This is a genomic window from Sphingopyxis jiangsuensis, assembly GCF_016734905.1.
Taxonomy (GTDB): Bacteria; Pseudomonadota; Alphaproteobacteria; order Sphingomonadales; family Sphingomonadaceae; genus Sphingopyxis; species Sphingopyxis jiangsuensis.
Genome location: NZ_JAERPO010000003.1, coordinates 1 through 47,500, shown reverse-complemented (window position 1 = coordinate 47,500; position 47,500 = coordinate 1). Strand labels below are relative to the sequence as shown.

General features: G+C 65.9%; 39 protein-coding genes (1 of these 39 cut by a window edge). 15 read left to right on the top strand and 24 right to left on the bottom strand.

Annotated features, from left to right (window positions below):
* Nucleotides 1–1,114, top strand: partial view of a lipopolysaccharide biosynthesis protein gene (locus JI743_RS13140; RefSeq protein ID WP_201928811.1) — the 3' portion only. It extends 404 nt beyond the left edge of the window; 1,114 of the gene's 1,518 nt are visible here — the last part of the coding sequence; its start codon lies beyond the left edge, outside the window; its stop codon occupies nucleotides 1,112–1,114.
* On the opposite strand, the gene JI743_RS13135 is transcribed toward JI743_RS13140, so the two are convergent.
* Nucleotides 1,099–1,524, bottom strand: a complete 426-nt coding sequence (locus tag JI743_RS13135) for a CBS domain-containing protein (RefSeq protein WP_201928810.1) — start codon at nucleotides 1,522–1,524, stop codon at nucleotides 1,099–1,101. The genes JI743_RS13140 and JI743_RS13135 overlap by 16 nt on opposite strands.
* Before the next feature lie 127 nt (nucleotides 1,525–1,651).
* Between JI743_RS13135 and JI743_RS13130 the strand changes: the two genes are divergently transcribed.
* The gene (locus JI743_RS13130) at nucleotides 1,652–1,960 is read left to right on the top strand and encodes a hypothetical protein (RefSeq protein ID WP_201928809.1); all 309 of its coding nucleotides are present in this window, start codon (nucleotides 1,652–1,654) and stop codon (nucleotides 1,958–1,960) included.
* Nucleotides 1,950–2,345, top strand: a complete 396-nt coding sequence (locus tag JI743_RS13125) for an acyl-CoA thioesterase (protein ID WP_201928808.1) — start codon at nucleotides 1,950–1,952, stop codon at nucleotides 2,343–2,345. Before JI743_RS13130 ends, JI743_RS13125 begins: the two co-directional genes overlap by 11 nt.
* 9 nt (nucleotides 2,346–2,354) lie before the next feature.
* On the opposite strand, the gene JI743_RS13120 is transcribed toward JI743_RS13125, so the two are convergent.
* From JI743_RS13120 to hisS, 6 genes are all read right to left on the bottom strand, one after another.
* A complete protein-coding gene (locus JI743_RS13120; protein WP_201928807.1) occupies nucleotides 2,355–3,869 on the bottom strand; it encodes a DUF4139 domain-containing protein in 1,515 nt (504 codons plus the stop codon).
* Between the two features lie 59 nt (nucleotides 3,870–3,928).
* Entirely contained in the window at nucleotides 3,929–5,347 is a 1,419-nt protein-coding gene (locus tag JI743_RS13115) for a DUF4139 domain-containing protein (protein WP_201928806.1), read from the bottom strand.
* Nucleotides 5,348–5,424: 77 nt separating this feature from the next.
* Nucleotides 5,425–6,231: a DUF4167 domain-containing protein gene (locus tag JI743_RS13110; protein ID WP_201928805.1), complete on the bottom strand. Its 807-nt coding sequence runs from the start codon at nucleotides 6,229–6,231 to the stop codon at nucleotides 5,425–5,427.
* Nucleotides 6,232–6,486: 255 nt separating this feature from the next.
* A complete protein-coding gene (gene prmC / locus JI743_RS13105; RefSeq protein WP_201929088.1) occupies nucleotides 6,487–7,302 on the bottom strand; it encodes a peptide chain release factor N(5)-glutamine methyltransferase in 816 nt (271 codons plus the stop codon).
* A gap of 124 nt (nucleotides 7,303–7,426) precedes the next feature.
* Nucleotides 7,427–8,494, bottom strand: a complete 1,068-nt coding sequence (gene prfA, locus JI743_RS13100) for a peptide chain release factor 1 (protein WP_201928804.1) — start codon at nucleotides 8,492–8,494, stop codon at nucleotides 7,427–7,429.
* Nucleotides 8,491–9,813, bottom strand: coding sequence for a histidine--tRNA ligase (hisS, locus tag JI743_RS13095; protein WP_201928803.1), 1,323 nt, complete (start codon nucleotides 9,811–9,813; stop codon nucleotides 8,491–8,493). The genes prfA and hisS overlap by 4 nt, the downstream gene beginning before the upstream one ends.
* A 94-nt stretch (nucleotides 9,814–9,907) precedes the next feature.
* Here hisS and JI743_RS13090 point away from each other — a divergent pair, with 94 nt between their 5' ends.
* Complete coding sequence (locus tag JI743_RS13090; RefSeq protein ID WP_201928802.1) at nucleotides 9,908–11,836, top strand: M61 family metallopeptidase; 1,929 nt, start codon at nucleotides 9,908–9,910, stop codon at nucleotides 11,834–11,836.
* A gap of 99 nt (nucleotides 11,837–11,935) precedes the next feature.
* Nucleotides 11,936–12,472, top strand: a complete 537-nt coding sequence (gene ppa / locus JI743_RS13085; protein ID WP_201928801.1) for an inorganic diphosphatase — start codon at nucleotides 11,936–11,938, stop codon at nucleotides 12,470–12,472.
* Between the two features lie 15 nt (nucleotides 12,473–12,487).
* Here ppa and JI743_RS13080 read toward each other — a convergent pair whose 3' ends face one another.
* The 4 genes from JI743_RS13080 to JI743_RS13065 all read right to left on the bottom strand — a co-directional run bounded on the left by JI743_RS13080 (nucleotide 12,488) and on the right by JI743_RS13065 (nucleotide 17,411).
* Complete coding sequence (locus tag JI743_RS13080; protein WP_201928800.1) at nucleotides 12,488–13,801, bottom strand: mechanosensitive ion channel family protein; 1,314 nt, start codon at nucleotides 13,799–13,801, stop codon at nucleotides 12,488–12,490.
* Complete coding sequence (gene metC, locus JI743_RS13075) at nucleotides 13,801–15,012, bottom strand: cystathionine beta-lyase (protein ID WP_201928799.1); 1,212 nt, start codon at nucleotides 15,010–15,012, stop codon at nucleotides 13,801–13,803. The genes JI743_RS13080 and metC overlap by 1 nt, the downstream gene beginning before the upstream one ends.
* A gap of 62 nt (nucleotides 15,013–15,074) precedes the next feature.
* Nucleotides 15,075–15,917 (bottom strand): 3-mercaptopyruvate sulfurtransferase, encoded by an 843-nt coding sequence (gene sseA / locus JI743_RS13070; protein ID WP_201928798.1) that lies wholly within the window; start codon nucleotides 15,915–15,917, stop codon nucleotides 15,075–15,077.
* A gap of 204 nt (nucleotides 15,918–16,121) precedes the next feature.
* Nucleotides 16,122–17,411, bottom strand: coding sequence for a hypothetical protein (locus JI743_RS13065; protein ID WP_236660002.1), 1,290 nt, complete (start codon nucleotides 17,409–17,411; stop codon nucleotides 16,122–16,124).
* Between the two features lie 157 nt (nucleotides 17,412–17,568).
* Between JI743_RS13065 and queF the strand changes: the two genes are divergently transcribed.
* Together queF and JI743_RS13055 are read left to right on the top strand one after the other, a co-directional pair.
* Nucleotides 17,569–18,039 (top strand): preQ(1) synthase, encoded by a 471-nt coding sequence (gene queF / locus JI743_RS13060; protein WP_201928796.1) that lies wholly within the window; start codon nucleotides 17,569–17,571, stop codon nucleotides 18,037–18,039.
* A 45-nt stretch (nucleotides 18,040–18,084) separates the two neighbouring features.
* Nucleotides 18,085–18,495, top strand: coding sequence for an acyl-CoA thioesterase (locus JI743_RS13055; RefSeq protein ID WP_201928795.1), 411 nt, complete (start codon nucleotides 18,085–18,087; stop codon nucleotides 18,493–18,495).
* Between the two features lie 66 nt (nucleotides 18,496–18,561).
* On the opposite strand, the gene JI743_RS13050 is transcribed toward JI743_RS13055, so the two are convergent.
* The 6 genes from JI743_RS13050 to hflK all read right to left on the bottom strand — a co-directional run bounded on the left by JI743_RS13050 (nucleotide 18,562) and on the right by hflK (nucleotide 24,826).
* Nucleotides 18,562–19,011 carry a globin family protein gene (locus JI743_RS13050; protein WP_201928794.1) on the bottom strand — a complete coding sequence of 150 codons (450 nt, stop codon included), beginning with the start codon at nucleotides 19,009–19,011 and terminating at the stop codon, nucleotides 18,562–18,564.
* 10 nt (nucleotides 19,012–19,021) lie between these two features.
* Nucleotides 19,022–20,626, bottom strand: a complete 1,605-nt coding sequence (locus tag JI743_RS13045; RefSeq protein ID WP_201928793.1) for a helicase HerA-like domain-containing protein — start codon at nucleotides 20,624–20,626, stop codon at nucleotides 19,022–19,024.
* 72 nt (nucleotides 20,627–20,698) lie between these two features.
* Complete coding sequence (locus JI743_RS13040) at nucleotides 20,699–21,067, bottom strand: VOC family protein (protein ID WP_201929083.1); 369 nt, start codon at nucleotides 21,065–21,067, stop codon at nucleotides 20,699–20,701.
* Nucleotides 21,068–21,183: 116 nt separating this feature from the next.
* On the bottom strand, nucleotides 21,184–22,680 hold the full coding sequence (locus JI743_RS13035; protein WP_201928792.1) for a trypsin-like peptidase domain-containing protein: 1,497 nt from the start codon (nucleotides 22,678–22,680) through the stop codon (nucleotides 21,184–21,186).
* Between the two features lie 134 nt (nucleotides 22,681–22,814).
* Nucleotides 22,815–23,666: a protease modulator HflC gene (gene hflC / locus JI743_RS13030; protein ID WP_201928791.1), complete on the bottom strand. Its 852-nt coding sequence runs from the start codon at nucleotides 23,664–23,666 to the stop codon at nucleotides 22,815–22,817.
* Nucleotides 23,666–24,826 (bottom strand): protease modulator HflK, encoded by a 1,161-nt coding sequence (gene hflK / locus JI743_RS13025; RefSeq protein WP_201928790.1) that lies wholly within the window; start codon nucleotides 24,824–24,826, stop codon nucleotides 23,666–23,668. The genes hflC and hflK overlap by 1 nt, the downstream gene beginning before the upstream one ends.
* Nucleotides 24,827–24,916: 90 nt before the next feature.
* On the opposite strand from hflK, the gene JI743_RS13020 reads away from it, so the two are divergent.
* The 8 genes from JI743_RS13020 to JI743_RS12985 all read left to right on the top strand — a co-directional run bounded on the left by JI743_RS13020 (nucleotide 24,917) and on the right by JI743_RS12985 (nucleotide 33,039).
* Entirely contained in the window at nucleotides 24,917–25,891 is a 975-nt protein-coding gene (locus tag JI743_RS13020) for an Mrp/NBP35 family ATP-binding protein (RefSeq protein WP_330902821.1), read from the top strand.
* Nucleotides 25,892–25,893: 2 nt separating this feature from the next.
* Nucleotides 25,894–26,316 (top strand): CoA-binding protein, encoded by a 423-nt coding sequence (locus JI743_RS13015; protein WP_201928789.1) that lies wholly within the window; start codon nucleotides 25,894–25,896, stop codon nucleotides 26,314–26,316.
* Nucleotides 26,313–26,909, top strand: coding sequence for a hypothetical protein (locus JI743_RS13010; RefSeq protein WP_201928788.1), 597 nt, complete (start codon nucleotides 26,313–26,315; stop codon nucleotides 26,907–26,909). The genes JI743_RS13015 and JI743_RS13010 overlap by 4 nt, the downstream gene beginning before the upstream one ends.
* A gap of 47 nt (nucleotides 26,910–26,956) precedes the next feature.
* Complete coding sequence (locus tag JI743_RS13005) at nucleotides 26,957–29,245, top strand: xanthine dehydrogenase family protein molybdopterin-binding subunit (protein WP_201928787.1); 2,289 nt, start codon at nucleotides 26,957–26,959, stop codon at nucleotides 29,243–29,245.
* Nucleotides 29,242–30,237 (top strand): ferrochelatase, encoded by a 996-nt coding sequence (hemH, locus tag JI743_RS13000; RefSeq protein ID WP_201928786.1) that lies wholly within the window; start codon nucleotides 29,242–29,244, stop codon nucleotides 30,235–30,237. Before JI743_RS13005 ends, hemH begins: the two co-directional genes overlap by 4 nt.
* A gap of 96 nt (nucleotides 30,238–30,333) precedes the next feature.
* On the top strand, nucleotides 30,334–31,986 hold the full coding sequence (locus JI743_RS12995) for a DUF1963 domain-containing protein (RefSeq protein WP_201928785.1): 1,653 nt from the start codon (nucleotides 30,334–30,336) through the stop codon (nucleotides 31,984–31,986).
* An 83-nt stretch (nucleotides 31,987–32,069) separates the two neighbouring features.
* Nucleotides 32,070–32,792 (top strand): acetoacetyl-CoA reductase, encoded by a 723-nt coding sequence (phbB, locus tag JI743_RS12990; protein WP_201928784.1) that lies wholly within the window; start codon nucleotides 32,070–32,072, stop codon nucleotides 32,790–32,792.
* Nucleotides 32,734–33,039 carry a ribbon-helix-helix domain-containing protein gene (locus JI743_RS12985; protein WP_201928783.1) on the top strand — a complete coding sequence of 102 codons (306 nt, stop codon included), beginning with the start codon at nucleotides 32,734–32,736 and terminating at the stop codon, nucleotides 33,037–33,039. The genes phbB and JI743_RS12985 overlap by 59 nt, the downstream gene beginning before the upstream one ends.
* Here the strand turns inward: JI743_RS12985 and JI743_RS12980 are convergent.
* The 7 genes from JI743_RS12980 to JI743_RS12950 all read right to left on the bottom strand — a co-directional run bounded on the left by JI743_RS12980 (nucleotide 33,024) and on the right by JI743_RS12950 (nucleotide 47,254).
* Complete coding sequence (locus JI743_RS12980) at nucleotides 33,024–33,881, bottom strand: ATP-grasp domain-containing protein (protein WP_201928782.1); 858 nt, start codon at nucleotides 33,879–33,881, stop codon at nucleotides 33,024–33,026. The two genes, JI743_RS12985 and JI743_RS12980, sit on opposite strands and share 16 nt — an antisense overlap.
* Complete coding sequence (locus JI743_RS12975; RefSeq protein WP_201928781.1) at nucleotides 33,882–38,597, bottom strand: NAD-glutamate dehydrogenase domain-containing protein; 4,716 nt, start codon at nucleotides 38,595–38,597, stop codon at nucleotides 33,882–33,884.
* A 163-nt stretch (nucleotides 38,598–38,760) separates the two neighbouring features.
* Nucleotides 38,761–40,119 carry a PAS domain-containing protein gene (locus tag JI743_RS12970; RefSeq protein WP_201928780.1) on the bottom strand — a complete coding sequence of 453 codons (1,359 nt, stop codon included), beginning with the start codon at nucleotides 40,117–40,119 and terminating at the stop codon, nucleotides 38,761–38,763.
* A 144-nt stretch (nucleotides 40,120–40,263) separates the two neighbouring features.
* A complete protein-coding gene (locus tag JI743_RS12965) occupies nucleotides 40,264–41,673 on the bottom strand; it encodes an efflux transporter outer membrane subunit (protein ID WP_201928779.1) in 1,410 nt (469 codons plus the stop codon).
* 11 nt (nucleotides 41,674–41,684) lie between these two features.
* Nucleotides 41,685–44,867, bottom strand: coding sequence for an efflux RND transporter permease subunit (locus JI743_RS12960; protein WP_201928778.1), 3,183 nt, complete (start codon nucleotides 44,865–44,867; stop codon nucleotides 41,685–41,687).
* 130 nt (nucleotides 44,868–44,997) lie between these two features.
* Nucleotides 44,998–46,266 (bottom strand): efflux RND transporter periplasmic adaptor subunit, encoded by a 1,269-nt coding sequence (locus JI743_RS12955; RefSeq protein WP_201928777.1) that lies wholly within the window; start codon nucleotides 46,264–46,266, stop codon nucleotides 44,998–45,000.
* Nucleotides 46,267–46,642: 376 nt separating this feature from the next.
* Nucleotides 46,643–47,254 carry a TetR/AcrR family transcriptional regulator gene (locus JI743_RS12950; RefSeq protein WP_201928776.1) on the bottom strand — a complete coding sequence of 204 codons (612 nt, stop codon included), beginning with the start codon at nucleotides 47,252–47,254 and terminating at the stop codon, nucleotides 46,643–46,645.
* Nucleotides 47,255–47,500 lie beyond the last annotated feature (246 nt).

Here is a 47,500-nt window from a genome sequence, read left to right as displayed (position 1 = left end):
GCAGGCTCTCATCTTCCTTGCAACCCCCTTCATTGCGCTCCCCGAGGTGATGATGAGCCGCGCGCTCGATTTCCGGCGGCAGGCGATCGTCAACCTGGTCGCTGCGTTTGCGGGCGCGGGCACTGCGCTCGGCTGTGCGCTTGCAGGCTATGGCGTGTGGACGCTTGTCTACGCGCCGATCGCGCTCTTCTGGACACGCGCACTAGGCCTCACCATCGCCGCACGCATGCTCGTCTGGCCGAGTTTCGATTTTCGCGGTTGCGGGCAGATTGTCGGATTCGGTTCGGCGGTTTTGTTCAGCCAGTTCTTCTGGCTGGTGCAAAGCCAGTCCGACATTTTCATCGCGGGCAGCCGATTCGAACCGCATGCGCTCGGCCTCTATGCCGAGGCGCTGTTCCTCGCGCAGATTTTCATGGCGAAGTTCGTACCCCCGCTCAACGAGGTCGCCTTTCCCGCCTATTCGCGAATCAAGCACGACCTCGCCGCAGTCCAATGGAGCTTTCTCAAGACGGTGCGGCTGCTGACACTCGTCGCCGCGCCCTTCTATTGCGGGCTCGCGGTGGTCGCCGCGCCGATGGTCGAAACGCTGTTCGGCACCAAATGGCTGGGCATGGCACCCTATATCCAGCTTCTGTCGCTCGCGCTGCTCGTGATGACGGTGCAGATCCTCTTCGCGCCGGTGAACAATGCGCTCGGCAAGCCGTCGCTGTCGATGTTCGCGTCGCTGGGCGGTGCGTTCATATTTCCGACCGCCTTCCTGATCGGCGCGAACTGGGGGCTGGAGGGAATCGCGTGGGCGTGGCTTGTCGCCGCGCCATTGCTGCTCATCGTCACCGCGCGGCTTTCGGCGCCGCTCATCGGCGTGTCGCTGCTCGATATCGGGCGCGCGATGCTGCCGGGACTGGCCCCCGCCCTTGTTATGGCGATAGGCGTGGGGGTGGCCGAACAGTCGCTCGGGGCACTTGGCTGGGCGGCGCCGATTCGGCTCGCGCTGCTCGTTGCGATGGGCGTCGCGCTTTACGCGGCGTTGCTCTGGCTGCTCGAGCGCGAAGCGATTGCCGAAGTGTCGCGCCTCGTGATTCGCCGCCGACCGCCGGTTCAGGACGCGATATAGTCGCGCATCGCCGCAGCTTCGGCCTCGATCTTGTCGATCCGATATTTAACAAGGTCGCCGATCGAGACGAAGCCGACGAGCTTGCCGTCGTCGACCACCGGCAGGTGACGAATCCGCCGCTGCGTCATTTGCGACAGCGCGGCCATCACCGCCATCGACGAATCGCACGTCACCGGCGTTTTGGTCATGACATCGTCGAGGCTGCGGTCGAGCGCGCCCGGACCATAGGAAGACATCAGGCGGACCAGGTCGCGCTCCGAAAAAATGCCGACGATCGAATCACCTTCGAGAACGGGAACGGCACCGATGCGATGCTGCGCGAGCAGATCGACCACCGCACGCACCGTGTCGTCCTTGCGCGCCGAAATGATTGCGCCGGTCCGCCCGTGAAGAATCGCTCCGATCGTCATCGCTTACCGCTCCCCAAATTCTGCCTGTTGTCGCGTAAGACTATCATGATTCGCGCGCGGTGCGAAACAATCGACGCTGCCGCTTTCGTGCTTGGCGTGCCCGGAAGCATGGTTCATGGAAGCGCGCATGGTCAAACGCTCCCCCCTCGACGACAGCAATACGTCAAAGGTCGCTTGGGCACGCTATCGCCGCCTGATGCGCGGCATGGCGCTCGTGTCTTTTCTCGCCGTCGTTTGCGCGCTCGGCTGGCTTCGCCTGACGATGGGCGACGCGCTGACGATCCACATGATTATTGCGACGGCGGCGGGGGTCGGCCTGTCGGTCTTGCTCGGCGCCGCGCTGATGGGGCTCGTCTTTTTGTCGAGCGGCAGCGGTCACGACGAATCGATCGAAGACCCCTTCGAAGACGACCCGGATATGAATCATGACCGATAATGTGCAAAATCTCCCCTCGCGCCCCGATCCGATATTGCGCGTCGTGCCGGCCCCTGCGGACATCAACAGCAATGGCCATATCTTCGGCGGCTGGGTGCTCAGCCAGATGGACATCGCGGGCGGCATCGTCGCCGCGCGCGTGGCACAGGGGGCGACCGCCACCGTAGCAATCGAGGCAATGGAGTTCATCGCGCCGATCCTGCTGCGCGATATCATTTCGGTCTATGCCCATGTGGAGCGGCGCGGACGCACTTCGATGGGCATTCGCATCGAGGTGATCGCAACGCGCGACCGCGGCGAGACCGAGGTCAAGGTGACCGAAGGCCTGTTCACCTTCGTCGCGCTCGACGAGAATCACCGTCCGCGCGCGCTGCCGCCTGCCTGATCGAGCAATCTATCCCCCGCTCGCGCGGACCCGATAGTCGAAGCGGCGCGTCGCATTGGCCGGGACACGCACTGTCCAGGTCGGCAGGCCATCCTTGCGCGGCAACTTGCGGAGGCGCGAATCGAGTTGTCCATCCTCATGATAGTCGAATCCGAGTTCAAAGGTGACGGCATAGGGATTCGCGTTCGACACGGTCGCCCGGTAGCTGTGCCGATCCTTGCCTGGCGTAGCGTAATTTTCGATCGCCACGCGCACCTGGCCGCTTTCCCCGATGACAATGTCGACGCGTTCGCCGATCGCATGGTCGCGAATCGCGCCTTCGCCAGCCAGCAATTCCATCCCGTGCGATTGTTCGAACACCGCGACCTGTCCGCTCGGCAACGGAATGCCGAGTTTCTGGCTCTTCTTATTCTCCATCCGCAACAGGATTTCGGCCGCCTCGTCGTCGAATTCATCGTCAACATCAACGCGCAGACGATAGATAGTCGCGAACGGCACATCGTCCTTGGTCAGCAAAGCCACCTGCTTTTGCCCATTGGCCGCAACGGAGACGGGAATCGGCACGCGGTAGAGTTTCAGATCACCCAGATCTTCCTGCTCGGCGACAACCGCCACCGGAGACGAAGCCTTCGCCTCGCGAAGACGCATGCCGGTGACGACGATATTCTCGGCCCCTTCATCGGCGTAGCCGACCATGGCAGGCGCGGGTGGCGGAGGGGAGAGGAGCGGTTGGCCGTAGCGCCCGCTGCCGGTGGGAAAACAGGTCAGATTGAGCCGCGGGGTCAGCGGCGATTCGACGAGCTCGTCGAAATCCCGTTCGACATTCAGCGTACCCGCCAATGCCGACAGGCTGGCGTCGGCAAAACTCTCGCCATTGCTGTTCGCGACGGTCAACCATGCAAAAAGGTCGAGCGTCTTGCCGCCCGGCGCCACGCGCGCGACATAATTGCTCGCCCAGTCGAACCCCGTCGACAAATAGGTCAATGTCGCGGTCACGCGCTGCGCCGCCGGGCTGCGCGTCGTCACCGAGAGCGTCGGTTTGGCGGTCAGCCCTTTCGGTACGCCGTCATAGACGAGCGATTCGGGAATCCCGGTGCAACGCAGCGCCTCGAAGCCCGCCGACGTCTGCAGCACGACCGCGCCTGCCGGCCCCGAGCGGATGATCGCTTCTTCTTCGGTAACGTCGCCGGTCGCGCGCTTCGTCCGCCGCAGATGGACGCGATTGCCGAGCGTGCCGTCGAGGAGGCTCGCGGGAGACAACAGCGCCGCGTCGCGATTCTTCTGCACGACGCCGCCGGGCAGGCCGGTGACGATCGCCGACACGGCAACCATCCCCTCGGCCACCCCTTCGAACCGCACGACCGATTCGCCGGCCGGAAGGTCGAGCGTGCGCGTCTCCGAAATCAGGGCAAAGCCGTTCAGCCAGTCGCGGTCGATTTCGCCACCCTCGTCGCGGTCGGGGTCCCGAAACACGCTGACCGCGACGGAATCGGGTGCAGTCGATGTGACAACCGGTGCGGCCATTGCCGACGCCGGGGCAACGAGCAGCAACAGAGGCGCGGCCCAACGCATCGCCCGCCGGATCAATAGCGCGTTTCGAAGGTCGCGGTGATCGTCGTCTCGCCGTTGGCCGGCACAGTGACGCGCCAGCGCGTGCCATCGGAGTCGAGCCGTTCGCTCTTCTGGCTCTCCGACAGGATGCGCGTTTCGCTCCAATACCAGTCGAGTCCGCGCTGGACGAGGTCGAGCGTGATCGGCTGCGACCGGGCGTTGGTGACCAGATAGGACATCGCGCTGCGCCAGATGGTCGGCGTGCGGCGCTCGCGCGACACGACCGTCGCCTTGACCTTCACGTCGAAGGCATCGCCGGTCTTTAGTCCCAATTCGCTGCCCATCGGCGTGTGGCCAATCCTGCTCTCGCCGATGAATTGGGGATCGCCGCGCAGATCGCGCTGATAAAAACGCACCGTACCCGCCGGCAGCGCGTCGCCAAGACCGCCCTCGCGGCTTGAGCTGAACTTGATGACGCTCGCCGCGCTTGCGGGCTCGGTCATATTGTTGAACCCGTCCACGGTGAATTCGTAGATTTTCCGGGCTGGAACCCGCGCGACGTCGAGGAAGCTGACCTGCTTCGTCTGGGCATTGGCAATCGTCGTGCGCTCGGGCAGCGGGTAAAGATAATAGTCGCCGAGTTGTTCGCGCGGGGCCGTTTCCGTGCCCGCGCTCCGCAGAGTGCCCGGAGCGGTCGGCACGGGACGATAGCGACCCGACCGAACATTATTGGCAACGCCCCCCGACGGCGTTCCCGCAACGAGCAGCGTTTTCGCATTTTCGAAGGTCGTTCCGGTCGTATTGGTCAGCGTGACCCAGCCCTGGACGTCGACCGTTCCCGCCTTTTCGTCATAGAGCGAAACATAGTCGGCCGCCCAGCCCAGCCCGCCGGTCAGGTAAGACAATGTTGCCGGCCGCGTCGACGCGCTATTGCTGTCGACGGTGATCGAAAGCGTGGGCTTGGCGCGCAGATTCGGCGGGATCGAATCGAAAATCACGCGCACGGGCAAGCCGTCGTCGCGCAATATCTCGATCCGCGTGCCGATCTGGAGCACCACGCCGCCATTGACGGCGAGCACCTTCGCGCGCTCGCGCGTTTCGGCACCGGTGGCGGGATTGATTCGAAGCAGCGTGACCGTCTCTCCCACCGCCTTTTGCATCAAGGCATTGGGGGACAGCAGGTCATAGTCGAAATTCTGCTCGACAATCGCCGTATCGGCGGCGCCAAAAGACACGGTCTGCGGCCTGATCTGCGCCGATACGTCCGGAAATTCCTGCCGCGATCGTCCGGCGGGGAACCGGATCTGCCGGACATCCTGCACCAGCGATTGCCCGCCATTATAGATAGTGACGGCGAGTTCGCCCTGCGCATTGCCCTGCGGCGCGGTTTGCGCCGCTGCCGGACTTGCAATCAGACCCGCCGCAACAGCGGCCAATATCGGCGCACGCATCCCGTCCCTCCCCGCGAAACCTGTCCGCGGCGAGGCTAAGTCATGCCCGATTCAAAAACCAGCGCGAAAACGCGATGTTACTCGGCGGCTTCGACCCCGGGGCCGCGCGGCGCGAGCGTGCGGCGCGAACGGCGCGCCTTGGGCGCGGCTGCGGGAGCCTCGTCCGTCTCGCTATCCGCGGCTTCGTCGTTGGTGCGGTCGGTGCGGCCGATCGCGGGCGGCAGGACGGCGGTGTCGATACCGGCATCGCCATCGTCCTTTTCGGCCGCGCGGGCGCGTCGGGGTCCGCGGCGCGGAGCGCGCGGTGCCGGAGCCTGTTCCTCGTCGGAAGCGGCTTCCTCGCTATCGTCGTCGGATTTCGCCTCGGCGCGATCCGAATCGCGATTGCGGCGGCCGCGGTCGCCGCGACCCTGCTGCTGGCGGTTGCCGCGGCTATCGTCGTCGTCGCGGTCGCGCCGGTCGCGATTGCCGCGCGTATCGCCGTCATTGTCTTCGCTGCCGCTATCGGTGTCGAGATCGCTGTCGTCGTGGCCGTCGAAATCCTCGACCCCGCGAATCTCGCGCTGGCGGTCGTGGGTGCGATCCTGACCGCTCTGCGCGGCCTTTTCTTCCTGCCGTGCGCGGAAATCGCTGACGACGCGGAAATAATGGTCGGCGAACTGGAGATAATATTCGGTCTGTACCCGGTCGCCGGCAAGCTGCGCATCGCGCGCCATGTTGCGATATTTCTCGATCATCTGCGCTGCGTTGCCGCGCGCGCGGCTGTCGATGCGGTTGGCCTGGTCGACGCCACCGCGTCCGCCTGACTGCGACCGATTGTTGTTGCTGTTGTTGCGACCGCGACGGCGACCGCTCTGCCGGTTGTTCATGTTCAACTGAGACATCCTGTCGAAAAGCTTTAAGCTATGCCAACCCCTTTGGCCGAACGCGCCACCGTGCGCGTCGCACCCGCGCCTCACGCGCGGCCTTGCCCTCTACCGCCCGTTCAGGCGCAACGGCCTGCACAAGCATCGTAAATGGGAAGCAGACCCGCCGGACCAGTATCGGTGCGTGCACCGCCAAAGGGACCCTGATCAGGCCTGTACCCCTGCCCTAACGCGCTTTTGCGACGAAACCAAGCGATTTTTGGCGGGCCGCCGTCAAGCGATTGTCAAAATGAGGGCGCGGTCGCGACCGCCAAGGTCTTTGCGGCAAGCGACGGCGAAGCCGGCATCTTCGGCCAGCCTCCGTACCGAGATATGTTGCGTGGCCCCGATTTCAAGCACGGCCGCGCCGCCCGTCGCGAGCAAGCGCGGCAGGTCGGGGACGACGCGGCGATAATCGTCGAGTCCGTCGGTGCCCGCAAACAGCGCCGAAGCGGGCTCGTGCGCTCGCACGTCGGGCATCAGCGGTTCCGCCTCGCCGATATAGGGCGGGTTGCAGAGGATAAGGTCGAATCTTTCGTCGATCCCGGCCGCCCAATCGCCCTGCCGCATCTCGGCGCGCGCATCAAAGCCCAGTGCCTCGGCGTTGCCCCGCGCATAGGCGAGCGCTTGGGCGCTGGCATCGACGCCCACGCCGCTCGCCTCTGGCCATTCGGCAAGCGCGGCAAGCAGCAGCGTGCCCGGCCCGGTTCCGAGATCGAGCACCCGCTTCGGCGTCTGTTGCCCGAAATGATCGACTGCAGCCTCGATCAGCGTTTCGCTGTCGGGTCGCGGGATCAGCGCGCCGGGCCCGACGCCAAGCCGGATCGTCCAGAAATCGCGATAGCCGACGATATAGGCGACGGGCTCGTGCGCCATCCGCCGCGCGACGAACGCGTCGAAAGCGGCGGGCACGGCGAAACGCGACGGATCGAGCAGCAAGCGGTCGCGCTCGACCCCCAGCGCATGCGCCATCAACAGCTCGGCATCGAGCCGCGGCGTTTCGGAGACCGCTGAAAGCCGCTGCGCCGCGGCGCGAATGCTATCGCCCACTTCGCTCACACTCAATCACCCACGCTTCATTCCGTTCGTGTCGAGCGAAGTCGAGACACCCTGTGGCATATGGCCGTCCCGAGGGGCATCTCGACTTCGCTCGATGCGAACGGAATTGAAGGGCTCAGTCACCCAATCCCGCCAGCCGCTGCGCCTGGTCTTCGGCGATCAGCGCGTCGATCAGTTCGTCCATCGCCCCCTCCAATATCTCAGGCAGGCGGTGGAGCGTCAGGTTGATGCGGTGATCGGTCACGCGCCCCTGCGGGAAATTATATGTGCGGATGCGTTCGGACCGGTCGCCCGATCCGACCATCGCCTTGCGCGCCGACGCCTCGGCATCGTGGCGCTTCGTGCGTTCGAGGTCGAAGAGGCGCGAGCGCAGCACCTGCATCGCCTTTGCGCGGTTCTTGTGCTGGCTGCGCTCGTCCTGCTGGATGACGACAAGCCCCGTGGGGATATGGGTGATGCGGATCGCGCTGTCGGTCGTGTTGACATGCTGCCCGCCCGCGCCGCTCGCGCGATAGATGTCGATCTTGAGGTCATTGTCGTTGATCGCGACGTCGACCTCTTCGGCCTCGGGCAGCACCGCGACGGTCGCGGCGCTCGTGTGGATGCGCCCGCCGCTTTCGGTGACGGGGACGCGCTGCACCCGATGCACGCCGCTCTCGAACTTCAGCCTGGCAAAGACGCCCTGCCCCTTCACCGACGCGACGACTTCCTTGTAGCCGCCCACCTCGGCCTCGTTGGCGGAGATGATTTCGACCTTCCACCCCTGTGTGTCGGCAAAGCGGCTGTACATGCGCAGCAGGTCGCCCGCGAACAGCGCCGCCTCGTCGCCGCCGGTGCCCGCGCGGATTTCGAGCATCGCAGCGCGCTCGTCGGCGACATCCTTGGGGAGCAGCTTGATCGCCAGATCATGCTCGGCGGCGGGAAGCGCATCCTCGATCGCGGCGATTTCCTCGGCGGCAATCGCCTTCATCTCGGGATCGGCGAGCATTTCGTTGAGTGCGACGAGTTCCTCGCGCAACCGCACCACTTCGCGGGCAGCGGTGGCGACGGGTTCGAGCTCGGCAAACTCCTTCGACGCGGCGACGAAATCGGTGGGCGCCATATCGCCCGTCGCCATGCGCGCCTGCAACGCGGCATGGCGTTCGATGATGGCGTCGATCTGGCGTTCGGGGATGGAGGTCATTCGTTCGACCAGCTATTACCGTCGATCCCTTCAAGCAGGAGCCTGCGTGTGTGCGTCGCACCAACCCGCGCATCGCCAATCTCGGCAAGGGTTCGACGAGCCTGTTGTCCTGAACCGAGGTGGCGGACGGTAATCTCCCCGTCGCGCATCTCGTCTCCGCCGACGATAATCGCTGCTACGGCCCCCGTCGCATCGGCGCGCTGCATCCGTTTTTTTATGTTGCCCTTATATCCCATGTCGCAGGCGAGGCCCTTGCGGCGCAGCACCGATTGCAATTTAAGACACAGGGCTTCTGCCTCGCCCCCGACCGGGATGAGCACAAACTCGACAAAATCTCGCGGCGCCGCACCCACCAACATCGCCAGCCGCTCGATCCCCGCGGCCCAACCGACCGCCGGGGTCGGCGGCCCGCCGAGATTTTCGATCAGCCCGTCATAGCGCCCGCCGCCGAGCACCGTGCCCTGCGCGCCCAGCCGGTCGGTGACGAACTCGAACGCGGTGTGGCGATAATAGTCGAGCCCGCGCACCAGCCGTGCATTGCGCTCCCACGCGACCCCTGCGGCGTCGAGCCCCGCGGTCACCGCGCCAAAGAAGTCCTGCGCCTCGCTCGTCAGGAACGCGTCGATGTCGGGCGCGCTGTCGGCGATGGGGCGGTCGCGCGGGTCCTTGCTGTCGAGGATGCGCAGCGGATTCTTGTCGAGCCGCGCGAGGCTGTCCTCCGACAAATCGCCGCGATGGCCCATGAAATGCTCGACCAGCGCGGCGCGCCACGCGTCGCGGCTCGCCGCATCGCCCAGCGTGTTGAGCGTCAGGATCACGCCCTCGGCGATGCCCAATTCCTTCAGCAGCTGGTCGGCAAAGACAAGCAACTCGGCATCGGCGAGCGGGCTGTCGCTCCCCAGCACCTCGGCGTCGAGCTGGTGGAACTGGCGATAGCGCCCCTTCTGCGGGCGCTCGTAGCGGAACAGCGGCCCGTGCGTCGCCACTTTCAGCGGCGCGAACTGCTGCCAGCCGTTGGTGATATAGGCGCGCGCGATCCCGGCGGTGAACTCGGGCCGCAAGGTGATCGAATCGCCGCCGCGATCGTCGAACGAATACATTTCCTTCGACACCACATCGGTCGTCTCGCCCAGGCTCCGCGCGAACACCGCGGTCGGCTCGATCACCGGCACCTCGACGCGCTTGAAGCCATAAAGCCGGCGCACCCGCTCGAACGTCTCGACAACATGCGCAAAGCGGTCGGCGAAATCGCCGAGCATGTCCTGTGTGCCGCGCACCGGCTGCGGCGTGGGGATTTTCGCGGGCTTGTCCTTGCTCATGGCCGCGGCGTCTAATCGCTTTTGGGCGAAAGGCAAAGCGCCGTCGCACGCCTGCGCTGGACGCCGCGCGCTTTTCGCGGCAGGAACGCTCGCCATGAAAAAAGCACATATCGTCGCGGCCGCGATCGCCGCGGTCCTTTTCGTTCCCGCTACCGCACAGACCGGCAACAGCCGGCCGCAGCCGGTCGTCCAGCCGCACGTCATCCCGTTGCCGGCCGACAAGCCTTATCCTGGCACGATACAGCTTCGCGTCGACGCGACCGACGTCGCGCGTGGCATTTATCGCGTGCGCCAAACGATTCCGGTGGCAAAGCCAGGCAAGCTGACGTTGCTGTATCCCGAATGGCTCCCCGGCAAGCACGCCCCGCGCGGCGCGATTGCAGAGGTAGCGGGCTTCCGCGCGACCGCGGGCGGAAAGCCGCTCGCATGGACGCGCCAGCCGACCGACGTCTATGCGTTCGACATCGACGTGCCCGCAGGCGTCAAGAGCATCGACATCGCCTTCGAATTTCTGTCGCCGACGCGCAGCAGCGAGGGGCGAATCGTCGTCACCCCGGCGATGATGAACCTGCAGTGGGAACAGGTGAGCTTCTATCCTGCCGGCTATTTCACCCGGCAGATCCCGGTGCAGCTCGACGTGACGCTCCCCAACGGCTGGACCGGCGTCGCTGCGCTCGACGGCCTCAAGGTCGCGGGCAACCGCTACAGCTATGCGCCGACCAATTACGAGGCTCTCGTCGACAGCCCGATGTTCGCCGGCAAGCATTTCCGCAAATGGGACCTCGGCCACAATGTCACGCTCAACGTCGTCGCCGACGAGGCCAAATATCTGGAGGCGAGCCCCGACCATATCGCGCGCCACGCCGCGCTCGTGTCCGAAGCGGTCGCGCTGTTCGGCACGCGGCCTTTCGATCGCTATGAATTCCTCCTCGCGCTGACCGACGAACTCGGCGGGATCGGGCTCGAACATCATCGCAGCAGCGAAAACAGCCGCGACCCCGACTATTTCACCAAATGGGACGAGAATGAAACCGCGCGCGGGCTTCTCCCGCACGAACTCGTCCACAGCTGGAACGGCAAATATCGCCGCCCAGCAAAGCTCTGGACCCCCGACTATCGCACGCCGATGCAGGACAATCTGCTCTGGGTTTATGAAGGGCAGACAAGTTTCTGGGACCTCGTCCTGGCCGGCCGCTCGGGGATGCAGTCAAAGGAGGTCATTCTCGGCGAATGGGCAGCCAACGCCGCTTTCTACAGCGTCCAGCCCGGCCGCGCATGGCGCTCGGTCGAGGACACGACGCACGATCCGATCATTGCGGCGCGCAAACCGCGCGCCTTCCCCAGCGCCACACGGACCGAGGATTATTACAACGAGGGGTCGCTGATGTGGCTCGAAGCGGACATGCTGATCCGCACCGCGACGCGCGACCGCAAGAGCCTCGACGATTTCGCGCGCATCTTCTTCGGCGGGCGCGACGGCGACTGGGGGCAGAAGGGCTATGATTTCGACGAAGTCGTCGCAACGCTGACCGCCGTCCATCCCCATGACTGGGCGACCTTCCTGCGCGAGCGTATGCAGATTGCCGGGCAACCCGCGCCAACCGGCGGCATCGAACGCGCGGGCTATCGTCTCGTCTGGCGCGACAAGCCGAACGCCTATGATCGCGAACGCATGTCGAAATCGAAAAATGCCGACCTCGTTCACTCGCTCGGCCTCACGATCGACAGGAATGGCGTCGCGGGCAGCATCTTGTGGGACGGCCCCGCCTTTCGCGCCGACATCGTCAACGGCACCAAGATCATAGCGGTCGACGGGATGAGCTATAGCCGCGAGCGGATCGAGGCGGCGATTCGCGCGGCCGCCGACGGCAAGACCCCGGTGCGGCTGATCGTCGAGCGCGACGGACGCTACCGCACGGTCGAGATCGCCTATCATGGCGGGTTGCGCTGGCCGCACCTGGAAAAAATCGGCGACGGCCCCGACTGGATCGACCGGCTGCTCGCGCCCAAACGCGCACTCTAAATCCCCTCCCGCAAGCGGGAGGGGGCACGCTAGGCCTCGACTTTACGCGCCGTCCGGCGCTAAAGGCGCGCGCAATAATCAGAACCAAAGGATTCTCCCATGCGCATCGACCTGATCCCGGCGGGCGACAGCCCGCCCGACAGCCTCAACGTCCTCATCGAGGTTCCCATCGGCGGCGAGCCGGTGAAATATGAGTTCGACAAGGCGTCGGGGGCATTGTTCGTCGACCGCTTCCTCCACACGCCGATGCGCTATCCCGCCAATTACGGCTTTGTCCCGCACACGCTGGGCGAGGACGGCGATCCGCTCGACGCGCTCGTCGTAGCGCGCTCGCCCGTCGTCGCGGGCGCGGTGGTCAAGTGCCGCCCGATCGGCGTGCTCAAGATGGAGGACGACGGCGGCGGCGACGAAAAGCTGCTTTGCGTCCCCGTCAATTCGACCTTTCCCTATTACAAGGATGTCGCGAGCTACACCGACATGCCGCCGATCGTGCTCCAGCAGATCGAGCATTTCTTTGGTCACTACAAGGATCTCGAACCCGGCAAGTGGGTCAAGCTTCAGGGCTGGGGCGACGTCGATGAGGCGAAGCGCATCATCCTCGAATGCATCGAGCGCGCCAAGGCCAAGGGTTTCTGACCGGCCGCGCGGCCGTCAGTCCGCCTTTTTCGATGCCCGCTTCGGCTGCGCCGGGGCGGGCATTTCCTTGGGCAGCGTCCGCACATGCAGGTCACGCTGCGGATAGGGTATCTCGACCCCCGCCTCCTTGAACTTGTCCCAGATGCGCAGATAGACGTCGCCCTGGATGTTACCGAGCCCGCCTTCGGGGTCCGAAATCCAGAAGCGCAGCTCATGGTCGACGCTGCTGTCACCGAAGCCGGTGATCCAGCAAACGGGCGCGGGGCTTTTGAGTACGCGCGGCGCCTCGTCAGCCGCATCGAGCATCAGTTTTTGCGCCAGCCGGATGTCGGCGTCATAGCTCACCCCGACCGCGAGCCGCACGCGCACCTCGCGATTCGAATAGCTCCAATTCTCGACCCGCTCGGTCATCAGCAGCTCGTTGGGAACCAGATGCTCCTTGCCGTCGCGCGTGATCACCGACACCGCGCGTACGCCGATCTTGTTCACGCGCCCCACCGCATCGGCGACCACGACGACGTCGCCCGGCTTGATCGAGCGGTCCATCAACAGGATGATCCCCGCGATCAGATTCCCGAAGGTCTTTTGCAGCCCGAAACCGACCGCAAGCCCGAGAGCGCCCGAAAAGACAGCAAAGGCGGTGAGGTCGATTCCGAGCAGGTCGATGCCGACAAAAAAGGCGGCGATGACGATGGCGACGCCGGCGATCTTTTCGACGAGCAACTGCTGCGTTGCATCGAGATCGCGCCCGCCGCCGCCGCGCACGACGCGCCGCACGATGCGGTTGCCGATTCGTACAAGCAGGAAAAGCGCGAGTATGGTGAGCGCGATATTGATGAGCGTCAGCAGCGAGAGATTCATCCGCCCGACGGTAAAGCCCACGGCATCAAGCCGTTCCTGCAGCAGGGTGAGCCCGCCGACCGCGTTCGACAACAATGCAACAAAGGCGACCGCCGCCGCCGCGAGGGCTGGTCCCGCGCCGAGCCCGACACCGCGGACAATATTGCGCACCGCCGCCGCCGCCGCGATTGCCGCCACGGCACCGAGCAAGAGCCGTGCATAGGGATCCCACGGCCAGGCCGCCCAGCCAATGGCAACGATCAGCAGCGCGACGAGCCAGCCGAGCAGAGTCGGCGTCGCTTCGGTGAGCGGTCCGCGCGCCTGAATATCGCGTCCGTGCATCCAGTCGGCCAGTCGCGGCCCGAGCCGCCGCCGCGCGATCCAACCGGCGAGGAGCGCGGTACCCGCGATTGCGGCGGCAATACCCAGCTCGGCGAACTGCGCCTCGGCAATGCTGGGGAATCCCATGCGTGTAATGAGCCCGTCCATCAGCCGTTCCCCTTCATGGACGCAAATCCGCGGCCGAGGTCCGCGATCAGATCCGACGGGTCCTCGAGCCCGATCGACAGCCGTACCAGCGGGTCGGGGTCGCTCCACTTCGTTGCACTACGGATCGACGCCGGATCGCTCGGCACGGCAAGACTTTCATAGCCGCCCCAGCTGAACCCGATGCCGAAAAGGTCGAGCGCGTCGATGAAGCGCGCACGTGCCGCATCGTTGGCCCCCTTCAGCGTGAAGCCGAACAAGCCGCTCGCACCGGAAAAGTCGCGCGACCAGATCGCGTGCCCGGGGTCGGAAGGAAGCGCAGGGCACAGCACTCGGCCCACCTCGGGCCGGCCCGCGAGCCAATCGGCGATCACGCGCGCGTTCGCGCCGTGCCGTTCCATCCGCACGTCGAGCGTGCGCAGCCCGCGCAGCATCAGCGCGCAATCGTCGGGCGACACCGCCTGCCCGAGCTGATAGGCGCCCTGACGCAGCCGCGGCCACAGCGCCTTGGTCGCGGTCAGGCTGCCCATCATCGCATCCGAATGACCGCCGACATATTTGGTTAGGCTCATCATCGCGACATCGACGCCATGCGCGAGCGCGGGAAAGAGGAGCGGCGTCGCCCAGGTATTGTCGAGCATCGTCGCGACGCCGCGTGCCCGCGCCGCCGCCGTGATCGCGGGCACATCCTGCACCTCGAAGGTCAGGCTGCCCGGTGATTCGAGGAAGACGAGCTTCGTGTCCGGCTCGATCAGATCGGCGACGCCCTCGCCGATCAGCGGATCGTAGAAGCTCGTTCGCACGCCCATCCGCGCGAGCAATCCGTTGCACAGAGCGCGCGTCGGTTCATAGGCGCTGTCGACCATCAGCAAATGATCGCCGGGCGACAGCAGCGCGAGCAGGCCCCCCGCTATCGCTGCGACACCCGAGGGATACAGGAGCGTGCCCTCCGCCCCAGCTTCCATCGCGGTCAGCGCATCGGCGAGCGCCCAGACGGTCGGCGTCCCGCGCCGCCCATAATAAAGCTTGTCGTGCGTCGCATGGCCGCGCGCCTTCATGTCCGCGATATTGTCGTAAAGGATCGTCGACGCCCGCCACACCGGCGGATTGACGATAGCGCCGCCGAGCCGCGGATCGCCCGTCCATTCGGCGCGCCGTCCACCCTGCACAAGCTTGGTCGCGGGGCGGAGGCTGTCGTCGTCGCTGTCGTTCATCCCACCTTGTTAGCGGGAATCGGGGCAAAAGCCAGTCGCCAGCCCCGATAGCGCGGCGGCGATCAGGCGCCGCCCGTCGCCTTGGGGGTCGCCGGATCGGCGCCCCATTCGGACCAGCTTCCGTCATAGACCGCAACATCTTCCTTGCCGAGAAGATGCGCGCCAAAGGCGACGACCGTCGCGGTCATGCCCGACCCGCACGTCGCGACGAGCGGTCGGTCGAAGTCGACGCCCGCGGCGTCGAAGGCGGCTTTCAACTCGTCGCCACGCTTCCACGTTCCGTCGGCGTTGAACAGGTCGCTGTGCGGCAAGCTGCGCGACCCCGGAATATGACCTGGCGCGACGCCCGGACGCGGATCGCGATCCTCGCCAGTGAAGCGCGCGGCGGGGCGCGCGTCGACAAGCTGCTCGGTTTCGAGCGCCAGATTTTCGAGCACCTGTTCCTTGGTGCGAACCGCCTTGGCGTCGCGCCACACGGTGAAGTGGCGGTGGCGCAGCGCCTGTTTGCCCATTTCGAGCGGTCGGCCCTCGGCCTTCCATTTGGCGAGCCCGCCGTCGAGCAGCGCAACATCGTGCGCCCCGAACAGCTTGAGAAGCCACCAGGCGCGCGCCGCGCTCTTGAGCGGGCTGTCGTCGTAAATGACGATCCGGCTGCCGTCGCCGAGGCCCAACGACTGCATGCGGCTCGCGAATTTTTCGGGAGGCGGCGCCATATTGTCGATGTCGCTCGACGCATCGGTCAGCTCGGCAAGGTCCATGAACACCGCGCCCGGAATGTGTCCGGCCTCATATTCGGCGCGCGCATCGCGGTCCGTCCCGGCCATGAATTTCGTCGCATCGACCACCCGCAGGTCCGATGCCCCCAGTTCGCGTTCCAGCCAGTCGGTTGAGACCAAGGCGTCCATGTCATGCTCCTGTTGCGACCGGTTGGAAACTGCCTGTCCCTTCGCCGGCCATCCTGCTGTGGCTCTGCTTTCCTGGGGAAGTCCAAGCCTATGCCCCACCGTGCTTCTTTTCAAGCACGGACGCGTCCTGCCTCAGACGATGTTGCACCGCAACAGAAAAGCGGCTCGAAAAGGGACAACATCCCCGATCGCTTGAACCGGCGCCTATTGGATGCGGCGCATTGCGGTGGCGCGCGCGGCGGGCCGCTCGACCTTGTGCTTCGCGCGGTCGAGCGGCAGCGGCGCAAGTTTGTCGGTGGCATCGCCAAGGCGCCCGAGGACGAAGGTTTCCGCTTGCTGGCCGAAAGCGTCGCCGGGACCGTCCCAATGATAGGTGATATCGAATGCCATCACCGGAACCAGCATCGGCTTGCCCGCGATCATCAGCGGCTCGATCGCCGCGCGCGGCAGTGCGATTTCGGTGCTGACGCTGTCGCTCGCACCCGGTTCGATCACCATATCGTCGCGCAACATGCTGCCGCCCGCACCGTCGAAGAAGCGGGCGAGCACGCCTTCCTGCATCGCCGATCCCTGCCCCGCCGCAATGCGAATCATCATGCCCGTCGCAGCGAGCGTGCCGCTGTTGGCAATCGTCAGAGCAAAGCCGATTTCGACGCGATCGGGCAAGATCTGGATGCTGCGAATTTCGAGTTCGAGCGACACTTGCGCGCGTTGCTCGGCCAAGGGACGCGTCACCAGCGTCGACGCCGGACGCGGCGGCGGCGCAAGGCGCGCGGGCGTCGGTTCCGGCAAAGGCGTTTGTGGCGGGGCCGCTGCGCGCTGCGGCGGTGCAACGGGCTTTTCCGCAATCGCTGGCTCGTCAACCGGCGCATCGCCGGCCAGCGCGGGGCGGCGGCGCCAATACCACAGCCCCGCGCCGACCGCTGCCAGCGCCGCGAGCATCCACGCCCACCAGGGCGTCGCTCCGCCGTCGTTCGTCGGGACCGGCTGTTCGACAAGCACCTCGTCGTCGGAAACGGACCGCGACGGTTCGGCTTCCGGCTGAGGGTCCGTTTCGAGCGGCGGCGGCACAGCGGGATCGGGAATCGACGGCGCGGTCGGCGGCGGCGCGGCGCTCGAAGCGGTTGCAGGCGCACCGCGCGCAGCGGGTCGCGATACCGCAGACCTGTCGGCCGACGGCGGCGGCGTTGTCGTGGACGGCGCTGGCTCCGGCTGGGTCGGCACGACAACGGGTGCGCGCGGCGGCGCTGGAGTCGGGCTCGGCGCCGGTGTCGGCAGGCCGCGCCGCTCGCCCGGCGCCAGCGGCGGCAAGCCGTTGTCCGACGGCCCCTGAACCCCCGACGCGCGGCCATCGTTCGCGGGCGGCAGGCGGAAGTCGATCGACCGTCCGGGCGCGGGGGCCGGTGTGGGAGTAGGTGCCTCCGCATCCTGCGCAAGGCCGGGACTGGCCAATCCTGCCGCGGCCGCCATCGCCGCCAGCGACACATGCGCCATCCTGCTTATCGATTGCTTGACTCGCACCATCGTTCCAAATTGCAAATCCAACATGCGATACCGCGTCCTCGCCGCTGAATTGGCGCTGAACCCGGCCGCGGCCACTTGCGCCATCAACGGCGATGACATCGGCCGCGCGCCGCACTAGACGAAAGCCATGAGTGATTCCAGCCAAACGCCGCTTGCGCCCAAACATCTCGGCCAGTCGAGCGAACTGCCTGTCTCGCCCGAGGCGGCGGTGCTCGACTATGTTCCGAACCCGCGCGCGGGCGAGCTTTACCTCGTGCGCTTCGCCGCCCCCGAATTCACCTCGCTGTGCCCGGTCACCGGCCAGCCCGATTTCGCGCACCTCGTCATCGACTATGCACCACGCGATACGATCGTCGAATCGAAGAGCCTCAAGCTCTTCCTCGGCGCGTTCCGTAACCATGCGGGCTTTCACGAGGATTGCACCGTCGGCATCGGCCGCCGCCTGTTCGACGAGATGCAGCCGCAATGGCTGCGCATCGGCGGCTATTGGTATCCGCGCGGCGGCATCCCGATCGACGTCTTCTGGCAGTCGGGCCCGCCGCCCGCAGGATTGTGGCTCCCCGATCAAGGTGTCGCGCCCTATCGCGGGCGAGGATGACGATTCACCTTTCCGTCACAAAATATCGACATTAGTGTAAGCGATATGACGGCTGCATCGCTTCCCCATGACCATGACATCACCGTCGGACCCGAGGTCATCGACTTCATGGGGCACGTCAACAACGCCCATTATTTGAGCTGGGTGCAGGAGGCGGTGCTCGCCCACTGGCGCAAGATCGCGCCTCCCGACGCGGTGGCGCAGCATCTGTGGGTCGCGCTGAAGCACGAGATCACCTATCGCCGCCCCGCTTTTCTTGACGATCAGGTCATCGCGACGGTGATTCTCGAAAAGGTCCAGGGCGCGCGCGCCTTTTACGAAACCATCATCAAGCGCGGGGAAGATGTGCTCGCCGAGGTCAAGTCGAGCTGGTGCTGCCTCGACGCCGACACGCTCCGTCCGGCGCGGCTCGCCGGCGACGTCATCGCGCGCTTCTTTCCCGGCGAAAAGGCCTAGGCGGCAGCGAAGCGGCCCGGCAGGCGCTTGAACCTGCCCACGAAGCCCGCTTCGACGCGCGCGGGGTCAGGCCGGCGCGGGCGCCCCCGCCGGCATCGCCTCGGACCATTCGGCGCGCGCCCTGCGGATCATCTGCTTCAGCGCGTCGCCGTGGCGCTGCCAGGCCGCGGCGCTGTCGGCGGTCCATTCGGCGCCCGCGACCGCGCCTAGCTCGGCGATGGTCATGTCGATGAACGCGTCATATTCGGCGATCGGCAGCGACCCGTAGCTGCGATGGGTAAAAACCAGCTCGGCGACGAGCGGCCACACCCACGCCTCCCCCTGCGCGAGTCCCAGCATCATCTGCAGCGTTTCGTCGGTCATCCGCCGCGAAGCCGCATCGACCGAGATGAAGGTCGCGCGGCGCTCCGGAAACGCCGCGAAGAAGCTCGCAAAGAGTGAATGACGGATGTCGATGCCTGCCGCGCCGACGGCGGCAAGGCTCGCTTCCATTAATGCAGAGTCGGATTCGGTCATCTGGGCGAAGTCAACGCATCAGTCCGCCGATAAGATTGCGGACGAAACGCCCAACCATAGGCCCGCCGAGATCGGTAGCCACCGACCCTGCCGCCGAAGTCGCAGCGTTGCGCATCGGATCGGATCGCGACTTCTTTCCAAGAACCGCGGCAGCAGCAATCGATGCCGCCGATCCCGCGACCGCACTGGCGGCGCGTTTCGCGGCTTTGCCCCATATACTCGTGCTCTTGCGTTCGCGCTTGCCGACCTCCTCACGCCCCTTTTCGGCTACTTCATTGGCGGTAGCGGCAGCGTCGAGCGATTTCTGTGCAATGACCTCTTCGGCACTTTCTCGATCGACCCGCGTGTCATACTTGCCTTCGATCGGCGAGATCGACTGGATGATCGCACGCTCTTTCGGGGTCAGGGGACCGGCGCGCGAACAAGGCGGCTTGATCAGGGTGCGCTCGACCGGCGACGGCGCACCGTCGGCCAGCAGCAGCGAAACCAGCGCTTCGCCAACTTTCAATTCGGTGATCGCGCGCGCCACATCGACCGTTGGATTCTGGCGAAACGTGTCTGCGGCGGCCTTGACCGCCCTTTGATCGCGGGGAGTGAATGCGCGCAGCGCATGCTGGACCCGGTTGCCAAGCTGGCCGGCGACTTCTTCGGGCACGTCGATGGGATTCTGCGTGACGAAATAGACGCCCACCCCCTTTGAACGTATCAGCCGCACGACTTGTTCGATCTTGTCGATCAGTGCTTTGGGGGCATCGTCGAACAACAGATGGGCTTCGTCGAAGAAGAAGACCAGCTTGGGCTTTTCGGGGTCCCCGACTTCCGGAAGCGTCTCGAACATTTCGGCGAGCAGCCACAGCAGAAAAGTCGCATAAAGCTTGGGGCTCGCCATCAGCTTGTCCGCGGCGAGTATGTTTATATAGCCGCGCCCCTGTTCATCGCACTGCATCATATCATCGATCTCAAGCGCCGGTTCGCCGAAAAACTGCGCTCCTCCTTGAGTTTCGAGCGTCAGCAGCTGACGCTGAATCGCGCCAATGCTCGCCTTCGTCACATTGCCATATTTGGCGGTCAGATCGGCGGCATGAAGAGACGTATAGGCCAGCATCGACTGCAAATCTTCGAGGTCGAGCAACAGCATTCCCTGTTCGTCAGCGAAACGAAAGACGATGTTCAGCACGCCTTCCTGCGTCTCGTTGAGTCCCATCAGCCGTGCGAGCAGCAGCGGCCCCATTTCGGAGATCGTCGTGCGCACCGGATGGCCCTGCTCGCCGAACAGGTCCCAGAAGATCACGGGATTGTCGCGATAGACCCAATCGCCGTCACCGATTTCGGCGGCGCGTTTTGAAAAGGGTTCGTGCGTCTTGGCGGTCGGGCTGCCCGCCATCGCCATGCCGGACAGGTCGCCCTTCACATCGGCCACGAAAACCGGGACGCCGACCGCCGAAAAGCTTTCCGCAAGCCCCTGCAGCGTCACCGTCTTGCCGGTTCCGGTCGCGCCGGCGATGAGGCCGTGACGGTTCGCGCGCTTGAGCACGAGCGACTGGCGCGGCCCGTCCGCCGCGCCGCCGCCGCCAAGGCCGATATAGATTTCGCTCGCTTCGCCGCCGTTGCTCACGCCCGTCTCCTCCGCTGTCCTGTCTACCAGGGTCTAGAGCGGAGGGTCAGGAAATCAAGGCGGCGCCCTTCGTCAGCCCATCACAAAGGCGTTGAGCTTGTTGCCGTCGAGATCGCGGAAATAGGCAGCGTAGAAAGTGTCGCCGCGCGGTCCCGGGGGGCCTTCGCAGGTGCCGCCATTGGCGAGCGCAATGTCGTAGAGCCGCTGGACCTGTTCCTTGTCCTTCGCCGCAAGCGCGACCATCACGCCATTGCCGACCGTCGCCGCATTGCCGTCGAACGGCTTGGTCAGGCCGATACCGGCACCCCCGCCTTCCTTGCCCCACGCGATGAATCCGTCGAATTCCATCATCCGCGGCACGCCAAGTTCGGCGGTCAGCGCGTCATAGAAGGGCGCGGCCTTGGCAAGGTCGTTGGTGCCCAGCGTCACATATCCGATCATCGTCATTCTCCCGACTCACCTATCGGAACATAATAGGAACATCGTGCGTTGCTCGCAAATGAAAAAGGGCGCCGCCCGGAATCCGGCGCGGCGCCCTTCATCAATATCGACCGGCCTTAGCCCGCGATGCGAATCGCGATGAACCCCGGCGGCGCGCCGCGACGCAGGATCTCGAGCTTCACCGCTCCGCGGCCCGCGCGCTTCGCCTCTTCGACGACGGCGGCGAGCGCGTCGGCCGAGGCGACGGGCTTGTCGTTTGCGCTAAGGATGACATCACCGCGGCGCAGGCCTTTGCGGCCCGCATCGCTGCTGCCGCTGACCGCTGCGATGACCAGTCCCTTGGTGGCGGTGTCGACGCCAATCGCGCGTGCAATGTCCGGGGTGACCGTCTGAACCGCCATTCCGAGCCGCTCCTGCACCGCCTGGTCGCCGCTGCCCGCCGGATCGTCCGGAAGCGTTTGTTCGGCTTCGGGGTCGAAATTGCTGCCCGCCAATTCTTCCTCGGGCGGCCGCGTTCCCACGACAACGTTGAGCGTGATCGTCTTGCCGTCGCGAACCACCTCGAGCGGGATGCGCGTCCCGGGTTTGATGTTGGCGACGATGTAGGACAGCGTCTGCTGCGGCGTCACTTCCCTGCCGTTGACCTTGGTCACGACGTCGCCGCGCCGCAGTCCGGCCTTGGCAGCGGCCTGCCCTTCTTCGACGCGCTGGATCAATTCGCCGCGATCTTTGCGCAGCCCGAGCGCGTCGGCCATATCCTCGCTCACCGGACCGATCGCAACGCCCAGATAGCCGCGCTGCGGACGCTCGCCAGCGCGCAGCGCGTCGATGACCGGAATCGCCGCTTCGGCGGGGATGGCGAAGTTCACGCCGATATTCGCGCCGACGGGCGAGATCAGCATATTGTTGATGCCGACGACATTGCCCTGAAGGTCGAACAGCGGGCCGCCCGAATTGCCGCGGTTGATCGCGGTATCGGTCTGGATATAGCGGTCATAGGCACCGCCCTGCCCGATGTTGCGCTGAACCGCCGAGATGATCCCGGCCGTGACCGTCGAACCGAGGCCGAGCGGATTGCCGATCGCGACGACCCAGTCGCCGACGCGCGCGCGGCTGCTGTCGGCGAATTTGACGAACGGCAGGCCAGAAGCCTCGATCTTGAGCAGCGCAAGGTCGGACGCGGCGTCGCGACCGACGATCTTCGCCTTATATTCCTTGAGGTTGGTCAGCGTCACCGTGACCTCGTTGACCGCCTCGCCGCGCGGGCCGCCCGAAATCACATGATTGTTGGTGACGATATAGCCGTCGCTGGAGATCAGGAAGCCCGATCCGCCGCCCTGCTGTTCCTGCGTGATCGGCTCGCGCGTTCCGGCAAAGGGATTGAGGCGGACGCCGAGCGTCACCTCCTGCTTGGTCGAGATATTGACCACGGCAGGCTGAAGCTGCTCGACAAGGTCGGCAAAGCTCTCGGGCGCGCCGGACCGGGGGACGGCGCGCGCGATTTCGCTCGACTCATTTTGCGCGACCTGGGCGCCGACGGGCGACTGGGTGACCAGCGCCAGCGCCGAGCCACCGACCAGCAAAGCCGAAGTGATGCCATAAACATAACGCACGATCGCAAATCCTCTTCTCTTACGAATCTTACGGAAACCCGCGGACCCCGGCGCCGGTTATCTGGCGCCCTGCGGCTGAACGCCATTTGAACATGAACGGCTCTTGCACGAACCGTTCATCGTCGATGTCGGCGTCAGTTCCCGCGAAAACGTTTCAGATATTCATTTTCCGGCGACAGGATGATCGACGTTCCGCCCTGGTTGTTCTCACCGAGGAAGGTCTGTCGATAACTCTGCATTGCGCGGTAGAAGTCGTAAAATTCGGGATCCTTGCCAAAGCTTTCGGCATAGATGCGCGCGGCCTCGCCGTCCGCGCTGCCGCGGATGATCTGCGCTTCCTTTTGCCCTTCGGCACGGATCGCTATCGCCTCTTGCTGGCGGGCCGTGCGCATGCGGTTGTATGCGGCCTCCAGCGTCGCCCCCAGCGGGAGGTCGGCGCGCTTGATCCGCACATCGATAATCTCGGCGCCATATTTCTGCGCCTCGCGGTTCAGCGCGACCTGGATATTGTCCATCACCGCGCCGCGTTCGGGCGAAAGCAAGGTCGCGAAAGTGCGCTTGCCAAGCTCGTTACGCAGCGACGAGCCGAGGATCGTCGCCAGCTGTTGCTGCAACCGCTCTTCGGTACGGATCGCGGTGTACATGCGCACCGGATTTGTGATGCGGAAACGCGCAAAGGCATCGACCTGCAACCGCTGCTGGTCGGTCGACAGAACCTGCTGGCGTTCCATGTTGATGCCGAGGATGCGCTTGTCGATAAATTGGATGCCGTCGACGAAGGGCATCCGCATCGCCAGACCGGCACCCGACTCGCCGAACTCCTCGTTCGGTTTGTAACGGTTTACCGTCCCCTGAATCTCGCCGAAGCGCAGAATCAGCGCCTGCCGGTCTTCGGGCACGATTGCCAGCGTCTGCGACAGGATGACGAGCAGGGCGACGCCGGCAACAAGCAACCGGACCGGATTGGCCAAAAGCGATCGAAACATCACTGGCCTCCCTTCGGCGCGTCGGGCACCGCCGTTATCCGGCGCTGAACTTGATCGAGCGGCAGATAGGGCGTCACCCCGCGCGCTTCGACAATGGTCTTGTCGACGTTCGACAACACTTGCTCCATCGTTTCATAGTAAAGGCGTTGGCGCGTCACGCCAGGCGCAAGCCGGTACTGTTCGTAGATCTTGTCGAACGCCGCCGTGTCGCCGCGCGCGCGTTCCAGCACCTGTTGCTGATAGGCACGAGCAAGGTTGATCGCCGATTCGCGTTCCTGCCGCGCCGCCGTCACCTCCTTGAACGCCTCATCGACCTGGCTCGGCGGGTCGACCTGGCGGATTGCGATGCCCTGGATCAGCACGCCGGCGCGATATTGATCAAGCAATTCCTGCATGCGGCGCTGCACCTGCGCTTCGATTTCGACGCGGCCGGGGCCGATCGCCTGGACGAGGTCGAAATTGGCAACGGTCGCGCGCATAGCGCTTTCGGCAACTTCGCGGATCGTGCCTTCAGGATCTGCAAGCTGAAAGAAGAACAGCTCGGGATCGCGTACCGACCACCGAACCTCATAAGCGAGATCTACGATGCTCTGGTCGCGCGTCAGGACGAAATTCTCGTCGGTCGCATTGGGCGAGCCAATCGCCATCGTGCGGATCGCCCGCACATCCTCCAGCCGAATCCGCTCGATCGGCGCTGGCCAGGTCAGCTTGACCCCCGGCGGGACGGTCCGCGTATAGCTGCCGAAACGGGTGATGACGCCCTCTTTCTCGGGCGGAACAATGTGAAAGGACGTGAAGGCGATCCAGATGAGGATGACGGCTCCGACGACCCATTTCCACATACGCGCCGAATCGCCGAAGTTGAGGCCGCCGCCGCCGCCCGATCCGCCGCCGCCGAAGCCGCCGCGCCCCTTGCGGAGCAGCTCGTCGAGCGCCGAGGGACCGCGCGGCTTGCGGCCGCGGCTGATGTCGATCGGATCGGGCGTCACCCACGGGTTGCGCGGGCCGGGCCGCTTGCCGTCGTCGTCGCCCTTGTCGTCACCGCCACCCTTCGGGCCGCTCCCCCACGGGCTCTTGGCCATCTGGCTGATCTGATGGAAAAATTGCCGCAAGCCCTCTGGCGCGCGGCGTCCCATACTGCCTTCATTATCGTTGCTCATGCTGCTTTTATAGGGAGGACGCGCGCGATTAACAGGGGGGCAAGCGAAAATGGGTGGCAATCGCGCAAACCATGCCTATCTGCGCGGGACATGACCGATACCGCTCCCCTTGCCAGCATCGCGGCCGACCTGACCGGCGGCCGCGCCTCGGGCCTGCGCTTCCTCGACGAAGACGGAACGCTCGCCATCATCCTCGACGTTACGGGGCTTGCCGAAAGCGACCGCAAACCGCTTGAGGACAAACTTCGCGACGCGATGCTCGCAAGGCCGGGCGTCACCGCGGTACGCGTCGCGATGACCGCCGAGCGCAAGGGGCTGACGCTGATCGCCGTCGGCAGCGGCAAGGGCGGCGTCGGCAAATCGACGCTCGCGGCGAATCTCGCGGTCGCGCTTCAGCGGCGCGGGGTGAAGGTCGGGCTGGTCGACGCCGACATCTATGGCCCCTCGCAGCCACGCCTGATGGACAGCGAAGGCGTCAAGCCGGAGGCGCGCGGGCCAAAGCTGGTTCCCGTCCCCAATGCCTATGGCGTGCCGATGCTCTCGACCGGGCAGATCGCGGCGCCGGGACAGGCGATCGCGTGGCGCGGCCCGATGGCGGGCAAGGCGCTCGAGCAGCTTGTCGATGCGAGCTGGGGCGAGATCGACACGCTGGTTGTTGACCTGCCCCCCGGCACCGGGGATGTCCAGTTGACGATGATCCAGCGACACAAACCCGCAGGGGCGGTTATCATTTCGACTCCCCAGGACCTCGCGCTGATGGATGCGACGCGCGCGATCAGCTTTTTCGAGCAGGCCGACGTTCCGATAATCGGATTGGTCGAGAATATGGCGGGCTATGCCTGCCCGCATTGTGGCGAAACAAGCGACCCCTTCGGCAGCGGCGGCGCCGAGGCAGCGGCGGCTCAGATGGATATTGCCTTCCTCGGCCGTGTTCCTTTGTCGATGGGCCTCCGCCTCGCCAGCGACGGCGGCGTGCCCCCGGCGGCCGGAACCGACCCGCAGGGCGAGGTGTTCCATGCGATAGCCGCGAAGGTCGCGGACTGGCTGGACGCGCGAAAGGGCTGAATATGGCGATCAACGACGAAGGCGAAATCCGCGACCTGCTGGGACAGTCGCGCCGCATCGCGGTGGTCGGCGCGTCGCCCAATCCCGCGCGTCCGTCGAACGGCGTCCTCGCCTTCCTCGTCGCGCAGGGGCATGATGTGATCGCGGTGAACCCCGGCCATGCCGGATCGACAATCCACGGCGCCCCCGTCGTCGCGAGCCTCGCCGACGTCGAACCGCCCGCCGAGATGGTCGACATCTTTCGCAACAGCGAAGCCGCAGGCGGCGTGGTCGACGAAGCGATCGTCCACGGTGCCAAGGCCGTGTGGATGCAGATGGGTGTCGTCAACCAAGCGGCGGCCGGGCGCGCGGAAAAAGCCGGACTGACCGTCGTAATGGACCGCTGCCCCAAGGTCGAAATTCCGCGGCTCGGGCTCCTCCGTTGAGGTTCATCGCGCTCCTCGCTACTGCCGTCGGCCTTGCCGGTTGCGCGTCGACGCAAGCGGCGACCGACCCGCAGGACGCCTTTTTTGCGGCACTGACGGCACATTGCGGCAAGGCTTATGCCGGCCAGCTCGTTTCGGAACAGGAGGCGGACGCCGCCATGCGGGGGAAGCAAATGGTGATGCATGTCCGCCGCTGCACCCCCGACCGCATCGAAATCCCCTTTCACATCGCGGGGATGGCCGATGACGGCGGCTGGGATCGTTCGCGCACATGGATTGTCACGCGAACCGCGACGGGCCTCCGGCTGAAGCACGACCATCGCCACGCCGACGGCAGCGCGGACGAGGTAACGATGTATGGTGGCGACACGCTGACGCCGGAAAGCGCAATCCGGCAAGAATTTCCGGTGGATGCCGAGTCGATCGAACTGTTCGAACGAACGGGGCGCAGCGTATCGACGACAAATGTCTGGGCGATCGAGACGACCGACACCGGCTATGTTTACGAGCTGCGCCGCGCGGGCCGCCTGTTCCGTGTCGCCTTCGACTATAGTCAGCCCGTCGCGCCGCCGCCGGCACCCTGGGGCTGGTGAGCGAAAGGCTTTGCCACGCCGACTCGCGCTGACTATCAGCAGCGGGCATGACCGGCATCCGCGACAAGGTTGGGAAAGGCAAGACGCGCCTGCCGCACGTCAGCCGCCGTTCGATCCTCGTCGGCGCAACCGCCGCGGGCGGGCTTGCCGTTGCATGGGCACTATGGCCGCGCGCCTACGGCCCGAACCTCACCGCCGCGCCCGACGAGCATGTCTTCAACGCCTTTCTGAAGATCGGCGACGACGGCCATATCAGCGCGATCGTCCCACAGTGCGAGATGGGCCAAGGCGTCACCACGCTGCTGCCGCAGATCATGGCCGACGAGCTCGGCGCCGATTGGCGCACGATCGCGGTCGAGACCGCGCCGATCAGCCCGATCTATGCCAACACCCTGCTCGTCGACGAGGACAGCGCGACCTTCACCCCGCGCAGCGGCGTCCCCGACGCCGTGCAGGATGTGCGGTCGTGGGTGCGCCGCGAATGGGCGGTGCGCAACGCCGTCATGCTTACCGCGAACTCGTCGTCGGTGCGGATGTTCGAAGGGCCGTGCCGCGACGCTGCGGCGCAGGCGCGGGCCTTGCTGATGAAGGCGGCGGCGCGGCGCTGGGATGCCGATTGGGAAGAATGCGATACGCAGGACGGATTCGTCACGCTCGGCACCAAGCGGTTGCGCTTCGGCGACCTCGCCGCCGAGGCCGCGACGCTCGATCCGCCAGCCGAACCCGTCTATCGCGCCAGCAGCGCCGATCCGCTCTACGGCAAGGAACTGACGCGGCTCGACCTTCCGGCCAAGATCGACGGATCGGCCAATTACGCCGGCGATATCCGGCTTCCCGATATGGTGTACGCCGCGATCCGTCAGGGGCCGCTTGGCGCGACGCGGCTCAGATCGATCGACCGCAAGGCGGGGATGGCGTCGCCGGGCCTGCTCCATATCGTCACGCACGAGCGCTGGATCGCGACGGTCGCGCGCAACTGGTGGGCGGCGAACCGTGCGCTCGACCGCTTTGCGCCGACATTCGAAACCGAAGGCGCGCCGATCTCGAACGATATGATCGATGCAGCGCTGGTCGCGGCGCTGGACGGCGACGGCTACCGTGTCGCGAGCAAGGGCGACGTCGCCGAAGCAATGGAGGGGCGGCGGCAACTGACTGCCGAATTTCTTGTCGCCCCGGCGCTCCACGCCTCGATCGAGACGCGCACCGCGACCGCTGCACCCGACGGCGACGGCATCCGCGTCTGGGTCGCGACGCAGGCACCGACACAGTGCCGCGACGCCATCGCACGCGCGACCGGCCTGCCCGAAAATGCGGTGACGCTGTTTCCGATGATGGCGGGCGGCTCGTTCGACGCCTGCCTTGACCATAGTGTCGCGGTGCAGGCGGCAATCATCGCGCGCGAGATAAAGCGGCCGGTCCAGCTCGCCTGGTCGCGCGCGGAGGAAATCATGCGCGTCGCCCCGCGCGCACCGGCGCGGGCGAAACTGTCCGCGACGCTCAACGCCGCCGGGGGTCTCGACGCGCTGGTCACGCGCATCGCCGTTCCGTCGACCAACCATGAAGTCCGCGCGCGCCTGTTCGACAACAGGCCCGCCGACGAAGCGCAGCGCGCCTCGGTCGGGCGCCCGGATGCCGCCGCGGTCGAGGGGGCGGCCGCGCGCTATGCGATTCCGCATTTTGCCGTCGATCATTGTCCTGCCGACATCGGCCTGCCGACGGCGCGCTGGCGCGGCAATGCCGACAGCTACACTGCCTTTTTCACCGAATGTTTCATCGACGAACTCGCGGCGCGCGCCGGGACCGATGCCCTGTCCTATCGCATGGCAATGCTCGGCGATGCGCCCTTGCTCGCACGCTGCCTGCTGACCGTAACCAGCCTCGGCGGCTGGGAGGGCGGGCTTGCCGGCACGGCGCAAGGCCTTGCCTGCCATTCGATGCGCGGCAGCCACATCGCGCTGATGGCGACCGCACGGCAGAGCGACAGGGGGTTGCAGGTCGAACAGCTTGTGGCGGTGGTCGACGCGGGGCGCCTCGTCAATCCGGCGGTCGCGCGCCAGCAGGTCGAGGGCGGGCTGGTCTTCGGCCTCGCCGCCGCGGTCGGGGCGACCACCGATTATGAAGGCGGCGTCGCGACCGCGCGCAAGCTCCACCAGCTCGGCCTGCCGCGGCTTTCGCAATGCCCCGAGATCATAGTCGAATTTGTCGACAGCGACCGCGACCCCGGCGGACTCGGCGAAGTCGGCGTTCCGGTTGTCGCCCCGGCCATTGCCAACGCGATGTTCGCCGCAACCGGCCGCCGCATCCGCCGCCTGCCGCTGTCGGCGCATCCGCTATGACGCTCCCGTCCGGCCATCCTCCCGTCACGCCGTCGCAGGTCGGCGTCTTGCTCGTCAATCTCGGCACGCCCGATGCGCCCGAGCCGCGCGCGGTGCGCCGCTATCTCAAGCAGTTCCTGTCCGACCGCCGCGTCGTCGAAATCCCGGCACTCCTGTGGCAACCGATCCTGCGCGGAATCATCCTGACGACGCGCCCACGAAAATCGGCGCACGCCTATGCACAGGTGTGGACCGATGCCGGATCGCCGCTTGCCGCGGTGACGCAGGCGCAAGCGGCATCGCTGCAGACGATGCTCGGCCCGGACATCCGCGTGGCGCACGCCATGCGCTATGGCGAGCCCGCGATCGGATCCGCGCTCGACGTGCTGATGTCCGCAGGCTGCCGCCGCATCCTCGTCGCGCCGCTCTATCCGCAATATTGTGCCGCGACGACCGCGACCGTGGTCGACGCGGTCGGCGCGCATCTCGCGACGCTGCGCTGGCAACCGACGCTGCGCTATTTGCCGCCCTATCACGACGACCCGGCCTATATTGCGGCGCTTGCCGCCTCGGTTCGGGCGCAGCTGGCGACGCTCGATTTCGCTCCCGACGTGCTGCTCGCGAGTTTTCACGGCATGCCCGAGCGCACACTGCATTTGGGCGATCCCTATCATTGCCATTGCCAAAAGACGGCGCGACTTTTGTCCGAAACGCTCGGCCGCCCGGTCGAAGTCGCGTTCCAGTCGCGCTTCGGGCGCGCCAAATGGCTCGAACCCGCGACCGACGCACGGCTCGAGGCGCTCGGCCGTGAAGGCAAAAGCGTCGCTGTCGTGGCGCCTGGATTCTCCGCCGACTGCCTCGAAACGCTGGAGGAACTTGCGATCCGCGGGCGCGAACAATTTATCGCGGCGGGCGGGCAGAAATTCGCCTATCTCCCGTGCCTTAACGACAGCGGCGACGGCATGACGATGCTCGAAAACCTCGTCCGGCGCGAACTTTCAGGCTGGCTCTAACCGGCCTGTCGCTTACCTGCTGTTTAGAACCTTGATCTAGACTGATCCGGTATGGCGCCGGAATGGCGACTGCTGGACAGGTCTGGAGATCAATGGATGAGTGACATCGAAGCGGCGGCCTTGCGGCTCGCCTTGTTCACTCTGGCCTTTCTCGCGGTCGTCCTGCTCGTCTGGTGGGTTCGCAGGCCAAAGGTCGAGCATGCAGGGCCCAAAGCTCCGCGCCTCGGCATAGAGGGCGGCTTGGCAAAGTTGCGGCGCCGGGATCCGGACGTCGAAGAGGTGGAGATCGCCCCGGCACGGCTGGCCCGCGTCAGCGGCTCGGCGCCGCTTGCCCCGCTTCCCGAAGCCGAATTTGACGACGCACCACAACCCGGCACCGCTTCTTCCGCCGACACCGCTGCGACTGCCCGGCAAGTGACCGAAAGCCCGTCGCCGGTCGAGCCGGCGGTTGCCGACTTTTCCCCGGCCTTCGAACCGGAAATTCCGGCTCCCGCCCTCAGCGAAGAGGGGCCGGAAACAACCGCTGCGCCCGAAGTGCCCGCCGATGAGCTGATCGAGGCGGTGGCGCTACAGGCAGAAGCTGCGGCCAACCTGCCCACGCCTGAACGCTACGCGGCAACTTCGGCCACTTTCGCGCCGCGCTTCCCGCCGCACGGCGACGCGCCGGTTCACAGCTGGCTCGGCGGGCGCCCCCGCCTCCCTAAAACGATGGAGTGGCCGAAGGTCGACGGTCGCGAGGGCGATTTCCTTGCACAGATTTCCTGCGCCGCATTGCCACCGATGATCTGGGACGGCGTCGGCCCCCGCTCGGGCTGGCTCGCCTTTTTCGCCAATCCCGACAGCGGATCACCTGCGGTGCTCCATCTTTCCGAGGATGGTCCGCCGCGCGATCCGCCGCACCCGGTAGGCGCGCTCTGGTCGCCGCCCGGACCCGGCCTTGGGGGCTTTGCACGCCGCGCATTCCCCGAATGGCCCATCGATCAGGTCAACGGACACGTGGCGCTGTGTTCGGACGTCGCCGACGCAAGCACCGAAGCCTATGACGTTGCCGATCCTGCCTTCCACCCTTTCGACTGGGACAGCCTGACGGCGATGATCGGCCTTCTCGAAAGCCGGCGCGACCGGCTTGACGTCGATGGCGTGGCGCCCGCCGATGCCAGCGACGAGCTGGCGCAGGCGGTCGCAGACGCCGCGGTCGCCAACCGGTCCGCCGACGCGCGCATCCGCGAAATCATCGCCGTCGTGCGCGAAAGCGCTGGACAGGGCAGCTTCACCGCCGCGGGGGCTACGGCGGTGATGGAGGGGCTGCAGACGATCCGCTGGAACGAGGTCGTCACGCACACCGACCCAGAAACCGGCGAGGATCTGGTCGAAACGCTCGAACTGCCGCTCACGCGTCACCATCCGGCCGCCGATCTGTGGGTCGACGACTGGCGGGCGCTGCTAGCCGATCATGCGAAACACGCCTGGTGCGCCGATCGCAATCGACTCCCCGAACCGCTGCGCGCCGCACTCGAGCCCGAATGGCAGCGAATGGTCGCGGCCGAGACGGTCGTGCTGGGCGGAAGAGCCGGCGGCTTTGTTCCCAGTTTCGATGCCGACTTCGACGCCATTCTGTTGCATCTTCCCGCCAGCGCACTTTTCAACCGCAGCGCTGCGACAGGGAATGGCGCAATCGTCGCGATCCGAAAATCCGACCTGGCTGCGGGCAATTTTTCCCGCGTCAGGATGCTGCGCCGCGCTGAATAGCATTGCGGTTGACGTTCCGGTCAACTTGCTGCTCCCTTGGCCCCGTCCTAATCAGGATGAAACGGACTGGGAGAGATTGATTCATGACACGCGTTGCAATTGTCACCGGGGGCAGCCGCGGGATCGGAGAGGCGATCAGCCTCGCACTCAAGGACATGGGAGTCACCGTCGTCGCCAACTATGGCGGCAATGACGAAAAGGCGCGCGAGTTTTCCGAGCGCACCGGGATCAAGGCGTTTAAATGGGACGTCGGCGACCATCAGGCGTGCCTCGACGGCTGCGCGCGGGTGACCGAAGAGGTCGGCCCGGTCGACATCGTCGTAAACAATGCTGGCATCACCCGCGACGGCACGCTCGCGCGGATGAGCCATTCCGATTGGGACGACGTGATGCGCGTCAACCTCGGCGGCTGTTTCAACATGGCGAAAGCCTGTTTCCCTGGCATGGTCGAGCGCGGTTGGGGGCGCATCGTCAACATCGGGTCGATCAACGGGCAGGCGGGGCAGTACGGCCAGGTCAACTATGCCGCCGCAAAATCGGGCATCCACGGTTTCACCAAGGCGCTCGCGCAGGAAGGCGCGAAGAAGGGCGTTACCGTCAACGCAATCGCGCCGGGCTATATCGACACCGACATGGTCGCAGCGGTGCCCGCTGCAGTGCTCGAAAAGATCGTCGCGAAAATCCCGGTCGGCCGCCTTGGCCACGCCGAGGAAATCGCGCGCGGCGTCGCCTTTCTGTGCAGCGAGGATGCGGGCTTCGTCACCGGATCGACGATGTCGATCAACGGTGGGCAGCATATGTATTGAGGTGCCGGGCGGCCTTCACCCCCCGGTAAAGCGCTCGGTCACCATTGCCGGGCATCCGACCTCGATCAGTCTTGAGCCGATGTTCTGGAGTGCGTTGGAGGTAGAGGCCGAGCGGCTCGGCCTGCCAGTCAACGCACTCGTCGCGAGGATCGATGTCGACCGCATGGACGCCGACGTGCCGCCCAACCTCACCTCGGCAATCCGCCAATGGCTGTGGCAGCGCCGCGCCGGTCAGAGCGCGGCGTAGATCGCGCGGGCAAAGGCCGCGCCCTTGTCGGGCGCATGATGCAGGAAAAGCGAGGGCTCGATCAGTTCGAGCTCCATGATGTGAAGCCTGCCCGCACCGTCGGCGACCATGTCGACCCGCGCATAAACCGGGGCGACGGGTGCGACAGCGAGCGCGGCGTCGGCGAGCGCGTGCGCTTCGGCGCTCGCCTCCCATGCCGTTTCGCGACCGCCAAATTGTTCCTGAACACGAAAATCGCCGGTGGCAGGCCTTTTGACGACCGCGTGGCTGAAGCGCCCGCCGAAATAGAAAAGCGAAAACTCGCCGCTGTCGAGCACGCCGCGCATCATCGGCTGGACGAGCCTGCGCTGTCCCGTCGCATCGACCGGAATCGGAGTGCCGGGGCCGAGGCGGTGCGTCCCGTCGGCGCCGCCCGAGATCGCGGGCTTGATCACGACCTCCTCCCCACCCAACACCACACGCGCGGCGTCGAGCGCCGCATCGTCGAGCGCTGCGACCTCGACCGTGGGAACGATTGCGACGCCTTTGGCTTCCAGATCGCGCAGATAGGCCTTGTCGCTATTCCATCGGAGGAGCGCGACAGGGTTGATAACGTGCCGCGCAGAAGCCTCGAAATCGCCGAGAAGTTCATACCAGCGCGCGACATCGCGCTGGTAACCCCAGGCGAAAAGCGGCAGGACAAGGTCGAAACCCGCCAGATCGCCCGGCGCGGTCCAGACGTGCTCGTCGACCGCCAGCCCTGCGCCGTTCAGCGCCGCTGCCTTGCGCGCAAAGGCCGGACGCCAGTTCTCGGGATAGTCAGGCGCCGGGACGAGGATCGCGACGCGCGGCTGGTAGGGCACCTACCGCCCCAGCAACCCGCGCGCCTGCCCCGCAATGTGCGAAAGCATCGCGCCATTGGGGCTGGCGATCGTGCGCGCACGGTCGATCGTACCGCGGAACTGCGCGACGCGCGGGGCGTGTTCGGCAAGCCACTGCGTTACCGCCGCGTCGAGTTCACCCCCAGGTAAACTGCCGAGGAAGGTCAGCCGCATCTGCTGGAAGTCGCGCGCAAGGCTGTTGACCAGCAGCCGCTCCCACGGGTCGCTCGGGCTCATATGCGCGGCCAGCGTCTGCGCCCAGTCGAGCCCCAAAGCTTCGCCGAGGTGGGTGAAGGCGTGCGTCACCGAAACCTCGTCGTCGCCGCGCCGTTCGGCAAGATCGACGATGCCGATCGCGCCGTCGAGCTTGAACAGCCGCACGACCGACGCCGCGAGCGCGTCCGGCGCCCCCGCTTCGAGCAATTGCTGGGTGAGCACCTCCCACTGGCGGCGCACCGATTCGCCGAGCAGGCTGTCGACTCGCGCGGTGAGACGCTCGACCCCCGGTGCGAGCCGCGCAACGAGCGGTCCAGGCTGGGCGCCGCTGGGCGCAACGCGCAGCAGGTCGGCCATTTGCGAGGCCATCGCCGAAGCGGCCTGGCCGAAAAGCGACAGGCGGATCGCCTCGTCGATCGCCGCGGCGTCGAGTGCTGACCAGATGGCCTGCATCCCCATCAGCCGCTCGACCGCGACAAAGGCAGAAGCGACGTCGCCGAGCGCGCAGCCTTCCTCTTCGACCAGTTCGAACGGATGGACGATACCCATGCGGTTGACGATACGGTTCGCCAGCTTGGTCGCGATGATTTCGCGGCGTAGCTGGTGGCCCTCGATCGCCCCGGCAAAGTCGCGCTGCATTTCCGCAGGGAAAGCAGCGGCGAGGTCGGCTGCAAGAGCGGGATCGTCGGGAAGGTCGCTGGCTTCGATCGCGTCCTGCAGCGCGAGCTTGGCGGTCGAGAGCAGCACCGCGAGTTCGGGGCGCGTCAGCCCGCGGCCTTCCTGCGAGCGGCGGAGCAGATCGTCGTTGACCGCGAGCCCCTCGACCTTGCGGTCGAGCCGACCCGCTGCCTCGAACGTCTCCATGATCCGCACGAGCGACGGAACCGCCGCCGCGCCGCCCTTTTCGGCAATCGACAACGCGAGCGCCTGAAGCCTGTTATCCTCGAGTACGAGCGCCGACACATCGTCGGTCATCCGCACCAGCAGCGCGTCGCGATCCTCCTGACCGAGACGCCCTTCGACCATCTCGCGATTCAGTGCGATCTTGATATTGACCTCATTGTCCGAACAATCGACGCCGGCGCTATTGTCGATGAAGTCGGTGTTGATCCGCCCGCCCTTCGCCGCAAAGGCGATGCGCGCCGCCTGCGTGACGCCAAGGTTCGCGCCCTCTCCGATCGCCTTGACCTGCAGATCCTCGGCATCGACGCGCAGCGCATCGTTTGCGGGGTCGCCGACCTCGGCATTATTCTGGCTCGCCGCCTTCACATAGGTGCCGATACCGCCGAACCAGAGGAGATCGACCGGCGCCTTGAGGATGGCGGAGATCAGCGTGCTCGGGTCCGTCGCATCGACGTCGACCCCCAGCATTGCCTTGACTTCGGGGGTCAGCGGAATGCTTTTCTGGCTGCGCGGAAACACCCCGCCGCCTTTCGAGATCAGCTTCTTGTCATAATCGTCCCAGCTCGACCGCGGCAGCGCGAACATGCGCGCGCGTTCCTTCCAGCTTTTCGCCGGATCGGGGTCGGGGTCGAGGAAGATATGGCGGTGGTCGAACGCCGCGACGAGCTTGATCGCCTTCGACAGCAGCATGCCGTTGCCGAACACGTCGCCCGACATGTCGCCGCAGCCCGCGACGCGGATCGTGTCGCTCTGCACATCGATGTCCATTTCGGCGAAGTGGCGCTGGACCGAAACCCACGCGCCCTTGGCGGTGATGCCCATCGCCTTGTGGTCATAGCCCTTCGACCCGCCGCTTGCGAAGGCGTCGCCGAGCCAGAAGTCGCGTTCCATCGCAAGACCGTTCGCGACGTCGGAGAAGGTCGCGGTTCCCTTGTCGGCGGCGACCACGAAATAGGGATCGTCGCCGTCGAGGATCGTCACGCCCGCGGGATGCACGACCTTGCCGCCGACGATATTGTCGGTGATCGACAGCAGCGAGCGGATGAAGATGCGATAGCATTCGGTCCCCTCGGCGAACCAGGCATCGCGATTCTCGACCACGCTGGGCAGCGTCTTGGGATAGAAGCCGCCCTTCGCGCCGGTCGGCACGATGACGGCGTTCTTGACGCGCTGCGCCTTCATGAGCCCGAGGATTTCGGTACGGAAGTCGTCACGCCGGTCGGACCAGCGCAGCCCGCCGCGCGCGACCGGGCCGGCGCGCAGGTGAACGCCCTCGACGCGCGGCGAATAGACCCACACTTCGCGCCACGGCAGCGGCTTGGGCAGGCCGGGAATCTGGCTCGAGTCGATCTTGAAGGCGAGCGCCTCGGCGGCGGCGGGCGCAAAGGCGTTGGTACGCAGCGTCGCGCCGATGACCGCGTTGAACAACCGCAGGATACGGTCGTCATCGATCGCCTTGATGCCGGCAAAGCCCGTCTGGATTTCAGCCTCGATCGCCGCGGCGCGAGCTTGGTCGTGCGCTTCCGGGTCATGCAATGCGCGAAACCGCGCGATCATCGCGTTCGTCAGCGCGGGCGCGTGGCGCAACGCGGCGACGACGGTGTCCATCCCATAGGCCGAACCGCCCTGACGCAGGTAACGGAACCAAGCGCGCAGCCAGACGATCGCCTGCGGCTCGGTCTGCGTGACGAGCACCAGCTCGTTGAACGCGTCATTCTCTGCCGCGCCATCGAGCACCGCGACGATTGCCTGCTCGATAACCTCGGCGTGCGGCAGCAACGCCTTTTCGTCGACCGACGCCGGAATACGCAGCGTGAAGTCATGAATGACGATCGGGGGCTCGCTGTCGGCGTCGACGCCCGCAGGACGTCCGGTGCCGAGGACGGTCGGGATCTCCTCGAGCACCTCGAAGCCGAAATGTTCGAGCGCGGGGACGACGTCGGACAAGGCGAGCGGACCGACCGCGCTATAGACTTTGAGCCGCAACCGGTCGTCGCCGTCGAGGCTCTTGCGCGCAAGCCGTACCGTGCGCGGCTTGTCGGCGTCGAGATCGCGCAGCCGCAAAATGTCGCGCGCCGCTTCTTCAGGATTATAGAGATTGCGATAGTTCGGAGGAAACAGCGGCGCAAATCGCGACGCAAGCGCCGCCGCACGCGCCGGATCGCCGCGCCGCGCGAGCGCGCCCTCGACCTCTGGCTGCCAGCCGCGCACCATCTGTTCGAGTTGGAGGTTGAGCGCATCGGCGTCGGGAACGACGCCGCCGCTCCTGAGGTCGAGCGTGAAGCGGAGCAGCGCCGCGCCTCCGTCCTCGAGCACCATCGTCCAGCCGATCACGCCCGCGCGCGCCTCGCGCACCAGCATCGATTCGACCGCAAGGCGGCGGCCGGTGGACACCTCGTCGCGCGGCAACCAGACAAAGACGAACAAATGGCGGCCGAGCGCGCTGCGCACCGTCACCAGCTTCGGGCGCGGGCGGTCGGTAATCGACATCGACGTCAGCGCGAGATCCTCGAGCGACTTGGCGTCGAAGGCAATAAGGAGGTCGTGCGGCAACGCGGTGAGCGCGTGCGCCAGCGCCTTGCCCGCGTGGCCGGTCGGATCAAAGTCGAACTTGGCCATCAGCGCGTCGAGCGCGGCACGCAGCACGGGCACCTTGTCGGGACGCGCCGACAACGCGGCGCTGGTCCACAGGCCTGCGTGAATCGACAGACGTTCGATCGCCTTCCCCTTCGTTTCGGGGACGATGACCAGATCGAGCAGGACGCGCCGATGGACCGACGACAGACGATTGGACTTGATGAGCAGCGGAGCCTTCCCGCCTTTTTCAAACCATTTAAATGCCGCATGGAGCCCGGCCGGCGACAGAAGTTCGCCGTCGGCCGACGCCGCCACGCCGAGCGCATCCTGCGCCTCGCCGTCCCGCGTCCGCCATTCGTGGCCGAGTTGGGTCATCGCCCCGCCTTCGAACCAGCGCAGCAACTCTGCCCCTTCGTCCTCGCAACGCATCGCAGCGTCGGCGAGCATCGCGGCCCGCATAGCCTTCCAGTCGGACACGGCCGCGCGGACATCCGCAAGTGCCGATTGAAGCGCATTGAGGAGACGCCGTCGCGCGCGCGCGTCACCGCGCTCAAGCTCCATATAGATCACCGATTCGCGGGCAGGATCGGACATTTTCTTCGCATCGACATCGACCAATCGCCCGGCGGCGTCGCGCGATACCGAAACGACAGGGTGGAGGATGCGATGCACGACCAGCCCCTGCGCGCCGGCAATCTGCGAGGTCGAATCGACAAGGAAGGGCATGTCGTCGTTCACGACGGCAAGGCGCATCCGGCGGTCGGTCCCCTCAGCCTCGATCGGTTCAAGGAGGAGCGACGGTTGCCCCTTTGCCCGAGCAAGTGAAGCACGCGCAACGAAAACACCGGCTTCGGCGAGCGCCGTCTTGCCGAGGTCGTCGCCTTCGCCGGGCAGCGCGCTGCCTTTCAGCGCGGCTTCAAAGGCTTTGGCGATTTTTGCGGGAACATCGGTGGCTGGCGCCGAGGCTTCGACTTCGGCGGTATCGGACTCATTCTGGGGCATAGGGTGACGCATCCCGAACCAAGGTGTGACGGGGCTTTTACCGACGATCGGCAGCCCCGTTCGGTCTGGCCCCTATGCTCCTGCTACGCGCGCGGCTCAAGTCCCTGCGAGCGACACCGCGTAAAAATATTTCAACTTTAGGATTGTCTGTTACGCGGTCGCGTCAGGGCGCGGGGGCGATCGGGATCGCCTTCTTCGCAAGCCGCGCGACGAGCGCCTTGTCGTCGGCCGCCTTCGCGACGATTCCGATATGGCCGCCGGGCATCGCGCGCGCAATCAGCACCACAAACTCGGCCTCGCCCGCCTCATGTTCGAGGATCAACGCCGGCTGTGCGCTGCGAAGCGCATCGAGGGCGGCTTCGTCGTCGACCTTGGCGTCGGACGGTTTGCGGCGCGCGCGAACATCCTTGACGACGCCCTTGAGTCCGCCCGGATAGCTGTCGAGATAGGACGCCAGTTCGCCACGCCCGACGCCCTCGTCTTTTGCATGGCCGAGCACGCAGGCATATTCGGCAAGGCGCGTCTTGTCATAGGAGGGGCCAAAGACGAGCTTGACGATCGGCGTCATCGGCGCGCGGTCCTGTGCTTTCAATCCCGCATCGTCGAGCAGTTCGGCATAGTCGTCGGGACGCCGTTCGGCGACCAGCGCGAAATCCCAAGCCATGCCGATCGCGCGATAGAGCGCGGTGCGGCTGCGGCTGTCGGCGGCGACCGCGCGCTCGGCGGTTTCGCGCGCCGCGGCAAGCCAGTCGGCAAGGCCGGCGTCGTCGCCGGGTTCCGTTTCCGCATCGTCCGCCACCGGTTCTGCAACCGCATCTTCGGCGGTTTCGGTCAGCAGCATGGCTTCGTCGGCATCGCTATCGTCGGCGAGCGCGGCGAAACCGGGCCCCGCGTCATCGTCGATATGTTCGGAGTCGGGGCCGTCGGCCCACACCGGAACGGGGGCAGAGAGCGGCGCCGCGGCGCGTAGCGCCTGTTCGACCGACAATTGCAGTTCGGCATCGACGTCGGAAGCGACGGCTTCCTTCCAGTTGATGACGCCCATGATGAAATCGATCGTATCGTCGTCGGACGAAAAGGGCAGCAGGATGCCGCGATACATGATGGTGGTGCCGCGATCGTTGACGAATTCGGCTTCGAATCCGATCGGCGCGCGGTTCGCGATGATCTGGAGATAATGGTCGGTCAGCCGCGACAGCAGCGAGCGCCCGGGTATCTGGTTGATGTAATTGACATCTTCGTCGATTTGCGATTCGTCGCGAAGCCGGTGGCCGAGGAAGGATATTCCCGGATTTTCGATGCCCTGAGTGAAATCGAGCAGCACGGCATTGCCGCCGAAATCGGCGCCTTCGAGGTCGAGGTCCTCGACCGAGGGATAGGCGCGATCGCCCAGCAGCGACGCCCAATAATTATAGGCGCGAACCTGCATCCGCCGTTCGTCGACTCCCACCATCGGCGGGGCGTCGATGGCTGCGTCCTCCTGGCCGTGGCTGCCCGAAACCAGCCCGCGCATGCTGTCCATCATTCATCCCCAGTCGCAAACATTCGCAAATGTCATGCAACAGGAGTGGTAAAGTTGGCGTAAACGATGACCCGCGCGACCGCGCAGCCCGCGAGTAGCGCGGGCGTCGCGGCGATTAAGCGCGGACTGTCGAAGCGCTGGCGATCAGCTCGACCAGCCGCCGGCAAGTGCGCGGAACAAAGCGATCTGGCGCCGCGAGATTTGCGCGTCCTGCGCAGCGAGCACCGCCTCCGCCTCGGCAAAGGTGCGTTCGGCGTCGAGCCATTCGAGCGAGTCGGCTGCGCCCTCTGCCCGCTTGGCGCGCACGATGCGCGCCGCGCGTTCGGACTGGTCGCGCGCGGCGCGTAGCGCCTGCCGCTGTTCGAGCGACCGGGCATAGGAGGAGAGTGCCGTCTCGGTCTCTTCGAGCGCGCGCAGCACCGTCCCGTCGAAGCGCGCAAGCGACGCCTGCGTCCCCGCCTCCGCCGCCGCGATGCGCGCACGCGCGGGTTCCTGATTGGGGAAGGCCCAGTTGATGAGCGGGCCGAGCAACCAGCGCAGCGGCCCGCCGCCGAACACGTCGCCGAAGCCCGATCCGGTCGATCCCGCCGACGCACCGAGCGTGATGCGCGGATAAAGATCGGCGGTCGCAACGCCGACGCGCGCGGTATCGGCGGCGAGGCGGCGTTCGGCGGCGCGGACGTCGGGGCGACGCTTCAACAGCGCCGCCCCGTCACCGACTGGGATCGGGTCGGTGATCTCGAGGCCGATCGCCCTTTCGCCGGCGATAGCGGGCAGTTCGGACGGCGTGCGGCCGGTCAAGGTCGCAAGGCGGAAGAGCGCGGCCTGGCGCTCGGCCTCGATCGCCGGAATGTCGGCGGCGCGCTGGTCGCGCAACGTCGCGATGCGCGCAAGGTCGAGCCCGGTGGCAAGGCCCGCCTCCTTCCGACGATCGGTAAGCTTCACCTGCTGGTCGAGCAGCTCGACGATGCGGCGCGCGACGCCGAGCCGCGCCGCGCCCGACGCCGCATCGGCATAGGCCTGCGTCGTGTCGGAGACAGCGACGACGCGCACCGCCTCGGCATCGGCTTCGGCAGCGGCAAGGTCGCTGCGCGCGGCCTCGACCGAGCGGCTCACGCGGCCGAAGAGATCGACCTCGTACGACACGCCGATGCCGACATCGACCGCCCAATCCTCGCGCGGCGCGCCAGGCGCGCGCTGGCCTTCGGGGCTGCGGCCATATTGCGCGCCGGCGCCAATTTGGCCCTGCGGCAGACGGTCGGCACTGGCACCGCGCAATCCGGCGCGCGCCCGCGCGATATTGGCGACCGCGACGCGCACGTCGGTATTCGCGGCGAGCGCGTCGCGGACGAGGCCGTCGAGCACGGGGTCGTCGTAGAGACGCCACCAGTTGGCTGCGACCGGCGCCAGCGACACCGCCGGGCTGCTCGCCGCAACGAACGACCCGGTTGCGGCGGGGGCGGAGGCCGATTGCGGTGGCTTATAGTCGGGACCGACCGCGCAGGCGGCGAGCGCGAGCGCCGAAGCGGCGGCGGCGAGAGTGCGGCGGGTCATCGTCATTCTCCTTATTCGGCCGGGACCGGCAGTGCGGCCGAGCTGCCGCGTCCGCCGCGCCGCTGCGCGATCCAGTCGCCGAGCGCGCGGCAGACGACATAGAAGGTCGGGGTGAAGATCAGCCCGAACGCGGTCACGCCGAGCATCCCGAAGAAGACCGCGGTGCCGAGCGCCTGCCGCAGCTCGGCGCCCGCTCCGCTCGCGATGAGCAGCGGCACCGCGCCGAGGATGAAAGCAAAGCTCGTCATCAGGATCGGGCGCAGGCGGTCGCGGGCCGCGCGCACCGCAGCTTCGATCGGCGACAGCCCGTCCTGCTCCTCGGCCTGCTTGGCGAACTCGACGATCAGGATCGCATTCTTTGCCGCCAGCGCGATCAGGACGACGAGCCCGATCTGCGTCAGGACATTATTGTCCATGCCGCGCAGGTTCACGCCGATCATCGCCGCGAGCAGGCACATTGGCACGATCAGGATGATCGCGAGCGGCAGCACGAGGCTTTCATATTGCGCCGCGAGCACGAGGAAGACAAACAAGACCGCCAAGGCGAAAACGATACCCGCCGTGTTCGCCGCCGCCTTCTGCTGGAAGGCGATACCGGTCCATTCGGTGCCAAAGCCCGCGGGCAGTGTTTCCGACGCAAGCTTTTCCATCGTCGTGAGCGAGGCGCCCGACGACGAACCGGGGGCGGTGTCACCGTCGATCTCGACCGCGGGGAAGAGGTTATAGCGCGTCACGCGATACGGCCCCGTGCGGTCCTCGAAATTGGCGACCGAGCCGATCGGCACCATCGCGCCCGAATTTGACCGGGTATAGAGATTGGCGATGTCGGACACCGTCTGGCGATAGGGTGCGTCGGCCTGCGCAGTAACGCGATAGGTGCGCCCGAGCAGGTTGAAGTCGTTGACGAACGCCGAGCCCAGATAGACTTGCAGCGCCTCGAATACCCGTTCGGGCGGAACGCCGAGCATGTTCGCCTTGGCGCGATCAATGTCGGCATAGACACGCGGGTTGGTCGGGTCGAAGAAGGTGAAGACGTTCATCAGCCCCGGCGTTCCGTTCGCCTTGCCGATAAGGTCGCCAGACACCTTGGCGAGTTCGGCATATCCGTGCCCGCCGCGGTCCTGCACGACCATGCGATAGCCACCCGCCGAGCCGATCCCCTGGATCAGCGGCGGCGGGATGATGACGATCTGCGCCTCGGTAATGTCGGCAGTGTTCGCCCGCGCCTGACCGATGATCTCATCAAGCGTCACGCCGAGCTTCCTGCGCTCCTCAAAGCTTTTGAGCGGGAAATAGGCGGCGGCCGAATTGGGCGCGAGCGTCTGCGACGGGCCGTCGAAGCCCGCGAGCATCACCGATCCCAGCACGCCTTCGACCGGAAGCACACGCTGCGCCACCTTCTGCAGCACCGCGTCGGTGCGTTCGACCGACGCGCCCGAGGGAAGCTTGGCGACGACCAGGAAATAGCCTTGGTCCTGCGCCGGGATGAACCCCGTCGGCGTCGCCCAGAACAGCCCCGCCGTCGCGGCGATCAGCGCGGCATAGGCCGCCATCACCTTCTTCGGCGCGCGCACGAGCCGCGCGGTCAGGCGCGCATAGGCCGCGGCCGTCCGTTCGAAGCCGCGATTGAACGCATCGCCCGCGCGGTGGACGGCGCGCAGCACCGCATTTTCCTCTTTCGGCGCAGCGTGCGGCTTCAGAAGGATGGCGGCAAGCGCCGGCGACAGGGTGAGCGAGAGGATCAGCGAGATGATCGTCGCGGTCGAGATCGTCACCGCAAACTGCTGATAGAAAGCGCCCGACAGGCCGGTGAGGAACAGCGTCGGCACGAACACCGCGCAGAGCACGAGCACGATCGCGACAAGCGCCGCCGACACCTCGTCCATCGAGGTGCGCGCCGCCTCGAGCGCCGACATGCCCTTTTCCAGATTGCGCTCGACATTTTCAACGACGACGATCGCATCGTCGACGACAATCCCGATCGCAAGCACCAACCCGAAAAGCGAAAGGTTGTTCAGGCTATAGCCGACCGCCGCAAGCACTGCGAAGGTCCCGATCAGCGACACGGGAATGGCGAGCACCGGGATGATCGCCGCGCGCCATTTTTGCAGGAAAACCAAAATGACGATGACGACGAGGAATACCGCCTCGACCAGCGTGTCCATCACCGCGTCGATCGACTGGGCGATAAACTCCGTGGGGTTATAGATGACGCGATATTCGAGGCCCTTGGGAAAGCTTTTCGACGCCGCTTCCATTTCGGCCTCGACCGCCTGCGCGGCGGCAAGCGCGTTCGACCCCGGCCGCTGGAAGGTCGCGAGGATCACGGTCGGATCGCCCGACAAATAGGTATTGCTGTTATAATCCGCCGCGCCGAGTTCGACGCGTGCAACGTCGGATACGCGCACCTGTCGCCCATCGGCATCGCTGCGGATCACGACATTGGCGAATTCGGCGGGATCGGCTAGGCGCCCCTGCGTTTCGACGTTGAGCTGGAAGTCGCTGCCGCTCGCGAAGGGCGGCTGGCCCAACGTGCCCGCCGCGACCTGGACATTCTCGCGCCGCAATGCCGCGACGATCTCACCTGCGGTCAGGTCGAGCGCGGCGGCGCGGCCGGGGTCGATCCACACGCGCATCGCATAGTCGCGCGACCCGAAAAGCCGCACGTCGCCGACGCCGTCGAGGCGCGCGAGCCGGTCGCGGAGCTGGGTGAGGGCGTAATTGGAGATATAGGCGCGATCGAGCGACTTGTCGGGCGACACCAGGTTGACGATCAGCAGGAAGTCGGGCGAAGTCTTGCGCGTTACGACGCCCAGCCGCTGCACTGTTTCGGGCAGCCGCGGCGTCGCGATCGCGACGCGGTTCTGCACGAGCACCTGCGCCGCATCGAGGTCGGTCCCCGTCTTGAAGGTGACCGTGATCGTGACATTCCCGTCGCCGGTCGACTGGCTGCTCATATAGAGCATATTGTCGACGCCGTTGATTTCCTGCTCGATCGGCGCTGCGACCGTGTCGGCAACCGTCTCGGCCGAAGCGCCCGGATAGCTCGCCTGCACAGTCACCGTGGGCGGGACGATGTCGGGATATTGCGACACCGGAAGCCCGATATAGGCGACCGCGCCGACGATGGTGATGATCACCGCGATGACGGCCGCAAAGATCGGCCGGTCGATGAAGAAGCGTGATAGGCGCATGGGAGAGCCCCTGTCTGATATTCGAAAGTTGGCGCCTCAAATCCTCCCGTCACCCCGGCGAGGGCCGGGATCTGGACGTGGACGATCAATGCTCCGTTGAGATCCCGGCCTTCGCCGGGATGACGAATGACTACCTCGCAAACGTTGCCTGCGACGACACCGGCTCGCTGGCATCGGCCACCTGCTTCGGTGCCGCTGCTACGATCTTTCCGGCCTTTGTCGCCGCCTTCGTACCGGGCTGCGCAAACTGATAGCCGGCGATAACCACCCGGTCGGTTGGCGTCAGACCCGAGCGAATAACCCGCAGCCCGTCGATGTCGGGACCGATCTCGACCGGCTTGGCAGCGACCGTTCCGTCCTTGCCGACGGCATAGACGATCTTGCGCGCCTGGTCGGTCTGCACGGCGGCGGCGGGAACGAGCAGCGCACGCGTGGTCTGGCCGGTCGACAGCCGCATGTTGCCGAACATGCCGGGGGTCAGGAAAAGGTCGGGATTGTCGAAGCGCGCGCGAGCGCGGATCGTCCCCGAGCGCGGGTCGAGTCCGTTGTCGGTGAAATCGAGGCGACCCTTCCAGCGATAGTCGTTTTCGTCCTGAAGCCGCACCTCGACGGTCGCATTCCTGTCGCCGCCCTCGCGCTTGGTCTTGAGGAACAAGGCTTCGGAACCCTGGAAGGCGAAATAGATGGGGTCGAGCGCATTGATCGTGGTGAGCAAGGTCCCCCCCGCGTCGCCCGCCGAGACGAGGTTGCCCGAATCGACCAGACGGTCGGAAATGCGGCCACTCATCGGCGCACGCACGGTCGCGAATTCGACATCGAGCGCGCGCGCTGCGATGCGTGCATTCGCCGCAGCAAGTGCAGCATTAGCCGCCTGCACACGCGCGCGCAGCCGGTCGATCTCGCTCTGCGACACCGCCTCGACGTCGACGAGACGACTCGCGCGCTCCAGTTCGAGCCGCGCAAGCGCAAGGTCGCTGCGCGAACTGGCGGCCGCGGCATTCGCCTCGGCCAGCGCGGCGCGGAACGGACGCGGGTCGATGGTAAAGAGCGGCTGGCCCTTGCGGACGATCTGGCCGTCGGTGAAATGGATGGCAGTGACGGCGCCCGACACGCGCGGGCGCACTTCGACCGAATTGCTGGCCTCGAAACGGCCGATATAATCGTCCCACAACGTCACCTCGCGCGACAGCGGCGTAGCGACGGTCAGCACGGGCGCGGGCATTGCGGCAGCCGGCGGCGGCGCAGCACGCAGCAGCCACCACGCGCCCGCAACGACGACGAGTAAAGCGCCGAACCACAGCGCCCGCCGCTTGCGATTCGGGTGGAGCAGGTCGCGAAGGTCGCGGCGGACCTGCGCGTCGGCGGGGTCGACTTTTTCGATCGGCGTATGGACGGTCATGGCGATGCCTCTTCACTGTCTGTCGATTCACGTCGCGCACACCGCACGGCGCGCACACTTCAAACACCGAAGGCGCACGCCCCCGATCCCATTCCTTGTCGGCAATCCTCTTTGATGGCGGACAGGGCGCGCCCTGCCCGAACGTCGCCCGGTTACCCCGGGCTGTCTGTATTGGCCGCAGGCAAAGACGCATGTCCGCGAACCGGCGAGCAACGTCTTCACAGGCAATATTGTCGAGGCAGACCTTCGCCGGCCGCCTTGCGTTTCAAAACACAAGACGGCCAGCCGGGGGGAGAGCCTTTATGTACTGAATGGTATATTAACGGGGAGCGAAACCGTCAAGGGCATTTCATACCGAGCGGTAAAAATTTTTCTTCTAGCGTCCCGGCCACAGCTTGAGGCAGGTTTCGACGAGTCGTTCGAGTTCGGCGCGTGTCGCGCCGGCGCCCGCCTGCACCGCCATGCCCTGGTTGATCGCCGTAAGCAGCGCGGCGAGCCCTTCGGGCTCGACGTCGGGCGGCAGGTCGCCGTCTGCCTTGGCCTGTTCGAAGCGATCGAGCATCGCGCGCTTCGCGGCGGCACCGCGCGCAAGCACGGCATCGCGAATACATTCGGCCTCCGACCCGCAAGCGACCGAGGCGATAACGCCCAAACAGCCGCCGGGATTGTCGGGGCAGCAATGCATGTCGAGCGCGCCGTACATCAACCGCTCGGCGACACCACGCGCGGTCGGAGCCTCGAGCGCCGCGCGCATATAGTCGGCCTTTTCGCGCTCATAAAGGTCGAGCGCCTTGTTGAAGAGCGCTTCCTTGTTTCCGAACGCCGCATAGAGGCTGGGCTTGGTAATCCCCATCGCCTCGGTCAGGTCGTTCATCGACGTGCCCTCATACCCCTTGGTCCAGAACACGCGCAGCGCCGCAGCAAGCGCTGCGTCAACGCAGAATTCGCGCGGCCGACCCTTGGGAATGGCAGGAGCTTCTACTTCCATAACGGGTGGTATATATGTAGGGTGCGCGCGATTGTCCAGTGGGCAGACCACGCGCCCGCGCGGCACTCACGCACCCGAGCCGGAATCACATTCATCGGACAGATATGTTTTAATTCAGCATTTTAGGGTCAGGACCCATTGATTTGCGGTGAAGGCTGTGATTCAGGCTTGGGGTGAGGAGCCTGAATGATGAGTGATTTGTATTGGCTGACGGACGAGCAGATGGCGCGTCTTCAGCCATATTTC

Excerpts from the sequence above, each read along its gene's own strand:
- JI743_RS13050 (WP_201928794.1), bottom strand. The coding sequence starts at position 19,011 with ATGACCGAATCCGACTCTGCATTAATGGAAGCGAGCCTTGCCGCCGTC.
- prfA (WP_201928804.1), bottom strand. The coding sequence starts at position 8,494 with ATGACCTCCATCCCCGAACGCCAGATCGACGCCATCATCGAACGCCAT.
- JI743_RS13110 (WP_201928805.1), bottom strand. The coding sequence starts at position 6,231 with ATGTCTCAGTTGAACATGAACAACCGGCAGAGCGGTCGCCGTCGCGGT.
- JI743_RS12995 (WP_201928785.1), top strand. The coding sequence starts at position 30,334 with ATGAGTGACATCGAAGCGGCGGCCTTGCGGCTCGCCTTGTTCACTCTG.
- metC (WP_201928799.1), bottom strand. The coding sequence starts at position 15,012 with ATGAACGACAGCGACGACGACAGCCTCCGCCCCGCGACCAAGCTTGTG.
- JI743_RS13090 (WP_201928802.1), top strand. The coding sequence starts at position 9,908 with ATGAAAAAAGCACATATCGTCGCGGCCGCGATCGCCGCGGTCCTTTTC.
- JI743_RS13005 (WP_201928787.1), top strand. The coding sequence starts at position 26,957 with ATGACCGGCATCCGCGACAAGGTTGGGAAAGGCAAGACGCGCCTGCCG.
- hemH (WP_201928786.1), top strand. The coding sequence starts at position 29,242 with ATGACGCTCCCGTCCGGCCATCCTCCCGTCACGCCGTCGCAGGTCGGC.
- JI743_RS13040 (WP_201929083.1), bottom strand. The coding sequence starts at position 21,067 with ATGATCGGATATGTGACGCTGGGCACCAACGACCTTGCCAAGGCCGCG.
- queF (WP_201928796.1), top strand. The coding sequence starts at position 17,569 with ATGAGTGATTCCAGCCAAACGCCGCTTGCGCCCAAACATCTCGGCCAG.
- hisS (WP_201928803.1), bottom strand. The coding sequence starts at position 9,813 with ATGAGCAAGGACAAGCCCGCGAAAATCCCCACGCCGCAGCCGGTGCGC.
- JI743_RS12950 (WP_201928776.1), bottom strand. The coding sequence starts at position 47,254 with ATGGAAGTAGAAGCTCCTGCCATTCCCAAGGGTCGGCCGCGCGAATTC.
- JI743_RS13015 (WP_201928789.1), top strand. The coding sequence starts at position 25,894 with ATGGCGATCAACGACGAAGGCGAAATCCGCGACCTGCTGGGACAGTCG.
- JI743_RS13065 (WP_236660002.1), bottom strand. The coding sequence starts at position 17,411 with ATGGCGCATGTGTCGCTGGCGGCGATGGCGGCCGCGGCAGGATTGGCC.
- JI743_RS13120 (WP_201928807.1), bottom strand. The coding sequence starts at position 3,869 with ATGGCCGCACCGGTTGTCACATCGACTGCACCCGATTCCGTCGCGGTC.
- JI743_RS13080 (WP_201928800.1), bottom strand. The coding sequence starts at position 13,801 with ATGGACGGGCTCATTACACGCATGGGATTCCCCAGCATTGCCGAGGCG.
- ppa (WP_201928801.1), top strand. The coding sequence starts at position 11,936 with ATGCGCATCGACCTGATCCCGGCGGGCGACAGCCCGCCCGACAGCCTC.
- JI743_RS12985 (WP_201928783.1), top strand. The coding sequence starts at position 32,734 with ATGCGGGCTTCGTCACCGGATCGACGATGTCGATCAACGGTGGGCAGC.
- sseA (WP_201928798.1), bottom strand. The coding sequence starts at position 15,917 with ATGGACGCCTTGGTCTCAACCGACTGGCTGGAACGCGAACTGGGGGCA.
- JI743_RS12965 (WP_201928779.1), bottom strand. The coding sequence starts at position 41,673 with ATGACCCGCCGCACTCTCGCCGCCGCCGCTTCGGCGCTCGCGCTCGCC.
- JI743_RS12955 (WP_201928777.1), bottom strand. The coding sequence starts at position 46,266 with ATGACCGTCCATACGCCGATCGAAAAAGTCGACCCCGCCGACGCGCAG.
- JI743_RS12960 (WP_201928778.1), bottom strand. The coding sequence starts at position 44,867 with ATGCGCCTATCACGCTTCTTCATCGACCGGCCGATCTTTGCGGCCGTC.
- hflC (WP_201928791.1), bottom strand. The coding sequence starts at position 23,666 with ATGTTTCGATCGCTTTTGGCCAATCCGGTCCGGTTGCTTGTTGCCGGC.
- JI743_RS12970 (WP_201928780.1), bottom strand. The coding sequence starts at position 40,119 with ATGGACAGCATGCGCGGGCTGGTTTCGGGCAGCCACGGCCAGGAGGAC.
- hflK (WP_201928790.1), bottom strand. The coding sequence starts at position 24,826 with ATGAGCAACGATAATGAAGGCAGTATGGGACGCCGCGCGCCAGAGGGC.
- JI743_RS13020 (WP_330902821.1), top strand. The coding sequence starts at position 24,917 with ATGACCGATACCGCTCCCCTTGCCAGCATCGCGGCCGACCTGACCGGC.
- JI743_RS12975 (WP_201928781.1), bottom strand. The coding sequence starts at position 38,597 with ATGCCCCAGAATGAGTCCGATACCGCCGAAGTCGAAGCCTCGGCGCCA.
- JI743_RS13055 (WP_201928795.1), top strand. The coding sequence starts at position 18,085 with ATGACGGCTGCATCGCTTCCCCATGACCATGACATCACCGTCGGACCC.
- JI743_RS13115 (WP_201928806.1), bottom strand. The coding sequence starts at position 5,347 with ATGCGTGCGCCGATATTGGCCGCTGTTGCGGCGGGTCTGATTGCAAGT.
- JI743_RS13130 (WP_201928809.1), top strand. The coding sequence starts at position 1,652 with ATGGTCAAACGCTCCCCCCTCGACGACAGCAATACGTCAAAGGTCGCT.
- JI743_RS13135 (WP_201928810.1), bottom strand. The coding sequence starts at position 1,524 with ATGACGATCGGAGCGATTCTTCACGGGCGGACCGGCGCAATCATTTCG.
- JI743_RS13125 (WP_201928808.1), top strand. The coding sequence starts at position 1,950 with ATGACCGATAATGTGCAAAATCTCCCCTCGCGCCCCGATCCGATATTG.
- phbB (WP_201928784.1), top strand. The coding sequence starts at position 32,070 with ATGACACGCGTTGCAATTGTCACCGGGGGCAGCCGCGGGATCGGAGAG.